54 protein-coding genes, 1 tRNA gene and 1 pseudogene (1 of these 56 cut by a window edge) are annotated in these 56,127 nt (G+C 60.7%); 33 read left to right on the top strand and 23 right to left on the bottom strand.

Annotated elements, in window-relative coordinates:
- Positions 1-225: the final stretch of a phosphonate metabolism protein/1,5-bisphosphokinase (PRPP-forming) PhnN gene (gene phnN / locus ACTJK9_RS11675; protein WP_085610728.1), read on the top strand. Its footprint begins 345 nt before the window's first position; the window shows 225 of its 570 coding nt (coding positions 346-570); its start codon lies off the left edge, out of view; it ends in the stop codon at positions 223-225.
- Here the strand turns inward: phnN and ACTJK9_RS11670 are convergent.
- Both ACTJK9_RS11670 and ACTJK9_RS11665 read right to left on the bottom strand, forming a co-directional pair.
- On the bottom strand, positions 200-379 hold the full coding sequence (locus ACTJK9_RS11670) for a PA3371 family protein (protein WP_007960291.1): 180 nt from the start codon (positions 377-379) through the stop codon (positions 200-202). The genes phnN and ACTJK9_RS11670 overlap by 26 nt on opposite strands.
- Before the next feature lie 20 nt (positions 380-399).
- Entirely contained in the window at positions 400-627 is a 228-nt protein-coding gene (locus ACTJK9_RS11665) for a hypothetical protein (protein WP_085610726.1), read from the bottom strand.
- A 284-nt stretch (positions 628-911) separates the two neighbouring features.
- Between ACTJK9_RS11665 and ACTJK9_RS11660 the strand changes: the two genes are divergently transcribed.
- Positions 912-988: transfer RNA gene (locus ACTJK9_RS11660), tRNA-Arg, on the top strand.
- A 57-nt stretch (positions 989-1,045) separates the two neighbouring features.
- Here ACTJK9_RS11660 and ACTJK9_RS11655 read toward each other — a convergent pair.
- Positions 1,046-1,909, bottom strand: coding sequence for a methyl-accepting chemotaxis protein (locus ACTJK9_RS11655; RefSeq protein WP_404943279.1), 864 nt, complete (start codon positions 1,907-1,909; stop codon positions 1,046-1,048).
- Positions 1,904-2,686 (bottom strand): annotated as a pseudogene (locus ACTJK9_RS11650) (MCP four helix bundle domain-containing protein); the annotation flags it as partial. The gene ACTJK9_RS11655 and the pseudogene ACTJK9_RS11650, both read right to left, overlap by 6 nt.
- Before the next feature lie 365 nt (positions 2,687-3,051).
- On the opposite strand from ACTJK9_RS11650, the gene ACTJK9_RS11645 reads away from it, so the two are divergent.
- The 7 genes from ACTJK9_RS11645 to ACTJK9_RS11615 all read left to right on the top strand — a co-directional run bounded on the left by ACTJK9_RS11645 (position 3,052) and on the right by ACTJK9_RS11615 (position 12,174).
- Entirely contained in the window at positions 3,052-4,452 is a 1,401-nt protein-coding gene (locus tag ACTJK9_RS11645; RefSeq protein ID WP_440813927.1) for a c-type cytochrome, read from the top strand.
- A 3-nt stretch (positions 4,453-4,455) separates the two neighbouring features.
- The gene (locus ACTJK9_RS11640; RefSeq protein ID WP_085610723.1) at positions 4,456-5,010 is read left to right on the top strand and encodes a sugar dehydrogenase complex small subunit; all 555 of its coding nucleotides are present in this window, start codon (positions 4,456-4,458) and stop codon (positions 5,008-5,010) included.
- A complete protein-coding gene (locus tag ACTJK9_RS11635; protein ID WP_064383602.1) occupies positions 5,007-6,641 on the top strand; it encodes a GMC family oxidoreductase in 1,635 nt (544 codons plus the stop codon). Before ACTJK9_RS11640 ends, ACTJK9_RS11635 begins: the two co-directional genes overlap by 4 nt.
- A gap of 345 nt (positions 6,642-6,986) precedes the next feature.
- Positions 6,987-8,591, top strand: a complete 1,605-nt coding sequence (locus tag ACTJK9_RS11630) for a tetratricopeptide repeat-containing response regulator (protein WP_085647368.1) — start codon at positions 6,987-6,989, stop codon at positions 8,589-8,591.
- Entirely contained in the window at positions 8,588-9,280 is a 693-nt protein-coding gene (locus ACTJK9_RS11625; protein ID WP_064598685.1) for a sensor histidine kinase, read from the top strand. Before ACTJK9_RS11630 ends, ACTJK9_RS11625 begins: the two co-directional genes overlap by 4 nt.
- Positions 9,281-9,499: 219 nt before the next feature.
- Positions 9,500-10,741 (top strand): glutamine synthetase family protein, encoded by a 1,242-nt coding sequence (locus tag ACTJK9_RS11620; RefSeq protein ID WP_178076447.1) that lies wholly within the window; start codon positions 9,500-9,502, stop codon positions 10,739-10,741.
- A 68-nt stretch (positions 10,742-10,809) separates the two neighbouring features.
- Positions 10,810-12,174 carry an MFS transporter gene (locus ACTJK9_RS11615; protein WP_085610720.1) on the top strand — a complete coding sequence of 455 codons (1,365 nt, stop codon included), beginning with the start codon at positions 10,810-10,812 and terminating at the stop codon, positions 12,172-12,174.
- Between the two features lie 60 nt (positions 12,175-12,234).
- Here ACTJK9_RS11615 and ACTJK9_RS11610 read toward each other — a convergent pair whose 3' ends face one another.
- From ACTJK9_RS11610 to flgA, 4 genes are all read right to left on the bottom strand, one after another.
- Positions 12,235-12,981 (bottom strand): flagellar brake protein, encoded by a 747-nt coding sequence (locus ACTJK9_RS11610; protein WP_039772106.1) that lies wholly within the window; start codon positions 12,979-12,981, stop codon positions 12,235-12,237.
- A gap of 95 nt (positions 12,982-13,076) precedes the next feature.
- Complete coding sequence (locus tag ACTJK9_RS11605) at positions 13,077-13,544, bottom strand: flagella synthesis protein FlgN (RefSeq protein ID WP_039772108.1); 468 nt, start codon at positions 13,542-13,544, stop codon at positions 13,077-13,079.
- Positions 13,545-13,592: 48 nt separating this feature from the next.
- Positions 13,593-13,919: a flagellar biosynthesis anti-sigma factor FlgM gene (gene flgM / locus ACTJK9_RS11600; RefSeq protein ID WP_007960324.1), complete on the bottom strand. Its 327-nt coding sequence runs from the start codon at positions 13,917-13,919 to the stop codon at positions 13,593-13,595.
- A 205-nt stretch (positions 13,920-14,124) separates the two neighbouring features.
- Positions 14,125-14,886 carry a flagellar basal body P-ring formation chaperone FlgA gene (gene flgA, locus ACTJK9_RS11595; protein ID WP_064598681.1) on the bottom strand — a complete coding sequence of 254 codons (762 nt, stop codon included), beginning with the start codon at positions 14,884-14,886 and terminating at the stop codon, positions 14,125-14,127.
- Between the two features lie 82 nt (positions 14,887-14,968).
- Between flgA and ACTJK9_RS11590 the strand changes: the two genes are divergently transcribed.
- The 6 genes from ACTJK9_RS11590 (at position 14,969) to flgE (ending at position 19,956) form a co-directional block, all read left to right on the top strand.
- Complete coding sequence (locus ACTJK9_RS11590; protein ID WP_011335509.1) at positions 14,969-15,901, top strand: chemotaxis protein CheV; 933 nt, start codon at positions 14,969-14,971, stop codon at positions 15,899-15,901.
- Between the two features lie 47 nt (positions 15,902-15,948).
- Positions 15,949-16,776, top strand: a complete 828-nt coding sequence (cheR, locus tag ACTJK9_RS11585; protein WP_085610719.1) for a protein-glutamate O-methyltransferase CheR — start codon at positions 15,949-15,951, stop codon at positions 16,774-16,776.
- 237 nt (positions 16,777-17,013) lie between these two features.
- Entirely contained in the window at positions 17,014-17,421 is a 408-nt protein-coding gene (gene flgB, locus ACTJK9_RS11580) for a flagellar basal body rod protein FlgB (RefSeq protein ID WP_007960328.1), read from the top strand.
- Between the two features lie 3 nt (positions 17,422-17,424).
- A complete protein-coding gene (gene flgC, locus ACTJK9_RS11575; protein WP_007960329.1) occupies positions 17,425-17,868 on the top strand; it encodes a flagellar basal body rod protein FlgC in 444 nt (147 codons plus the stop codon).
- A gap of 15 nt (positions 17,869-17,883) precedes the next feature.
- A complete protein-coding gene (gene flgD, locus ACTJK9_RS11570) occupies positions 17,884-18,612 on the top strand; it encodes a flagellar hook assembly protein FlgD (RefSeq protein WP_085610718.1) in 729 nt (242 codons plus the stop codon).
- A 30-nt stretch (positions 18,613-18,642) separates the two neighbouring features.
- Positions 18,643-19,956 (top strand): flagellar hook protein FlgE, encoded by a 1,314-nt coding sequence (gene flgE, locus ACTJK9_RS11565; protein ID WP_064383586.1) that lies wholly within the window; start codon positions 18,643-18,645, stop codon positions 19,954-19,956.
- 714 nt (positions 19,957-20,670) lie between these two features.
- On the opposite strand, the gene ACTJK9_RS11560 is transcribed toward flgE, so the two are convergent.
- On the bottom strand, positions 20,671-23,565 hold the full coding sequence (locus ACTJK9_RS11560) for a ribonucleoside-diphosphate reductase subunit alpha (protein WP_011335505.1): 2,895 nt from the start codon (positions 23,563-23,565) through the stop codon (positions 20,671-20,673).
- Between the two features lie 736 nt (positions 23,566-24,301).
- On the opposite strand from ACTJK9_RS11560, the gene ACTJK9_RS11555 reads away from it, so the two are divergent.
- Both ACTJK9_RS11555 and ACTJK9_RS11550 read left to right on the top strand, forming a co-directional pair.
- Positions 24,302-25,024, top strand: a complete 723-nt coding sequence (locus ACTJK9_RS11555) for a response regulator (protein ID WP_064598677.1) — start codon at positions 24,302-24,304, stop codon at positions 25,022-25,024.
- Complete coding sequence (locus ACTJK9_RS11550; RefSeq protein ID WP_007957745.1) at positions 25,021-26,631, top strand: ATP-binding protein; 1,611 nt, start codon at positions 25,021-25,023, stop codon at positions 26,629-26,631. The genes ACTJK9_RS11555 and ACTJK9_RS11550 overlap by 4 nt, the downstream gene beginning before the upstream one ends.
- A 6-nt stretch (positions 26,632-26,637) precedes the next feature.
- Here ACTJK9_RS11550 and ACTJK9_RS11545 read toward each other — a convergent pair whose 3' ends face one another.
- A complete protein-coding gene (locus tag ACTJK9_RS11545; protein ID WP_440813918.1) occupies positions 26,638-27,363 on the bottom strand; it encodes a 4'-phosphopantetheinyl transferase family protein in 726 nt (241 codons plus the stop codon).
- Positions 27,364-27,515: 152 nt separating this feature from the next.
- Complete coding sequence (locus tag ACTJK9_RS11540) at positions 27,516-28,307, bottom strand: dienelactone hydrolase family protein (RefSeq protein WP_440813916.1); 792 nt, start codon at positions 28,305-28,307, stop codon at positions 27,516-27,518.
- A 142-nt stretch (positions 28,308-28,449) separates the two neighbouring features.
- On the opposite strand from ACTJK9_RS11540, the gene ACTJK9_RS11535 reads away from it, so the two are divergent.
- The 3 genes from ACTJK9_RS11535 (at position 28,450) to ACTJK9_RS11525 (ending at position 31,227) form a co-directional block, all read left to right on the top strand.
- Positions 28,450-29,055, top strand: a complete 606-nt coding sequence (locus ACTJK9_RS11535; RefSeq protein ID WP_064598671.1) for a hypothetical protein — start codon at positions 28,450-28,452, stop codon at positions 29,053-29,055.
- 151 nt (positions 29,056-29,206) lie between these two features.
- Complete coding sequence (locus tag ACTJK9_RS11530; protein WP_039772894.1) at positions 29,207-29,884, top strand: response regulator transcription factor; 678 nt, start codon at positions 29,207-29,209, stop codon at positions 29,882-29,884.
- Positions 29,881-31,227 (top strand): ATP-binding protein, encoded by a 1,347-nt coding sequence (locus ACTJK9_RS11525; protein ID WP_085610714.1) that lies wholly within the window; start codon positions 29,881-29,883, stop codon positions 31,225-31,227. The genes ACTJK9_RS11530 and ACTJK9_RS11525 overlap by 4 nt, the downstream gene beginning before the upstream one ends.
- A gap of 105 nt (positions 31,228-31,332) precedes the next feature.
- On the opposite strand, the gene ACTJK9_RS11520 is transcribed toward ACTJK9_RS11525, so the two are convergent.
- Together ACTJK9_RS11520 and ACTJK9_RS11515 are read right to left on the bottom strand one after the other, a co-directional pair.
- The gene (locus ACTJK9_RS11520) at positions 31,333-32,394 is read right to left on the bottom strand and encodes a S8 family peptidase (protein ID WP_085610713.1); all 1,062 of its coding nucleotides are present in this window, start codon (positions 32,392-32,394) and stop codon (positions 31,333-31,335) included.
- Positions 32,395-32,553: 159 nt separating this feature from the next.
- The gene (locus tag ACTJK9_RS11515; protein ID WP_085610712.1) at positions 32,554-33,552 is read right to left on the bottom strand and encodes an AraC family transcriptional regulator; all 999 of its coding nucleotides are present in this window, start codon (positions 33,550-33,552) and stop codon (positions 32,554-32,556) included.
- A 353-nt stretch (positions 33,553-33,905) separates the two neighbouring features.
- Here ACTJK9_RS11515 and ACTJK9_RS11510 point away from each other — a divergent pair, with 353 nt between their 5' ends.
- Together ACTJK9_RS11510 and ACTJK9_RS11505 are read left to right on the top strand one after the other, a co-directional pair.
- A complete protein-coding gene (locus tag ACTJK9_RS11510; protein ID WP_074688172.1) occupies positions 33,906-35,240 on the top strand; it encodes a dicarboxylate/amino acid:cation symporter in 1,335 nt (444 codons plus the stop codon).
- A 145-nt stretch (positions 35,241-35,385) separates the two neighbouring features.
- Positions 35,386-36,567: a CaiB/BaiF CoA transferase family protein gene (locus ACTJK9_RS11505; protein ID WP_440813911.1), complete on the top strand. Its 1,182-nt coding sequence runs from the start codon at positions 35,386-35,388 to the stop codon at positions 36,565-36,567.
- Between the two features lie 36 nt (positions 36,568-36,603).
- Here the strand turns inward: ACTJK9_RS11505 and ACTJK9_RS11500 are convergent, their stop codons facing one another.
- On the bottom strand, positions 36,604-37,098 hold the full coding sequence (locus tag ACTJK9_RS11500; RefSeq protein ID WP_007957760.1) for a SprT family zinc-dependent metalloprotease: 495 nt from the start codon (positions 37,096-37,098) through the stop codon (positions 36,604-36,606).
- A gap of 160 nt (positions 37,099-37,258) precedes the next feature.
- The gene (locus tag ACTJK9_RS11495) at positions 37,259-37,861 is read right to left on the bottom strand and encodes a Yip1 family protein (RefSeq protein ID WP_007957761.1); all 603 of its coding nucleotides are present in this window, start codon (positions 37,859-37,861) and stop codon (positions 37,259-37,261) included.
- 289 nt (positions 37,862-38,150) lie between these two features.
- On the opposite strand from ACTJK9_RS11495, the gene ttcA reads away from it, so the two are divergent.
- Positions 38,151-38,975, top strand: coding sequence for a tRNA 2-thiocytidine(32) synthetase TtcA (gene ttcA / locus ACTJK9_RS11490; RefSeq protein ID WP_064598661.1), 825 nt, complete (start codon positions 38,151-38,153; stop codon positions 38,973-38,975).
- Positions 38,976-39,043: 68 nt separating this feature from the next.
- Positions 39,044-39,718 carry a DNA-3-methyladenine glycosylase I gene (locus ACTJK9_RS11485; protein WP_039772888.1) on the top strand — a complete coding sequence of 225 codons (675 nt, stop codon included), beginning with the start codon at positions 39,044-39,046 and terminating at the stop codon, positions 39,716-39,718.
- Positions 39,719-39,799: 81 nt separating this feature from the next.
- On the opposite strand, the gene ACTJK9_RS11480 is transcribed toward ACTJK9_RS11485, so the two are convergent.
- The 3 genes from ACTJK9_RS11480 to arsC are packed head-to-tail and all read right to left on the bottom strand — an operon-like array spanning position 39,800 to position 41,173.
- Positions 39,800-40,225: a DUF2069 domain-containing protein gene (locus ACTJK9_RS11480; protein ID WP_440813906.1), complete on the bottom strand. Its 426-nt coding sequence runs from the start codon at positions 40,223-40,225 to the stop codon at positions 39,800-39,802.
- A gap of 1 nt (position 40,226) precedes the next feature.
- On the bottom strand, positions 40,227-40,823 hold the full coding sequence (gene wrbA / locus ACTJK9_RS11475) for an NAD(P)H:quinone oxidoreductase (protein ID WP_007957765.1): 597 nt from the start codon (positions 40,821-40,823) through the stop codon (positions 40,227-40,229).
- Positions 40,820-41,173: an arsenate reductase (glutaredoxin) gene (gene arsC / locus ACTJK9_RS11470; protein ID WP_085610708.1), complete on the bottom strand. Its 354-nt coding sequence runs from the start codon at positions 41,171-41,173 to the stop codon at positions 40,820-40,822. Before arsC ends, wrbA begins: the two co-directional genes overlap by 4 nt.
- Before the next feature lie 114 nt (positions 41,174-41,287).
- Between arsC and ACTJK9_RS11465 the strand changes: the two genes are divergently transcribed.
- Entirely contained in the window at positions 41,288-41,755 is a 468-nt protein-coding gene (locus tag ACTJK9_RS11465) for a TlpA disulfide reductase family protein (RefSeq protein ID WP_085610707.1), read from the top strand.
- A gap of 60 nt (positions 41,756-41,815) precedes the next feature.
- Here ACTJK9_RS11465 and ACTJK9_RS11460 read toward each other — a convergent pair whose 3' ends face one another.
- Together ACTJK9_RS11460 and ACTJK9_RS11455 are read right to left on the bottom strand one after the other, a co-directional pair.
- The gene (locus ACTJK9_RS11460; RefSeq protein ID WP_039772881.1) at positions 41,816-42,220 is read right to left on the bottom strand and encodes an META domain-containing protein; all 405 of its coding nucleotides are present in this window, start codon (positions 42,218-42,220) and stop codon (positions 41,816-41,818) included.
- Positions 42,220-42,654: a hypothetical protein gene (locus ACTJK9_RS11455; RefSeq protein ID WP_085610706.1), complete on the bottom strand. Its 435-nt coding sequence runs from the start codon at positions 42,652-42,654 to the stop codon at positions 42,220-42,222. Before ACTJK9_RS11455 ends, ACTJK9_RS11460 begins: the two co-directional genes overlap by 1 nt.
- A gap of 133 nt (positions 42,655-42,787) precedes the next feature.
- Between ACTJK9_RS11455 and ACTJK9_RS11450 the strand changes: the two genes are divergently transcribed.
- The gene (locus ACTJK9_RS11450) at positions 42,788-43,228 is read left to right on the top strand and encodes a hypothetical protein (RefSeq protein ID WP_440813902.1); all 441 of its coding nucleotides are present in this window, start codon (positions 42,788-42,790) and stop codon (positions 43,226-43,228) included.
- Between the two features lie 10 nt (positions 43,229-43,238).
- Here the strand turns inward: ACTJK9_RS11450 and ACTJK9_RS11445 are convergent, their stop codons facing one another.
- Both ACTJK9_RS11445 and ACTJK9_RS11440 read right to left on the bottom strand, forming a co-directional pair.
- Positions 43,239-44,228: a 2-hydroxyacid dehydrogenase gene (locus ACTJK9_RS11445; RefSeq protein WP_221397929.1), complete on the bottom strand. Its 990-nt coding sequence runs from the start codon at positions 44,226-44,228 to the stop codon at positions 43,239-43,241.
- 83 nt (positions 44,229-44,311) lie between these two features.
- On the bottom strand, positions 44,312-47,065 hold the full coding sequence (locus ACTJK9_RS11440; RefSeq protein ID WP_085610972.1) for a response regulator: 2,754 nt from the start codon (positions 47,063-47,065) through the stop codon (positions 44,312-44,314).
- A gap of 216 nt (positions 47,066-47,281) precedes the next feature.
- Here ACTJK9_RS11440 and ACTJK9_RS11435 point away from each other — a divergent pair, with 216 nt between their 5' ends.
- The 7 genes from ACTJK9_RS11435 to ACTJK9_RS11405 all read left to right on the top strand — a co-directional run bounded on the left by ACTJK9_RS11435 (position 47,282) and on the right by ACTJK9_RS11405 (position 55,612).
- On the top strand, positions 47,282-48,004 hold the full coding sequence (locus ACTJK9_RS11435) for a response regulator transcription factor (protein ID WP_440813899.1): 723 nt from the start codon (positions 47,282-47,284) through the stop codon (positions 48,002-48,004).
- A complete protein-coding gene (locus ACTJK9_RS11430) occupies positions 47,991-49,415 on the top strand; it encodes a sensor histidine kinase (protein WP_221397927.1) in 1,425 nt (474 codons plus the stop codon). Before ACTJK9_RS11435 ends, ACTJK9_RS11430 begins: the two co-directional genes overlap by 14 nt.
- Positions 49,416-49,584: 169 nt before the next feature.
- Positions 49,585-50,487 carry a cysteine synthase CysM gene (gene cysM / locus ACTJK9_RS11425; RefSeq protein ID WP_221397926.1) on the top strand — a complete coding sequence of 301 codons (903 nt, stop codon included), beginning with the start codon at positions 49,585-49,587 and terminating at the stop codon, positions 50,485-50,487.
- Positions 50,487-51,872 carry a 23S rRNA (uracil(1939)-C(5))-methyltransferase RlmD gene (gene rlmD, locus ACTJK9_RS11420; protein ID WP_085610701.1) on the top strand — a complete coding sequence of 462 codons (1,386 nt, stop codon included), beginning with the start codon at positions 50,487-50,489 and terminating at the stop codon, positions 51,870-51,872. Before cysM ends, rlmD begins: the two co-directional genes overlap by 1 nt.
- Before the next feature lie 88 nt (positions 51,873-51,960).
- Positions 51,961-54,204, top strand: a complete 2,244-nt coding sequence (gene relA, locus ACTJK9_RS11415) for a GTP diphosphokinase (protein WP_007957789.1) — start codon at positions 51,961-51,963, stop codon at positions 54,202-54,204.
- Complete coding sequence (gene mazG, locus ACTJK9_RS11410) at positions 54,201-55,043, top strand: nucleoside triphosphate pyrophosphohydrolase (RefSeq protein WP_085610700.1); 843 nt, start codon at positions 54,201-54,203, stop codon at positions 55,041-55,043. The genes relA and mazG overlap by 4 nt, the downstream gene beginning before the upstream one ends.
- Before the next feature lie 26 nt (positions 55,044-55,069).
- Positions 55,070-55,612, top strand: coding sequence for a DUF2058 domain-containing protein (locus ACTJK9_RS11405; protein WP_011335479.1), 543 nt, complete (start codon positions 55,070-55,072; stop codon positions 55,610-55,612).
- 96 nt (positions 55,613-55,708) lie between these two features.
- On the opposite strand, the gene ACTJK9_RS11400 is transcribed toward ACTJK9_RS11405, so the two are convergent.
- Positions 55,709-55,897, bottom strand: a complete 189-nt coding sequence (locus ACTJK9_RS11400; protein ID WP_039772867.1) for a hypothetical protein — start codon at positions 55,895-55,897, stop codon at positions 55,709-55,711.
- Positions 55,898-56,127: the final 230 nt, after the last annotated feature.

Raw genomic sequence — 56,127 nt, 5'->3', positions numbered from 1 at the left:
GTGTTGCTGACGGTTCGGGAGGATGTCCTGCGTGAGCGACTGCTCCGGCGTGGCCGGGAGACGCTTGAGCAGATCGATGCGAGGCTGGCGCGCAATACGCTGTTCAAGGACAGGCGTTCAACTGATAGTCCTGTGCACCTGATCGACAACTCGGGCGCTCTGGCCGATGCAGTCAATCATCTGCTGGAGCTGGTCAGGTTCAGCGCAATACCGGATCAAACTTGATCTTGCGCCCGGCCACCAGTGCCAATACGAACAGCGCCGAAAAGACGCCGCAACCGATCAGGGGCAGGGATATTTCGGTTTCCTCGAACAGCGAAAAATGCCCGAGGCCACTCAATAAGGCGAGGATCAGAAATCCTGCAGCTGACTTGGACATGCTGTACTCCTGAAGATATTTCAAAAAACCAGACGTTCAGTCGAATGCGTCGGCAACGCCTGTTCAGACTCGCTGACTGCTTGCGGAGCGAAGCTTTGATCGCTCAAGACCGCCCATTGTGGCGCCTTCTGCACTTGCAGGTAGTGCGGCATGCGCCCGGCCACTTTCTCGTTGTCCTCGGGGGCGAAGTGAAAGCCCACCAGGACAGTCAGTGCGATTGCGTTTGCGAACACGAGGGCGCTGTTCATGAGACGAGTCTCCGGTTGTTCTTGTATAAGAACCTGTAAAGCAGCCGTCGTGCCAACAGTCTAACCGCTGTTAAGTCCTTTAAAAACAAGCATTTAGAAGGGTTTTTCGAGCCTCGTACATTGCATTTTGCAATGATGGCTTTTGCGGATGATGCAAATTGCACGGTAAAACGTCCGGCACCCTTGCAAGGCGCCTGCCTACACTTAAAAAGCCCTGCGGACGACATGACAAAACAGGGCCCGGCCGTTAACATGCACGCCGTCTGTCGCACCGACAGATTTGTGTCCCAGTAGCTCAATTGGATAGAGCATCCCCCTCCTAAGGGGAAGGTTGGCAGTTCGAACCTGCCCTGGGACACCATCTATGGAAAAAGCCCCGCGCAGAGTGATCTGGCGGGGCTTTTTTGTTGTCGCGAGTTTACAAGCGGAAGCGACTGACCAGGGTGTTGAACGACGCCGCCAGGTTGGACAGTTCCTGGGTCGAGGCGCTGGTCTGATGCGCGCCTGCCGCCGTCTGGGTGGAGAGATCCTGGATGTTGACCAGATTTCGGTCCACTTCGCGAGCTACGTGTGCCTGTTCTTCCGAGGCTGTCGCGATGACGAGGTTGCGATCATTGATCTGCGAGATGCCGTCGGCAATCAGCTCCAATGCCTGGCCGGTCGCTTGCGCCAGTGACTGGGTTTCGCTGACCAGCGCCTGGCTTTTCCCCATGGCGCCGACGGCTTCGTCTGCACTGTTGCGAACGTCGTTGATCATGCCTTCGATTTCCCCCGTCGAAGCCTGGGTTCTTGCCGCCAGGGCTCGTACCTCGTCGGCGACCACGGCAAAACCTCGACCTTGCTCACCCGCGCGTGCAGCCTCGATGGCGGCGTTAAGCGCCAGCAGATTGGTTTGCTCGGCAATCCCCCGGATCACATCCAGAACCTTGCCGATGTCTCGAACTTTCTCCGCCAGATCCTTGACCATGGTGGTGGAGGTGGCGATTTCCGTGGTTGCATGGTTGATCGCGGCAACGGCGTTTCGCGCTTGATCGCGGCCGTTGCTGGCTTCCCGGCTGGTGGTCTGGGAGGCCTCGGAGGTGGATACCGCATTGCGCGCAACTTCCTCCACGGCGGAGGTCATTTCCGTGACAGCCGTCGCTGCCTGCTGGATCTCGTCGTTCTGACGAATCAGTCCGCGGCTTCCATTGTCTGTGACGGCGGTGAGTTCTTCGGCAGCGGACGCCAGTTGATCTGCCGCGCTGGCGATCTGCTGAATAGTGCTTTTCAGACTGCCCTGCATCTCGGCCAGGGCCGTGAGCAGCTGGCCGGCCTCGTCGCGGCCGGTGCTGACGATGTTTTGAGTCAAGTCGCCGCCAGCGATGCTTCGGGCGCTTTCAACGGCTTTGGAGATGGGGCGGCTGATCAGTCGGCTGATGAACAGGCCGAGCAAAATCGCCGCGACAAAGGCCAGCACGATGCCGATGTACAGCGAGGTCTTGGCAGAGGACTCCGTCAGAACCGATCGCTTTGCGGCTTCGCTGACCTGCATGTCGTTGGAGTTGGTCATGATGGTCAATTCGTCCATGACGACGCGGTAGTTTTTCTGCAGGTCGCCGAGCAGCAGTTCGCGGCCATTTTCCAGGTCGCCGGCCTTCATCAGGCCCAGATACCTTTGCACGATCGCCTGGTAAACGGGCCAGGCCTTCTCCATCCGGTCACCGGCTGCACGTTCGTCGTCGGCAAGCTCGGTTTTCCGGTATTCGGCAAAGGCTTTTTCACTCGCCAACTGGTTGGCGCTCATCGAGGCGAGAAATTCGTCTTTGGTGCTCTGGGGCAGGTTGGCGGCAGTGGCGACGTAAAGCCGATACATGTCACGGGTCTGTCCGACAGCCTTGATTTTGGTCTGCGCGATGTTGGCGACGGCGACGAGGTTGTTGCCGAACACCGATCTGAGGCTTGTCGAGAGTTCGGTCACTCCCCGGCTTCCCAGCAGGCCCACCCCTAGGGTGATGAAGGCGCACGCCGCGAAGGCCGTGATCAATTTCGTGGAAAGTCTTGCGTCATTCAACCAACTCATAAGGGGCATCCTGCTGACATGTGGGGGCGGAGCAATATCGAGCGCAGCTCGTACGAAATGGCTTGTCGTCGTACATCTTTCGGCTGCGGAGTCCACAACTGTAGGGTTACCAGTTGTTTCTTATCTAAATATATTCCGCATTAAACCCCCTTGTAACCAGCGTTTTAGAGCATTCAGCACATACATACAAAAGATGGCACTTGGCCTTTTCTATTTGTTGCCAAGTGTTACATTGTGTGGAATATTCCAATAAATACGTACGACATCGTACCTCTTCGTCCTTGTCGCTCAAGATGACGAGGACGCTGTGTTCGTGATTTCCAGAACCGTGAAAAAAAAGAACGAAGCAGCCTAGGGTAGGACTCATGTCGCGTCGCATTGATAAAGGGAAACGCAGGGGGTACGCCTCTGCCGGATTGGTTACGCTGCTGATCGCCATAGCTGGCACCGCGTACGGCGAGACGCTCGACAGCATGGCCTCGGCGGGCAAGCGTCTGGCGGTAGCGGCTGACTGTGTGGCTTGCCATACGGCGCCAGGCGGCAGGGCTTTTGCGGGCGGCTATCCGCTCGGCTCACCGATGGGCACGATCTACTCGACCAACATCACGCCTTCGAAAACGGCGGGTATCGGCAATTACACGTCTGAGCAATTCGCCCGTGCGGTGCGTGACGGGGTGGCGGCCGATGGCACTCGGCTTTACCCGGCGATGCCCTACACCTCTTATTCGAAGATGACCGACAGCGACATTGCTGCGCTCTACGACTACTTCATGCATGAAGTGGCGCCGGTCGATACGCCGAACCAGAAAACCGTTCTGGATTTCCCGTTCAATATCCGCGCATCGATGATTGGCTGGAACGCGCTGTTCCACAGCACGGCGCGCTTTACGCCGGATCCGGCCAAGTCCGCCGAGGTCAACCGTGGCGACTATCTGGTCAACGGCCTGGCTCACTGCGATACCTGCCACACACCGCGCAATGTCCTGATGGCGGCCGACAGCGCAAAACCGTTGGCCGGCGGATCACTGGGCAGTTGGTATGCCCCCAATATCACTTCCGACAAAGTCAGCGGCATCGGTGCCTGGTCGAGCGACGAGATCGTGGCCTATCTGCGTACCGGTCACGTCGAGGGCAAGGCCCAGGCGGCAGGCCCAATGGCCGAGGCGGTGGAGAACAGTCTGCAGCATCTGAGCGATGCGGATCTCAAAGCCATCGCGGCCTATCTGTTGCAGACGGTGCCGATCAACAACGGGGAAACCAAAGCCCGCCACGATTACGGTCAGGCCTCGGTCGATGAGTTGACGCTGCGCGGAGGCAAACCGGGGGACAATCCGGGATGGCACATATTCAGTGGCACTTGCGCCAACTGCCATCAGCCGAACGGTCAAGGCACGCGGGAATACCCATCGCTGTTTCACAACACCGCCACCAGTCGCAGCGACAACCTGATCGCGGCCATCGTGTACGGCGTGCATCGTGAAGTCGACGGTGTGGCCATCGACATGCCGGGTTTCGGCCCGGACGCGCTGTTCACCGACCGCCTGAACGACCAGCAGATTGCCGACGTCAGCAACTACGTGCTGTCGCGCTACGGCAATGCCGACACGGTTGTCACCGCCGCCGATGTGGCACAGGTACGCAACGGTGGGCCCCAGGCGCCACTGGCAGTGATGGCGAAGTTTACGATCCCGGTCATCATTCTCGTGTGCGTGTTGATCAGCCTGGGCGCATGGGCCTTGATTGCACGTCGGCGCAAGGAGGCCTGAGCAATGGACACTTCAATGACGCACAAACACGAAAAAACTCAAACCGAAAGCTCGACTGGGCTCACTCGCCGCAATCTGTTGCGCGGTTCCGTGACGCTGGGCCTGGCCGCGATGATCGGCAGTGCGCTGCCCTGGCAGTCGGTGCTGGCAGCGCAGGTTTCGAGCGACGATTTCATTGCGCTGTCGCAGTTTCTGGTCAGCCGTGCGGTCAATCCGGTTCTGGCCGGTCGTTACTACGCCGCGCTGGATAAGCGCGCGCCGAATTTCTCGACCAACGTGATTGCCCTGAAACAATTGATCGGCGCACAGGGTTACAAGCATGTCGATGAATACCTGGCGCAACCGAACCCGGATCCGTCGCTGCGGGCTACGGCCACCAGCATCATTTCCGCCTGGTATCTGGGCATCGTCGGTGAGCCGGCGGATGCCGAGTTGATCAGCTATTCCCTCGCCATGATGTATCAGCCCACTCACGGCATTCTCATCATTCCAACCTACGGTGGCGGCCCGGATTCATGGGGTCCCAAGCCAGCAGTCAATCAGGACTCGACAGTATGAGCAGCGATCAATTCGATGCCGATGTGGTGATCATCGGTTCCGGTGTCATGGGCGGTCTGATCGCCACGGGCCTGGCCAAAGCGAACAAGTCGGTGATCGTGCTCGAGGCCGGTCCCCGGGTGAATCGGCGTGATGTGGTGGAAACGTTCCGCAATGCTCCGGTGAAACTCTCGCTGGCCAACGCCAAGTTGCAGGGCGCCGGGTCGCCCTATCCGAGCCTGCCCCACGCGCCCTCTACCTATGGCGACTATCTGCAGCAGGTAGGGCCGGTGAAATACAACACCTCTTATTTGCGTGTGGTGGGTGGCACCACCTGGCACTTCGGTTCCTCGCTGTGGCGCATGCTGCCCAATGATTTTCGTCTCAAGTCGCTGTATGGCCGTGGTCGTGACTGGCCCATCAGTTATGACGAACTGGAACCGTATTACGCTCGAGCTGAAATCGAACTGGGCGTTTCCGGCGTCGACGGCCAGGACGAAAGCGGGCAGGGCGGGGACGCCTATCCGCCGCGCTCGATTCCCTATCCGATGGAGGGCCTGAAGCCGAGCTACATGTTCAAGCGCCTTTCCGAATTGCTCGGCAAGGGCGGGTATAATCCGATCCTCGAGCCGAATGGCCGGGCGACCCGTCCCTATGGCAAACGGCCTCCCTGTGCCGGCAACAACAACTGCAACCCGGTGTGCCCGATTGCCGCCAAGTACGACGGTTCGATGCATATCGATGAGGCCGAGCGCCATGGCGCCAAGGTGCTGGACAACTCCGTCGTCTACAAGATCGAGGCGGGCGACGACGGCAAGATCACCGCGATCTGGTACATGCGCCCCGACAAGTCCAAACACAAACTGACCGCCCGGGCCTTTGTACTGGCGGCATATGGTATCGAGTCGCCGAAGCTGCTGTTGATGTCGACCTCGGAAAAGTACCCGAACGGGATTGCCAACTCCTCGGATCAGGTCGGGCGCAACCTGATGGACCACACCGGCATCAGCATGAACGTCATGACCAAGGAAGACATGTGGCCGGGCGAAGGGCCGACGCAATTGCTGGTCTATCTGAACAGTCGCGATGGCGCGTTTCGCAACGATTACCCGAGCTACAAGATCAAGGTACGCAACACCGTGCCGACGTCGCAAATCACTTCGAACCTGATTGCCAAAGGCGTGCTGGGCTCGAAGCTCGATGAGCAGATCCGCCTGCAATCGGCGCGCTCCCTGAACTGGGCCGTCGACTTCGAAACCTTGCCGCTGCCGGAAAACCGGGTCACCCCGAGCAAGACCAAGTTCGACGCCATCGGTCTGCCGGTTCCCGAGATCTACTACAGCGTTCCCGACTACTGGCACGCCGGTAAAGAGAAGGCGCTGGAAGACTTCAAGCAGTTTGCAAAACTGCTCGACGCCGACATCCTCAGCACGGACACGGGCTTCCAGAACCGTCAGCACATCATGGGCACCACCATCATGGGCGATGACCCGAAAGACTCGGTGGTGGACCGCGATTGCCGCAGTCACGACCATTCGAACCTGTTCATCGCAGGCACGAGCGTCATGCCATCGTCCTCCTGCGTGAACCCGACGCTGACAGGTGCGGCATTGAGTATTCGGATTGCCGATGTGTTGGTGGCGGAGGTCTGAGAAGCGCCCTGAATTGAAAAGCCCCATGCAGAGAAATCTGGTGGGGCTTTTTTGTTTTTGGTGCAGTCCAGTCTGGCGGTTGGAGCGAGCAGGTTAAATGCAAGCTTGCAGGCCGACACGATTCAGCATTCCTTGATGTACCCGCGTTCGAAGTTGAGAACCGCCGCGCAATTAAGTCACTGCGCAACGAATCTTGAACCCCCGCTTCAAGAGAACCACTGATCCGGCCGATAACCCGTTCGGTGACTACAGAGTCGCGCGAAATCGCTTGATAGCATTTGGCCGGCAGCTATCATCTGCGCGCCTGGAAATGGTCCATCTTCTTCAATTGCCTGGAAATCCTCGATGCTGTCGTATCACCAAAAGAGTTTTCTGATCGTCGATGATTTCTCGGATTTCCGCAGTTCCGTGCGTTCGATGTTGCGCGAGTTGGGCGTCAAGGACGTGGACACCGCCGACACCGGTGAGCAGGCGCTGAAAATGTGTGCGCAGAAGTCCTACGATTTCATCCTCCAGGACTTCCACCTCGGTGATGGCAAGAAGAACGGTCAGCAGGTGCTGGAAGACCTGATGATGGAAAAGCTGATCAGCCACGAAGCGGTGTTCGTGATGGTCACGGCCGAGACCAGTCAGGCGATGGTGCTCAGTGCCCTGGAGCACGAACCGGACGCGTACCTGACCAAGCCGTTCAATCGCTCCGGCCTCGCTCAGCGGCTGGAGCGTCTGGAGCAGCGCAAGACCCTGCTCAAGCCGATTCTGCAAGCCCTCGACCGCGGCAAACCGATGGAAGTGCTCAACGCCTGCATCGCCCTGTGCAAACAGGACATCCGTTATTCGCCGCTGTGCCTGCGTTATCGCGCCGATGCGTTGCGCGACATGAACCAGAACGAAGCGCTCGAGCGCCTTTACGACAGCATCATCGCTGACCGGCCGTTGCCGTGGGCGTTTGCCGGGTTAGGCAAGTTGCTGTTCAAGCGTGGCCAAGTCAGTCAGGCCAAGGGCGTTTACGAAAAAGCCCTTAAGGTCTTCCCGATGATGCCGGCGCTGTATGACGGCATGGCTGACGTGCTGGTCGCCGAAGGCGATACCAAAGGCGCGCAGCAGGTGCTGGAGGAGGCGATTCGCCTGTCGCCGCTGGCGGTGCGCCGTCAGGCGTTGTTGGGCAAACTGGCGATGGCCAACGAAGATTTCGACACCGCTTCCCGGGCTTATCGCCAGGCGGTGAATCAGGGCGCGCAATCGCGGTTCAAGGATCCGGAAAGCAATCTCGGCCTGGCCCACGCGCTGATCAGCAAAGGCAGTGAGCGCGGGCTCGACACCCGTACGCGTCTGGAGATCAACACCACCCTCAGCGCCGTGGCCAAGGAAAACCCGACCGATCCGGGCCTGCAGATTCGCGCGCGTCTGATGAAGGCCACGAGCCTGTTGCTCAACGATGCCGAGACCGCCGAGAAGCTCACCGAACAAGCGCTGATGCGCCTGGACGGCATGGAGCAGTTCATGAGCCCCGAGGCCGCGTTGCTGGTGGCCAAGCAATTGCAGATGCTCGGCCAGACCGAGGCGGGCACCTCGATGCTCAAGAGCTGCGCGGAAATCTACGGCGATGACCCGACGGTGATGAAAGACATCGCCAAGCTCACTGACGATCCGACTATTCTCAGCTCCAGCAACGCCGCTGCCGACCTCAACCGGCAGGGCGTGCGCGTGTACAAGACCGGCAACCTGGTGGAGGCCCGCGAGGTGTTCCGCAAGGCGCTGAAGATGCAACCGAAGAACATCAGTATTGCGCTGAACATGGCCCAGTCGCTGCTGCACGGCACCGACACCAATGTGCCGTCGGCGGAGCTGGAAGAATGTCGGGCCTGCCTGAAACTGGTGGGCATGATGCCCGATACCGACGCGCGTTATCCGCGTTATCAGAAGCTGAAAAGCAAGGCGTTTGGCGAATGAACCAAGACGAGCAGGCACTGGATTTTTCCACGGTGATCGCCTCCACCGTGCACGACATGAAAAACTCTCTGGCGATGCTGATGCAGGCCCACAGCCAATGGCTGGCGCGCTTGCCCGAAGCGCAGCGCCAGGGGCCGGAGCAGGGCGTGATCGACTTCGAGTTCGCCCACCTCAACGGCATGCTGGTGCAGTTGCTCGGGCTGTACAAGCTCGGGGTCAATCAGATGCCGTTGCAGCCGGCTTATCACGAGCTGGACGACTTCATCGAGGCGCAACTGGCGGCGCATCAGGAAGTGTTCGCCAGTCGTGGAATCCTCGCCACTTACGAAGTCGATCCGCTCAGTCCTCTGGGCTTCTTCGATCGTGAGCTGATCGCCTCGGTGCTGGGCAACTGCATCAACAATGCGATCCGCTACGCCCGCGAATCGCTGCTGATCACCGTCAGCGATGAGGCGGGGCAACTGGTGCTGAGCATCAACGATGACGGCGACGGTTACCCGGCCGAAATGCTCGAGCGTCAGTCCGATTACGTGCAGGGTATCAACCACAGCAGTGGCAGTACCGGCCTGGGTCTGTACTTCGCCGGACGCATCGCCGCGCTGCATCAGCGCAACGGTGTTGGCGGCCGGACCGAGATCCGCAATGGCGGCCCGTTGGGCGGCGGCGTGTTCAGTATTTACCTGCCCTGAATCACCGATTCATCGACCGGAATTCTTTTTGTTGGCTGCTGCTTGATATTCCGAACAGCCGAAGCCTATTTTGTCCGGGTCGCCGTTCGCGGCTCGCACAATAACAAGGATTGCGTCATGACAACCGATGGCCAGCGTTCACTCGCGCAGCGATTGACGGGCATTGATGAGATTGAATGTGTCACGCCGGATTTGAACGGCGTGCCACGGGGCAAGGTAATGACCGCCGAGGGCTTCCTCGAAGGGCGGCGTCTGCAGTTGGCCCGGGGGGTGCTGCTGCAATGCATCATGGGCGGTTATCCTGCCGCGAAATTCTATGGCAGCGATGACGGCGATCTGGCGCTGGTGGCCGATCCTGCGCAGATCCATCCGTTGCCATGGAGCGAAGAGCCACGGGCCTTGGCAATCTGTGATGCCGACGAACTGACCGGCGAAAGCTCCAACCTGTCGACCCGTGGTCAGCTCAAGAAGGTCATTGCCCGCTACGCAGCCCTCGGTCTGGCGCCAGTGGTGGCGACCGAACTCGAATTTTTTGTGTTCGCTCCGAACACCGACCCGACCCAACCGTTCCAGCCGCCAGTCGGTCTCGACGGCCGTCGCGAGGACGGTCATTCGGCGTTCAGCGTCAGTTCCAACAACGGTCTGCGACCGTTCTTCAGTGAAGTCTATAAATGCATGGCGGCTCTGGGCCTGCCACGCGATACCTTCATGCACGAAATGGGCGTCAGCCAGTTCGAGATCAACCTGCTGCACGGTGATCCGCTGCTGCTGGCCGACCAGACCTTTCTGTTCAAGCATCTGCTCAAGGAAGTCGCGCTCAAGCACGGCCTGACCGTGGTGTGCATGGCCAAGCCGCTGGCGCACACGCCGGGCAGTTCGATGCACATTCACCAGAGCATCGTCGAAATCGGCAGCGGCAAGAACGTGTTCAGTGACGCGGACGGTCAGCCGACTGCAATGTTCCGCCACTTCATCGGCGGGCAGCAGGCGGGCATGGCTGATTTCACCGCGCTGTTTGCGCCGAACGTCAATTCGTATCAACGGCTGTGCCATCCGTTTGCCTCGCCGAACAACGCCTGCTGGTCCCACGACAACCGCGCCGCCGGCCTGCGCATTCCGGCCAGTTCGCCGGTTGCGCGTCGGGTCGAGAACCGTTTGCCGGGGGCCGATGCCAACCCGTACCTGGCGATTGCCGCGAGCCTGGCCGCCGGCTTGTACGGCATCGAGCATGAACTCGAACCAAGCGAAGCGATTCAGGGCGAGTTCGAAGTGCCGGACAATCTTTCGCTGCCGTGTACCTTGCACGCGGCGCTCGAACGTCTGAAACGCAGCCAGCTTGCAAAGGAACTGTTCGGCACGGAGTTCATCGAAGGCTACATCGCTTCGAAGACCATGGAGTTGACCAGTTTCTTTGATGAAATCACTCCCTGGGAACGCCGTGTTCTAGCAGCCCAGGCCTGACGAAATGTCGCCGTCGGGCTATCGTTTGATAGCCCGATACTTACTGCAAGGAGCCGCTCGGAACGCCGATGCGCCAAATCTGGAAATCCTTTCGAGCGCTGTATTTCGCCTCGCTGATGATGTTGATCGGCTCGGGCCTTCTTTCTACTTATCTGGCTTTACGTCTGGCTGCCGACCATGTCGACGGGTTGTGGGTCGGTGCGTTGATGGCGGCCAACTATTTCGGTCTGGTGCTGGGCGGCAAGATCGGTCACCGGCTGATCGCCCGGGTCGGGCATATCCGCGCCTACTCGGCGTGTGCCGGGATCGTCGGTGCGGCGGTGCTCGGTCATGGCCTGGTGGACTGGCTGCCGGCCTGGCTGGTGCTGAGGACCATCGTCGGCCTCGGCATGATGTGCCAGTACATGGTCATCGAGAGCTGGCTGAACGAGCAGGCCGACGCCAATCAGCGGGGACTGGTGTTCAGCGGCTACATGATCGCGTCGTATCTGGGGCTGGTGCTCGGTCAGCTGATTCTGGTCATGCACCCGGGCCTTGGTCTGGAACTGTTGATGCTGGTCGCGCTGTGCTTCGCCCTGTGTCTGGTGCCGGTGGCGCTGACTCGACGGATTCACCCGGCGCCGTTGCACCCGGCGCCGATGGAGCCGCGCTTCTTTATCAAGCGCGTGCCGCAGTCGCTGAGCACGGTGCTCGGGGCCGGGCTGATCATCGGTTCGTTCTACGGTCTGGCGCCGCTGTATGCCTCGCAGCAGGGGCTGTCCACCGAACAGGTCGGTCTGTTCATGGGTAGCTGCATTTTTGCCGGGCTGGTGGTGCAGTGGCCGCTGGGCTGGTTGTCCGACCGCTATGACCGGGCGCTGTTGATCCGCTGTTTCGCGCTGTTCCTCGCGGTTGCTTCGTTGCCACTGGCGATCCTGCCGCAGGTGCCGCTGGAGGTGCTGTTCGTGGTCGGCTTCCTCTGTTCGCTGGTGCAGTTCTGCCTGTACCCGTTGGCGGTGGCGTTCTCCAACGACCACGTCGAAGGCGAGCGTCGGGTGTCGCTGACGGCGATGCTGCTGGTGACCTACGGCGTGGGCGCCAGTATCGGGCCGCTGGCGGCCGGGGTGCTGATGAAGCTGTTCGGGCCGCAGAGCCTGTACGCGTTCTTCACCTTTTTCGCGTTGGTGCTGGTGTGGCGGATCCGGCCAAAAGCCGTGACCAATCTGCACCAGGTTGATGATGCGCCGCTGCATCACGTGGCGATGCCTGACAGCATGTCCAGTTCGCCGTTGGTGGCAGCGCTGGACCCGCGGGTTGACGAGCAGGTGGTGCAGGAGCAGATGCAGAATACGGTCGCTCCGGAGCCTGAACCTGAACCCGAGCCAGAACCTGTCGCGCCAACCGATTCGACAATCGAAGGTGAGGGGCCGGACATCAGCCCCGCCAGGCCGTGATTCAGGCATAAAAAAACGGGCAGTCACCGCAGTGATTGCCCGTTTTTTCATGCCTGTCGATCAGAGGTCGTCTTTATCGAACCGACGCGCTTCGCGTTGCAGTTGATAAACGAAGCGCTCGACGTTGCGCGCCGCCGGGCCGCTGATGTTGTGAAAGCGCAGGCCGGCGAAGGTGATGTTGAGTTTTTCTTCGAAGTGCAGGTAACGCAGCTCGACCGAGGTGGGCTGGTTGCCGAACAGCGGCGCGGCGATCAGGCGATCATAAACCTGGCCCAGTTGCAGGCGGTCGGTGATGTCGCCTTCGAAACGCAGTTTGCAGCCGGTGGCGGAGATATCCAGCAGTTTGCCGCCGATAGGCGACTTGAGCTTTTCGCCGCCCAGTTCGACGCTGACCAGGTCGGTCAGCTTCAAAGCGGCGCGGAAAGCATTGCGGCGCTGGTGATAAACCACTTCGGTGGGCAGGTCGCCAGTGTAGAAACGATCGCCACTGGATTCTTCGATGTTCAGCGTGCCGTTGCATTCCCAGGCAATGCGCACGCCGTCATGAAAACCTTCGACCTTGAACGGCTCGCCAGCCAGCAGGAAGCGTTCGCCATCGCGCGGGATCATTTCGTCCAGGGCAATCGTGGCGGTTTCCCGGTCAACCTTGATCAGGTAGCTCTGGAAGCGCTGGCTGCGCTCGTGGAAGGTGATGATCAGAGGATCATGGCTTTCTTGCAGCTGGCGCAGGTTGCTGGAGATTTCCAGAGGTGTAGTGAGCACCTTTGGGGGCTGCGGAGCATCATCCGCGCTGAGGACGTTGGACACGTTGAATCAATCTCCAGACAAAATTTGACTATGGCTGGCCAGTATTTTGCCAGCATGTTTCGCACGTTGATAGGGCGCAAGCATAGAAGAAAGCATCACGCCTGGCTGAGCGCGCGCGGTTTCTGCAGTTTGGAGAAGGTGCCACTGGCATCGTAGAGCGCGGGTGGCTCGCCGCCGGTGAGGATTTTCAGCTGATTGGCCGTGGCGGCCTGTTGCATGATGATCGACTGGCCATTCCTGGCATTGGCTGCCTGGCACTGAGCGATCAGATCGGTCAGGACATCGCTCTGGCTGAGCAACTGGTCGCCGATGCTCGACTGGCTGGCCAGTTGTTCCAGGCCGGCGCGGTCGAGCGACAGATTGAGACTGGCGAGGATTTCGCTGCGCTTGCGGCCATGCTGTTCGAGCAGAATGATCAATGCCTGCTTGTTCGCCAGAATTTCTTCCAGCAGAGGCATGTCGCGACCGTGCAAGGCGAGGGACTCGGTTTGCAGTAACTCCAGCAATTGTTGAGCTGGAGCAAAGTCGTCGATGATCAGTTGCAATAAATTAGTGTCGTGCATGGCTGGCCTTGGGTTTTAAGCGTCCAAAAGCCTGGCGCTGACCGAGGCCTAGCGCTGGGCTTCGAAATTGAGCAGTTTGCTGGCTACACGGTTGCTGTCGACCTTGTAGCTGCCATCGGCAATCGCTGCTTTCAACTCGGCCACGCGGGCCTTGTCGACGGCAGGCTGATCACGCAGCTTGTCAGTGACCTTCTGCAACTGTTGAGCCTCATTGCTGAGGTGTACCGATTCCCCGCTTTTTGCGGTACTGGCCTGTTCGGCCGGGGTATTCAGCGGCGCGGAGGTGCCGGTTTCGGCGGTTTCCTTGGCGTTGCTGGTACGTGTACTGCCCGTAAGTGACGAGGAGCTGTTCAAACGGCTGAAATCGATGACCATGTTAAAAACCTCTGGGAATTTGGACGCTTGCCATGTTCTCGGCCATCCCCTGGAAAACTTTAGGCCCATTTAGCAATGAGCTTGCATGCGCCGTTGCAGGTCCTGCTGAGGCACAGTTTAGGGAACAGCTCTGGTCAGCGCCAGTTTTCTGCCAAACGCTCAGGGGCTTTTCAAATATCCGTTCATCCTGCCGCTCACTCGCCGCTTACATCGCTACTTCCACCTGGCCGGGCGCCACAACCTGCGCCTTGATGACCCGCTGGGAGTTGAGGTTCTTCACTCGAATCTGTTCTTTCAGGCCGCCGTTGGCCAGCGCTTCGCCCGGCATCCGTACGGCGAGGGTGCCGCTGCGGGCAGTGATCACCACTTGATCGCCCTTGCGAACGACTTCCGCCTGTTCCAGATGCACCAGGGTAATGACTTGATCGGCTACCGTTGGTCGGGTCAATTTCTGGCCGATGGCTTCATCCACCGACGTCAGGAAACCCTGATTGATCGTGCTGACGTCGCGCTCGCGCAAGGTCACGTCCTGCGGCTCGATGATGCCGGCGCGCTTGAGTGGCCGGGTGGTGGTGACAATCTCGCGAAACAGGCGGACTTGAGCGGGCACGAACACCGTCCAGGGGGAGGCGCCTTCGCAGCGGACCTTGACCGTGACACGGCCCAGTGGACGTGCCGGACTCTCCAGTGTCGCTGTCAATTCCTTGTCGCACATAGGCATGCGCATGCGTGGATCGAGCTGGTTGACCTCGATTTCATAACGGCCTTCCGTTTGACTGGTGGCCAGATAGTCTTCTACGGTGAATTCAAGAAAGCCCTGAGTGACGCCGATAAGCATGTCAGGCATGGTAACCGCATCAGCAACGGCAGGGCTGCCAGCGAAAGACAGGCAAACGGCGGACATCGCGCAAAGCCCTCTGCGGAGGGGAGATGTCAGGCGTCGGAAAAATGTCGTTTGAGCGTTCATACGAGTTAAAAAGCAAGCGCCGTGCCGTTTAGCAATGAATGTGCGTCGCAACAACACTTGGCGTTGGTGTAGGAGTCTGGGCATGGCTGGTGTAATGGATTCGGTGAACCAGCGCACGCAACTGGTGGGGCAGAATCGCCTGGAGCTGTTGTTGTTCCGTCTCGACGGTCAGCAGCTCTACGGGATCAACGTGTTCAAGGTTCGGGAAGTGCTGCAGTGCCCGCAACTGACGCTGATGCCCAAGTCCAGTCCTGTCGTGTGCGGGGTGGCGAATATCCGGGGGGCGACCATTCCGATTCTTGATCTGGCGATGGCGACCGGCTCCGGTGCTTTGAAAGACAAGAACAGTCCGTTTGTGATCATCACGGAATACAACACCAAGACCCAGGGTTTCCTGGTGCGCTCGGTGGAACGTATCGTGAACATGAACTGGGAAGAGATTCATCCGCCGCCCAAGGGCACCGGACGCGATCACTACCTGACCGCTGTGACTCGGGTCGACAATCAGTTAGTCGAAATCATCGACGTCGAGAAGGTGCTGGCGGAAGTTGCGCCGACCCCGGAAGCGATTTCGGTCGGCGTGGTGGATGTCGAGACCCAGAGCAAGGCGTTGTCGCTGCGGGTGCTGACGGTCGATGACTCGTCGGTGGCGCGCAAGCAGGTGACGCGTTGCCTGCAGACGGTCGGTGTCGAAGTGGTGGCATTGAACGATGGCAGGCAGGCGCTGGATTACCTGCGCAAGCTGGTCGACGAGGGCAAGAAGCCGGAAGAAGAGTTCCTGATGATGATCTCCGACATCGAAATGCCGGAGATGGACGGGTACACCCTGACGGCCGAGATTCGCAGCGACCCTCGCATGCAAAAGCTTCATATCATCCTGCATACTTCGTTGTCGGGTGTGTTCAATCAGGCGATGGTCAAGAAAGTCGGTGCCGATGACTTCCTGGCCAAATTCCGTCCTGATGACCTGGCATCCCGGGTAGTCGACCGGATCAAAGCAGCAGACATCAGCTAAGGGCCTTCTGCCCTCGGCGTTCAACACGATTTAAGAGGCGGCATCATTTGTCTACGGGTAATTTGGATTTCGAACAGTTCCGGGTCTTCCTGGAAAAAGCCTGTGGCATTTTGCTCGGTGAAAACAAGCAGTATCTGGTCTCGAGCCGTCTCAACAAACTGATGGAGCAGCAAGGCATCAAGTCCCTGGGTGAGCTGGTTCAGCGCATCCAGACCCAGCCGCGCAGCGGTTTGCGCGAGCAAGTGGTCGATGCCATGACGACCAACGAAACCCTGTGGTTTCGCGACACCTATCCGTTTGAAGTCTTGAAGAACAAGGTGCTGCCCGAAGCGATCAAGGCCGCTCCCAACCAGCGTCTGCGGATCTGGTCGGCGGCCTGCTCGTCGGGTCAGGAACCCTACTCGCTGTCGATGTCGATCGACGAGTTCGAGCGGACGAACATCGGTCAGTTGAAGATGGGCGTGCAGATCGTTGCCACGGATCTGTCCGGCAGCATGCTGACCAACTGCAAGACCGGCGAGTACGACAGCCTGGCGATTGGCCGCGGCTTGTCCGCCGATCGTCTGCAGCGCTACTTCGACCCGAAAGGGCCGGGGCGCTGGGCGATCAAGGCGCCGATCAAGAACCGGGTGGAATTCCGCTCGTTCAACCTGCTCGACAGCTACGCAAGCCTTGGCAAGTTCGACATCGTGTTCTGCCGCAACGTGCTGATCTACTTCTCCGCCGAGGTGAAGAAGGACATCCTGTTGCGCATCCACAGCACGCTGAAGCCGGGCGGTTATCTGTTCCTTGGCGCTTCCGAAGCGCTGAACGGTCTGCCGGATCATTACCAGATGGTTCAGTGCAGCCCGGGGATCATCTACCAGGCGAAGTGAAACACTGGCGACACAAAAAACGGGAGTCCTCAGGGGCTCCCGTTTTTTTATGCCTGAAGGTTTTTGCCGGTGGCAGGCGGCAGAAAAGCGGCATCCGGCGGAAACCGGTTGCCGCTTTTCTGGCATTGCCGTGTTGCCGATTGCATGCACAGCCCCGTAATCCGGGGCTTTCTCAAACTGGCACGCCGCTTGCTATAACCCAGTTACGAAAAATCCGGTCACCTGAAGGTTCCCGACATGAGCATCAGCTTCGATAAAGCGCTCGGCATTCACGAAAAGGCTCTGGGCTTCCGCGCCCAGCGTGCCGAAGTGCTGGCCAACAACATCGCCAACGCCGACACCCCGAATTACAAGGCGCGGGATCTGGAGTTCTCCAAAGTGCTCGAAGCACAGAGCCAGAAGAACGCCAACGGCACCATCGCCCTGAACATGACCAACAGCCGTCACATCGAAGCTGAAGGTCTGGGCAATGGCGACGAGTCGCTGATGTATCGCACGCCGATGCAGCCGTCGATCGACCAGAACACCGTGGACGCCCAACTGGAACAGTCGAACTACGCGGAAAACGCCGTCGGCTTCCAGGCCAGCTTCACCCTGCTCAACAGCAAATTCAAAGGGCTTGTGTCAGCCCTGCGCGGAGAGTAATCCATGTCCCTGTCCAGCGTTTTCAACATTGCCGGCAGCGGCATGAGCGCCCAGACCACCCGTCTCAACACCGTGGCCTCGAACATCGCCAACGCCGAGACCGTCTCGTCGAGCATCGACCAGACTTATCGCGCCCGTCACCCGGTGTTCGCCACCATGTTCCAGGGCGGCCAGAGCGGCGGCAGCAATTCGCTGTTCCAGAACCAGGACGCGGCCGGTCAGGGCGTGCAGGTGATGGGCGTGGTCGAAGACCAGAGCAACCTCGAAGCGCGCTACGAGCCGAACCATCCGGCGGCCGACGCCAAGGGCTACGTCTACTACCCGAACGTCAACGTGGTGGAAGAAATGGCTGACATGATTTCCGCGAGCCGGTCGTTCCAGACCAACGCCGAAATGATGAACACCGCCAAAACCATGATGCAGAAGGTACTGACCCTCGGTCAGTGATAAGGGGCGACTGCCATGAGTGTTACTGATACCACCAGCAGCCTGACGATGAACGACATACTGGCCAACTCTTCGAAGAAGACCAGTAGCACCACCGCCGGCGGCATCGCTTCGGCCACCAACAGCTCGACTGGCGGCCAGGCCCTGGGCAAGGACGCGTTCCTGCAACTGCTGGTGACTCAGCTGAAGAACCAGAACCCGCTCGACCCGCAGGACAACAGCGCATTCGTTGCCCAGCTGGCGCAGTTCAGCAGCCTCGAGGGGATCACCACCCTCAACAGCACCGTCAGCTCGCTGGCCGGCAACTACAACTCGTCGCAAGCCCTGCAGGCTTCGTCGCTGGTGGGCCGCAATGTGATTGTGCAGACCAACACGGTTCAGCTGGACGATCCGAGCAAAGGCATGACCGGTTCGGTCACCGTTCCGTCGTCGATTGCCGGCGGTACCGTCACCATCACCGACAGCAGCGGCGCCACCGTTCGCACCATTGATCTGGGCAGTCGCGCCGCAGGCGATGCAAGCTTCACCTGGGACGGCAAGGACAAGGACGGCAACCTGGTGAAAACCGGTACCTACACCGTCAAGGCCAACGCCTCGATCAACGGCACCGCGACCGACCTGGCGACCTACCTGCCAGCCACGGTCACCAGCGTGACGATCAGCCAGACCGGCGGCGAGCTGATGCTCAACCTGTCCGGCAAGGGCACCGTCGCCCTGTCCAAAGTACAAACCATTGGTATATAGAGCCGACTAACCGGCACAAAGGAGTGGAATATGTCTTTCAATATCGGCCTTAGCGGTCTCTATGCAGCCAACAAGCAACTGGACGTGACCGGCAACAACATCGCCAACGTCGCGACCGCCGGTTTCAAATCCTCCCGTGCAGAATTCGAAGACGTCTACTCGGCGACTCGCCTGGGCAGCGGCAGCAAGGTCATCGGCAACGGCGTGCGCCTGGCCAACGTTTCCCAGCAGTTCACCCAAGGCGACATCAACAACACCGGCAACGTGCTGGATATGGGGATCAATGGTTCGGGCTTCTTCACCCTGAGCAACAACGGTTCGATCTCCTACACCCGTGCCGGTACGTTCAAGGTCGACAAGGACGGCTTCATCACCAACACCGACTACACCTCTCGTCTGCAAGGCTACGGTGTGGATTCCAACGGCAAGATCATCAACGGCGTGTTGACCGATCTGAAGATCGACACCTCGAACCTGGCGCCGAAGTCCACCTCGCTGGTGACCTCGACCATCAACCTGAACTCGACGGCTCCGGTGATCGACGACACAGCAGTGGCCGGCAAGTTCGACCCGACCAACCTCGCGACCTACACCAAGTCGTTCAGCACTCCGATCTATGACAGCCAGGGCAACTCCCATGTCATGGATCAGTACATGGTGAAGACCGGCGCCAACACCTGGAAGGTCTACACCCTGGTGGACGGTCGCAACCCGGATGCTACCGGCAGCGATCCGAAAGTCACTGCGCCTGTCGCATCGACCATGACCTTTGACTCCACTGGCAAGCTGACTCAGGTCAGTACTCCGCCTGCCGTGATCAGCAGCGACCTGAAACTCACTGGCTGGGTACCGGGCACTGTCACCAACGGCGTGTGGACGGCCAACGGTGCTTCGGCTAACCCGGCCGGCATTACCATTTCGATGGCCAAGACCACTCAATACAACGCTGACACCGCGCGTTCGATTCCGACTCAGGATGGTTATGCCACTGGCCAGATCACCAACCTGACCATCGACGGTACCGGTACGCTGTTCGCCAACTTCAGCAACAACCAGAGCAAGGCCATCGGCCAGGTCGCGCTGGCGAGCTTCACCAACGAGCAGGGCCTGCAGCCAATCGGTGGTACCAGCTGGAAAGAAACCTTCGCTTCGGGTATCCCGGGCTACGATGCACCGGAAACCGGTACGCTGGGTTCGGTTGTTTCGAACTCGCTGGAAGAGTCCAACGTTAACCTGACCAATGAGCTGGTTGATCTGATCAAGGGTCAGAGTAACTATCAGGCGAATGCCAAGACCATTTCGACTCAGAGCACTATCATGCAGACCATTATTCAGATGACCTGATTTCTGGGTTTGGTTTTGTACGGGAGCCCCTCTTTTTGAGGGGCTTTTTTTTGGCTGGGGGTTGGGGTGTTTATCCGTTGCTTCGGGTGCTGCCGCTGGCGGTTTCGCCCTTACGGCGAGTCACTTTTGCAGACGCCCAAAAGTAACCAAAACGCTGGGCCCCGGCGTTCGGCACCTCGCTTTGGCTCGGTGTTCCTTCGTTACGGGATTCATCCGGGGGCATCGCCTACGGTTTGCTTCGCTGCACCTCCTCTCGATGCATGCGGCTGCGCCGCACGGTCGCTGCGCTCCCACCCCCGGATNNNTCCCTCCACTCAGCCTTCCGATGGGGCCGGCACGTCAAAAGCGGTACTCGAGCTAACGCTCATCGTGTTGAGTGGTGGAGAGCGGAAGCAGAAGCAGCAGCGGAAGTGGAAGCAGGAGCAGGAGCAGGAGCAGGAGCAGGAGCAGAGAAAGCAGGAACAGAGAAAGCAGGAACAGAGAAAGCAGGGGTTGAGTTGTATGCGTTTCAAAATCCAAGTTCACCTCGGTATTTCACGTCGGCGTATCTCTATAAAACACCTCGGTCAGTCCCCTCTCCCTCCGGGAGAGGGTTAGGGTGAGGGCGGCTTTTGCTTTTGCTTTTTGCGCGGGCAAAAGAAAACCCCCGACAAACCAGAAGTCTGTCGGGGGTTTCTCGGATCAGGCGTTTCGCAACGCCCGATTCAGCTCAGCTTATTGGCAAGCTTCGCAATCCGGCTCGTCGATGGCGCAAGCCTTCGGTACTGGAGCCGGGCCGGCAGGGGCTGCCAGGACCGAGTCGTCGCCGTGGTTGCCGCCGCTGGAAACAGCGTTCAGCTTGCCGGTGTTGATGGTCGACTTCTCGGTGCTGGTCGCGGCCAGGGCACGGAGGTAGTAGGTGGTTTTCAGACCACGGTACCAGGCCATGCGGTAGGTCACGTCCAGCTTCTTGCCCGAAGCGCCGGCGATGTACAGGTTCAGCGACTGAGCCTGGTCGATCCACTTCTGACGACGGCTGGCGGCGTCAACGATCCACTTGGTGTCCACTTCGAACGCGGTCGCGTAGAGCTCTTTGAGTTCTTGCGGGATGCGCTCGATCTGCTGAACCGAACCGTCGTAGTACTTCAGGTCGTTGATCATGACCGAGTCCCACAGGCCGCGAGCCTTCAGGTCGCGAACCAGGTACGGGTTGATCACGGTGAATTCGCCCGAGAGGTTCGATTTCACATACAGGTTCTGGTAGGTCGGTTCGATCGACTGCGAGACGCCGGTGATGTTGGCGATGGTTGCGGTCGGTGCGATGGCCATGATGTTCGAGTTACGGATGCCTTTCTGTACACGGGCGCGAACCGGTGCCCAGTCCAGGGACTCGGTCAGGTCGACGTCGATGTACTTCTGGCCACGTGCTTCGATCAGGATCTGTTGCGAATCCAGCGGCAGTACGCCTTTGGACCACAGCGAACCCTGGAACGTCTCGTACGAGCCGCGCTCGTCGGCCAGGTCGCAGGAAGCCTGGATCGCGTAGTAGCTGACCGCTTCCATCGACTTGTCGGCGAACTCGACGGCAGCGTCGGAACCGTAAGGGATGTGCTGCAGGTACAGCGCGTCCTGGAAGCCCATGATGCCCAGGCCGACCGGACGGTGACGGAAGTTGGAGTTCTTCGCCTGCGGTACCGAGTAGTAGTTGATGTCGATCACGTTGTCGAGCATGCGCACGGCGACGTCGATGGTGCGCTTGAGCTTGGCGGTGTCCAGCTTGCCGTCGACGATGTGGTTCGGCAGGTTGATCGAGCCCAGGTTGCAGACCGCGATCTCGTCCTTGTTGGTGTTCAGGGTGATCTCGGTGCACAGGTTCGAGCTGTGAACCACGCCGACGTGCTGCTGCGGGCTGCGCAGGTTGCACGGATCCTTGAAAGTCAGCCATGGGTGGCCGGTTTCGAACAGCATCGACAGCATCTTGCGCCACAGGTCTTTGGCCTGGATGGTCTTGAACAGCTTGATCTTGCCCGGGTATTCGGTCAGGGCTTCGTAGTACTCGTAGCGCTCTTCGAAGGCCTTGCCGGTCAGGTCGTGCAGGTCCGGTACTTCGGACGGCGAGAACAGGGTCCACTTGCCGTCATCGAAGACGCGCTTCATGAACAGGTCAGGGATCCAGTTGGCGGTGTTCATGTCGTGGGTACGACGACGGTCATCACCGGTGTTCTTGCGCAGCTCGATGAACTCTTCGATGTCCATGTGCCAGGTTTCCAGGTAGGCACAGACAGCGCCTTTGCGCTTGCCACCCTGGTTAACGGCGACGGCGGTGTCGTTCACCACTTTCAGGAACGGAACCACGCCCTGCGACTTGCCGTTGGTGCCCTTGATGTACGAGCCCAGCGCACGAACCGGGGTCCAGTCGTTGCCCAGGCCGCCGGCGAATTTCGACAGCATGGCGTTGTCGTGGATCGCGTGGTAGATGCCCGACAGGTCATCCGGCACGGTGGTCAGGTAGCAGCTCGACAGCTGTGGACGCAGGGTACCGGCGTTGAACAGGGTCGGGGTCGAAGCCATGTAGTCGAACGAGGACAGCAGGTTGTAGAACTCGATCGCACGGTCTTCTTTCTGCTTCTCTTCGATCGCCAGGCCCATGGCCACGCGCATGAAGAAGATCTGCGGCAGTTCGAAACGCACGCCATCCTTGTGGATGAAGTAACGGTCGTACAGGGTCTGCAGGCCCAGGTAGGTGAATTGCTGGTCACGCTCGTGGTTGATCGCCTTGCCCAGTTTTTCCAGGTCGAAGGAGGCCAGCACAGGGTTCAGCAGTTCGAACTCGATACCTTTGGCAACGTAGGCCGGCAGTGCCTTGGCGTACAGGTCGGCCATTTCGTGGTGAGTGGCGCTCTCGGCCACGCCCAGGAAGCCCAGGCCCTCGGCGCGCAGGGTGTCCATCAGCAGGCGGGCGGTCACGAACGAGTAGTTCGGCTCGCGCTCGACCAGGGTACGGGCGGTCATCACCAGCGCGGTGTTGACGTCGTTCAGGGCCACGCCGTCGTACAGGTTCTTCAGGGTTTCGCGCTGGATCAGGTCGCCGTCGACTTCGGCCAGACCTTCGCAGGCTTCGGTGACGATGGTGTTCAGGCGGCCCATGTCCAGCGGCGCGAGGCTGCCGTCGGCGCGGGTGATGCGGATCGACGGGTGCGCCTGTACCGGTGCTTCGGCGGTGGTGCGGGTGGCGCGTTCCTTGGAACGGGCGTCACGGTAGATCACGTAGTCGCGAGCCACTTTCTGCTCGCCGGCACGCATCAGGGCCAGTTCGACCTGGTCCTGGATTTCTTCGATGTGGATGGTGCCGCCCGACGGCATGCGACGCTTGAAGGTCGCGGTGACCTGTTCGGTCAGGCGGGCAACGGTGTCGTGGATTCGCGACGAAGCGGCAGCGGTGCCGCCCTCAACTGCGAGGAACGCTTTGGTGATAGCGACGGTGATCTTGTCATCGGTGTAAGGAACGACAGTGCCATTACGCTTGATCACACGCAGTTGGCCAGGCGCGGTGGCAGCCAGATCCGAATTCGAATCGGCGGCCTGCGGCAAGGTGCCCTGCGGGTTCTCGCGAGTTGTGTCGGTTTGCATGGGGGGTGATCTCCACATTCTCTATGTTTGTTTGGGCACCATCATGGTGCTCACCGTTCTGGTCCGAAGCACTACAACCGACGGGCGTCGGGCATAACAACTTCGGACCAGTAGGAAAAAGGCTAATGACGCCGCATCCTTGCCGAAGTTTTCGGCCACGAGCCAAGGCTCGAGCCGGATTACTTCCAGGGTGACAGTAATGACTGCAACACCCGTACCGTTCCGGTCGTTGCCAACCTGAAAAACGGTGCCATCCGCAAGTGCGGTTTGGGCTTTGAAAAACTTGCTTGGTTCAACCGGAAACTGGCAATAAAGCACTTGAGTTTCAGGTCCGAAATGTGGTTGGGCTCTGGAATGGAAAACCCTATATGTAGGGTCTGTCCTCGCGCCGTGCTACAAGATAATGCGTTTCGAGGGGGCTTGCAACGTACGAGCTGTGGATAAACCTGTGCGTAAATTGTGTAAGAAACCAGGAATTCCCGTGTAGGCCGCGAACCTGCTGAGCTAGACCGTCTGTCACTGTTTTTCACCGCAAAAAAATGCCGCGGCGGAATTTTGAGGGCGCGAACCCTATCACAAAAATCCGCCTTGTCCGAACGCATTTACCGACTTGTGTTCTGGTTGTTCGCCGTTTATACAATCGGCCCATGCGCACGCATTCTTATCCTCCTTAAAGATGACAAAAAGACGGGAGGATCCTTCCTTTATAAGCAGCATCGGCAAGCAGAGGTCACTCGTGGAGCAAGAAGCCTGGCAGGTATTGATCGTCGAGGATGATCAGCGTCTGGCCGAACTGACCCGGGAATACCTGCAAGCCAACGGATTGCGCGTGGAGATCGAAGGCAACGGTGCACTGGCGGCGGCGCGGATCATCAAGGAACAGCCGGACCTGGTGATCCTCGACCTGATGCTCCCCGGCGAAGACGGCCTGAGCATTTGCCGCAAGGTTCGCGACCGCTACGACGGGCCGATCCTGATGCTCACCGCGCGCACTGACGACGCCGACCAGATCCTCGGTCTCGACCTCGGTGCCGACGATTACGTGTGCAAACCGGTGCGCCCACGGCTGCTGCTGGCGCGCATCCAGGCGTTGCTGCGACGCAGTGACACACCGGAGCCATCGGCAGGCAATCCCCGTCGGTTGCAATTCGGCCCGCTGGTGGTGGACAACGCGTTGCGCGAAGCCTGGCTCAGCGACAGTGGCATCGAGCTGACCAGTGCCGAATTCGATCTGCTCTGGCTGCTGGTGTCCAACGCCGGACGGATCCTGTCCCGGGAAGAAATCTTCACCGCGTTGCGCGGCATCGGCTACGACGGCCAGGACCGTTCGATCGATGTGCGCATTTCGCGCATCCGCCCGAAGATCGGCGACGACCCCGACCATCCGCGCCTGATCAAGACCATTCGCAGCAAAGGCTACCTGTTCGTGCCGGAAGCCTGCGCAGACCTGCCGCTGTGAATTCGATCTTCCTGCGCATCTATGGCGGCATGTGCGCGGCGCTGATTCTGGTGGCGGTGCTCGGCGTGCTGGCGCTGCACCTGCTCAATCAGGTGCGCAGCGAGCAGTATCGCGAGCGTCTGGCCCACGGCACGTTTTCGCTGATGGCCGACAACCTGCAACCGATGAACGAGACCGAGCGCCATCGCGCCTTGCTGGTGTGGGAGCGACTGCTCGGGATTCCGCTGGCGCTGAAAACCTTTGCCCAGACCGACCTCGACCTGACTCAGCGCACCCGGGTGCAGCGCGGCCAGGCGCTGGTCGAACAGACCGGCCCGCACGCGGCCAAGGTCTATCGGCTGGTCAGCGACAAGGATCAACTGGTGCTGGTGGGCGAGGTGCAGCAGATCAGCGAGCAACTGGCCCGGGCGACCATTTATCTATTGGCCGATGAACTGGTGCGGGTGCCGGTGGGCGAGCAGCCCAAACGGCTGGCGCAATTGAAGGAAGACAAAGGCTTCGGCTTTGATTTGCGGCTGGTCACGGTCAGCGATGCCGACATGGATGAAGACCAGAGCCGTCGGGTGTCCGAGGGCGATACGGTGATGGCGCTGGGCAAGGGTGGCGATTCGATCCGGGTGTTCGCCGGTATGGTCGGCACGCCGTGGGTGCTGGAAATCGGGCCGTTGTATCAGATGAACCCGTACCCGCCGGAATGGCTGGTTTTGATCGCGGCCCTCGGGCTGACCCTGATCGGCCTGATCGTCTATTTATTGGTGCGGCAGCTCGAACGGCGTTTGCGCGGGCTCGAGGCTGCCGCCACGCGCATCGCCAAGGGCAGTCTGGAAACCCGGGTGCCGGCCCGGGGTGCCGACTCGGTGGGCAAACTGGCGGCGGCGTTCAACGGCATGGCCGAGCACTTGCAGCAGTTGCTCGCCATTCAGCGTGAACTGGTGCGCGCGGTGTCTCACGAATTGCGCACGCCGGTGGCGCGCCTGCGTTTCGGTCTGGAGATGATCGGCTCGGCCACCACCCCGCAGGCGCTGGAAAAATACCGCGAGGGCATGGACCACGACATCGAGGACCTCGACAAACTGGTCGACGAAATGCTCACGTACGCCCGGCTGGAGCAGGGCTCGCCGGCGTTGACCTTCCAGCGCATTGACCTGGATGCGCTGGTCAATCAGGTGATCGAAGAGCTGGCGCCTCTGCGTGCAGAAGTCACGGTGCAACGCGGTCTGTGCCTGTCAGCAGCGGATTGCGATGACGCCTGGGTCGAGGCCGAGCCGCGTTACCTGCACCGCGCCTTGCAGAATCTGGTGAGCAACGCCATGCGCCATGCGCGTTCGAAGGTCACGGTCAGTTATCAGGTCGGGCAAATGCGCTGCCGGGTGGATGTCGAGGACGACGGCCCCGGTGTGCCGGAAACCGCCTGGGAGAAAATCTTCACGCCGTTCCTGCGCCTGGACGACAGTCGCACCCGGGCGTCCGGTGGGCACGGGCTGGGCCTGTCGATCGTGCGGCGGATCATCCACTGGCACGATGGCCGGGCGTTGATTGGCAAGAGCAAGAGCCTGGGCGGGGCTTGTTTCAGTCTGAGCTGGCCGAGGAATCAGGAGCGGCGCTAAAAAACTTCAGGCAGGAATGCTGACCAGACTCAGCAACTGCCCGTCCTGCACGCCAAATTGCGCATCGAGTTCAGTGCCGTTGCGCCATTCACTGGACAGATCCGTCAGCAACCGCAACCGCACCTGACCCTGTTCATTCCACTCCAGCACTTCGGCGTGTTCGAAGTAGAAGCGCTGCTGCACGATCGGGTACAGCGCCTTGAACAGGCTTTCTTTCACCGAGAAGGTCAGGGTCACCCACAACGCAATCTGATCTCGGGAGCCGGCGGCCATGCGCTGCATTTCCGGCGGGGTCAGGATCTCTCCGGCCAGTCGTTCGGCGCGTTCGGCGTTGAGCAGGTTTTCCAGGTCCATGCCCAGTCCGCGCCAGTGCTGCTTGTTGGCGACAATCGCCGCCGCACGGCCGGTGCTGTGGGTGATCGAGCCGCAGATGTGCGCCGGCCACACCGGTGCACGGTCCTCGCCGATCGCCGGAACAGTGCTTGAGCCTTCCAATTGCTGCAACGCGGCCCGGGCGCAAATCCGCCCGGCGAGGAATTCCGCCTGCCGCTTGGCCACTGAACGCTGAATGCTCGGCGGCGGCTCGATGGCGCTACGACGAAAGTCATCGCCGAGTAGTCGCGACGGGTCGAAATGGGTGCTCAGAAATACGGTTTCGGGCAACACCGTCGGCAGTGGCCAATGGGCATCGAGCGGCGTGCAGCAGGCGGGGAGGAAAGGGCTGGCATTCATGGCGGGCATTTTGCCGGTAAGCGTCAGGGCTGGGTAGTGGCAAGGTTTAAATCGGCGGCGCGATCATCGCCAGCAGGCTGGCTCCCACAAACGCTCGCCATGCATATGTGGGAGCCAGCCTGCTGGCGATGGCCGCGCCGCGATGTCTCTGCCTAACCAAATATTTTCTTGAAAAACGCCTGCATGTCCGCCCAGGATTTTTCATCTGCAGCCTTGTTGTAGCCGATATCCGGGCCACCGTGATCGCCGTGGCTCAGGCGATCCGCGTCGGGATTGCTGAAACCGTGCTTGGCGCCGTTGAGGCTGACGAATTGATAGTCGGCGCCGGCCTTGTCCATTTCCGACTTGAACGCCGTGACGTTGTCCGGGGTGACCATACTGTCCAGCGCGCCATGTTCGACGAGGATTTTCGCCTTCACAGTGCCAGGCGCAGCCGGGGTCTTGGTGGCCAGCGCGCCGTGGAAACTCACCACGCCGGCCAGCGGCACACCCTGACGCGCCGCATTCAGCACCACGCCACCGCCGAAGCAGTAACCGATGGCGGCGATTTTATCCTTGTCGGTCTGCGGCTGTTTCTTCAACAGATCCAGCCCGGCCTGAAAGCGCTTGCTGGCGGCATCGGCGTTTTGCGTGGCCGCTTGCATGAACGCCATCGCGTCTTTCGGGTGCTCGGTGTTCTTGCCTTCACCGTACATGTCGATGGCCAGCGCGCTGTAGCCAAGCCCGGCGAGGTCCCGGGCGCGGCGCTTGGCGTAGTCGTTCAGGCCCCACCATTCATGCACCACCACCACGCCGGGGCGCGGGCCCTTGATCGCGTCGTCGTAGGCGTAGTAACCGATCAGCTTCGTGCCGTCGGCGCTCTGATAGGGGATTTCCTCGGTCTTGATCGCAGCCTGGCTGAGGCTGCTTAAGGCGAGAAGGGCGAGGGTCAATAGCAGGCGCATGATCGGGTCTCCGGACAATAAGGGGTCAAAACAGCCTAGTTCATTTCATTCAGGCGAGGTTCAGAGAGCGTTCAGGGGCGGTACAGGGGAGGCTCAGTAACCTTGCGCCATACCCAAACAGCACTGTGAAAGAGGAAACTCCATGACTCGTTTAAATAAACTGCTGCTGGCTTTTACCGTAATGAGCGCCAGTATCGCGGCCCACGCCGACACCACCAGCAACTTCGCCGGCCTGACCTTTGGCCAGACCAGCGACAAGATCAAGAAATCCAACGCCCTGAACGACAACCTCGGCCACCCGGACGCCACCGCGGCCATCGACGGCAACAACACCTACGGCCTGCGTCTGGGTCAGCAAAACAGCCAGGGTCGCTACTACGCCACCTACGACAACGTGTCGGGCTCGCACAATGGCATTAAACTGCGCCAGGAAAACCTGCTGGGCAGCTACGATCTGTTCTACCCGGTGGGCGGCAGCACCAAGCTGTTCGGCGGTGCCACGGCGGGTCTGACCAAGCTGACCCAGGATTCGCCAGGCTACAGCCGTGACAGCGACATCGGTTACGCCGTCGGCGGTCAGTTCGGTGTGCTGCAGCAAGTCTCGCAGAACACCTCGGTCGAACTCGGTTACCGTTACCTGCGCAGCAACGCCAGCACCGAGATGAAAGAGAGCGGCGGCAGCAAGCAAGGCTCGCTGGACTTGACCAGCAGCGCCCAGACTTACCTGTCGGCCAACTACGCTTTCTAAAGCGCGGCTTGCCCTGGCCCCTGTGGGAGCTAGCCTGCTAGCGATAGCGTCCTGACAGTCGACATCATGGTCGGCTGTCAAATCGCAATCGCTAGCAGGCTAGCTCCCACAATTGGTTGTCTGGAGATTTCGTTTTACCCGGGAGAAGGTTATGAAACTGTTGGTCGTCGAAGATGAAGCGCTGTTGCGCCATCACCTGCAAACCCGCCTGACGGAGAGCGGTCACGTGGTCGAGTCCGTGGCCAACGCCGAAGAGGCGTTGTACCAGACCGGGCAATTCAACTTTGACCTGGCAGTGATCGACCTCGGCCTGCCGGGCATGGGTGGGCTCGACCTGATCCGCCAGTTGCGCTCGGGCGGCAAGACCTTTCCGATCCTGATCCTCACCGCGCGCGGCAACTGGCAGGACAAGGTCGAAGGCCTGGCCGCCGGCGCCGACGATTACGTGGTCAAGCCGTTCCAGTTCGAAGAGCTCGAAGCGCGGCTCAATGCGTTGCTGCGCCGCTCCAGCGGTTTCACCCAGTCGACCATCGTTGCCGGCCCGTTGCTGCTGGACCTGAATCGCAAGCAGGCGAGCCTCGATGAGCAACCGCTGGCGCTGACCGCCTACGAATACCGGATCCTCGAATACCTCATGCGCCATCACCAGCAAGTGGTGCCCAAGGATCGGCTGATGGAGCAGTTGTACCCGGATGACGACGAGCGCGATCCGAACGTGATCGAAGTGCTGGTCGGCCGTCTGCGCCGCAAGCTGGAAGGCCCGGCCGGGTTCAAGCCGATCGACACCGTGCGCGGCCTCGGTTACCTGTTCAATGAGCGCTGCACTTGATCCGTTCCCTTCGCGTCCGGCTGATGCTCGCCGCCACCACCCTGGCGGTGTTGTTCATGCTCGCGTTGCTCCCGGCGATGCAGGGCGCGTTCAGCCTGGCGCTGCAGGACTCGATCGAGCAGCGGCTGGCGTCCGACGTCACCACGCTGATCTCTGCCGCGCGGGTTGAAAACAACCGCTTGATGATGCCGGCGCAGTTGCCCGACGAGCGCTTCAACCTCACGGACAACCGCCTGCTCGGCTACATCTATGACCGCGAAGGGCATCTGGTCTGGCGTTCGAAGGGCACCCAGGAAGAAAAGATCAACTACACGCCGCGCTACGACGGCCTCGGCAACGAGTTCGCGCGGATCCGCGAAGCCAACGGGCAGGAATTCTTCGTCTATGACGTCGAAGTCAAACTGCTCGGCGGCAAGAGCGCGGCCTTCAGTATCGTGGCCCTGCAACCGGTGCGCGAATACGAAACCACCCTCGAAGGCCTGCGGGAAAATCTCTACCTCGGTTTTGGCGCGGCATTGCTGGTACTGCTGGCGCTGCTGTGGATCGGCCTGACCTGGGGTCTGAAAGCCTTGCGCCGGCTTAGTCAGGAACTTGACGAAATCGAAGGCGGAACCCTCGAAAGCCTCAGTGAACAACACCCGCGCGAACTGCTGCGACTGACCGGTTCCCTCAACCGCCTGCTGCACAGCGAACGCCAGCAGCGCAGCCGTTACCGCGACTCCCTCGACGATCTGGCCCACAGTCTGAAAACCCCGCTGGCGGTATTGCAGGGCGTCAGCGAAGACATGGCCCAGCGTCCCGAAGACCGAGATCAGGCCTGGGTGCTGCAAACCCAGATCGAACGCATGAGCCAGCAGATCGGCTACCAGTTGCAACGCGCCAGCCTGCGCAAAAGCGGTCTGGTACGCCATCAGGTGCGCCTGCGCCCGGTGCTGCAAAGCCTGTGCGACACGCTGGATAAGGTCTACCGCGACAAACACGTGCGCGTCGCCTTCGATCTGCCGGAGCACTGTTACGTGCCGATCGAGCAGGGCGCCTTGCTGGAGATGATGGGCAACCTGCTGGAAAACGCCTACCGTCTGTGCCTGGGCGAGGTGCGCATCAGCGTGCGCGAAAGCCATTCCGGAATGGAGCTGTGCATCGAAGACGACGGCCCCGGCGTACCACCTGATCAGCGCGCACGGATTCTCGAGCGTGGCGAACGCCTGGATCGCCAGCATCCGGGGCAGGGGATCGGGCTGGCAGTGGTCAAGGACATCATCGAGAGCTACAGCGCGAAACTGACCCTGGGTGATTCGCCGATGGGCGGGGCGGCGTTCAGGATTCACTTTCCGACAATTTAAACGTTGACTTTTTGGCCTCTGTCGGCAGCAAATCGGCGATGACATCAGTCGCATTGCTTTCACTGCTATCGTGTCAGCCCTTCATGTTCGCCGGCCTCGGCCCCGTCAATCAACCATGGACTGCGGGGCCGGACGAGAAGCTGCTTCAAGATCCAGCAGGCCCCGACCGTATGCTTCACTGTTTGCATAGATGCCTGTCCGGTTCGCGGTGCTCAGCAGGCGTTCGCGGACTTGTTGTGGCGTGAGTTCCGGATAGCGGCTTTGCAGAGCTGCGAGCGCTCCGCTAACCAGCGCGGCAGCGGGCGACGTGCCAGCGGTCTCGGTGTATTGACCATTCTTGTTGGTGGTCAACAGGCCTTGGTCGGAACCTGAGTCACCGCCCGGTACAGCGATGCACCAGGCTGCCGCCACGCCGCAGTAGTTGGATTTCGCATTGATGGTGCTGCCATCGCTCTTCAGGGCAACCACCGCGATCCAGCCTTTTTCAAGTTCAGGCAGGGCGAGCGGCAAACCAGGTTCGGCCAAGGGTTCCCGTTTCAACTCGTTTCCGGTCGGGAACACGAAGACCGCCCCTTCCTGAACCATATTCCGCGCTGTGGCCAATGATTCCGGCATGACCTGGTTGTAGCGCGCCTCATTGATCTCGGTCGCCGGGATGGCGTTGGCCCAGGAGTTGTTGAAGATCCGCGCGCCCTTGTCGAAACCTGCTTGCCAGGATTGTGCTATCTCGCTATCAAAGAAAAATGGTTCGTTGTCGTCACCGAAGCGATAAGGGATCAACTGAGCGCCGAAGGCAATACCGTGCATGCCTTTGTCGTCCTTGTTGGCCGCCAGAATGCCGGCCATTTGGGTGCCGTGACCAATTCGGTCGAAGGTGCCGACCCGGTTTTCGACATAATCGAATCCCGGATCCCTCAGCCTGCCCTGAAACTCCGGCAGATTGTCGTTCAAACCCGAGTCGACAACGGCTACAGCCACGTCCTGACCGGTGCCGCCACGAGCATAGAGAGCCGACGCATTAACGATTGCGAGAGCTTTCTGAGCCCGATATTCCGGCGTCTCGTACGGCGTTGGATCAATGGAAGGCTGTACTGGATTTACCAGGCACCCCGTCAACAGGAATGGCAAAGCAAGTGTGGTGAGGGTTGCAATGGGTGATTGAAGCATGGTCGTTCCTTCATGAAGCTCCGTGCGCATCAGGCTTCCTGCCAGATGCAAAGGTTGCGGAGGGTGATTGTCTTGAAGGGGAACCCTATCAGCAGAAAGGAAGGTTCAGCAGGGAGGCAAAGTGCCCAGTTTGTTTCCTTCTATGGCGAATGACCTTTTTCAGTGTTCTTGCGCTCGATACGCCCCCGGCGTCAGTCCCGTCCATTTCTTGAACGCCCGATGAAACGCCGACGGCTCGGAAAACCCGAGCTGTTCGGCGATCTGTTGCAACGACAGATCGGCCCGCCCCAGGTGATAAATCGCGATGTCCCGCCGCAACTGATCCTTCAATTCCTGAAAACTGGTGCCTTCCTCGCGCAGATGCCGGCGCAGGGTTTGCGGGCTGATGTGCAGGTGCGCGGCCACGGCTTCCAGATCCGGCCAGCGTGCGCTGTCGTGGCTGAGCAAGCGACGCAGTCGGCTGCTCAGGCTGTTGCCGTCGTCCGGGCGGGACAGCAGGTCGGCGGGGGAGCGTTCGAGGAAATGCTTGAGGGTGCGTTCGTCCTGCAACAGCGGCATGTGCAGATAGCGGCTGTGAAATACCAGGCTGCTTTGCGTTGCCGAAAATTCCAGCGGGCAGGAAAACAGCAAATCGTATTCCGCCCCGTGCGCCGGTTTCGGGTAGCTGAAGCTCGCCTGTTCAAGACGAATCCGCTGGCCGATCAGCCAGCTGCCGAGGCGATGCCAGATCACCAGCAGGCTCTCGCTGAGAAAGTGATCCGGGTCCCACAATTGCGCATCGTCGAGGCTCAGGCGCACCCATTCGTCTTCATGGGTCAGGGTCAGGCGCGGGGCTTCGGGGAATAGGCTATAAAACAATAAGCCGCGTTGCAGAGCCTTTTCCAGGCTGCGGCAATGAATGATCGCGTGGCACATCATGGCGAAGCTGCCGGGTTTGCTCGGCGCGTTGCCGAAACCCAGGTATTCGTCGTCCAGGGCCAGCCACAGGTTCTGGATCAACTGGGTGAATTGTTCCGGGGCGATCCGCGCGCGCGGCTCGTCGAGCAGTTCGGGGCTGATGCCCAGTTGCTGCAGCAGGTCCGAATAGTCGTAACCCGAGCGCCGCGCGCCACCGAGGGCGGCGCGGGCAAAGTGACTGGCGATGGTGCGTTCGCGCATGAGCGGCAGATCCTTCCTCTGGCGACCGATGGTAGCGGCTGCCTTTGATCGGTAACAAGGCGGATTTCCGCCAAATTGTAGGACGAGGTCGGGCGAGTTGGCGGAAATCCGCCACACTTGAGTCACCGAATGGTGACACAGAAAAACTCGAATCCCCTGATATCAAAAGGCTTGCAGCGATTTGCACCAAAGTGGCACGACGTTTGCGATAAGAGCCACAGAAGCGTGCGCCGAGCCGGTCCGGAAAAGCGCCGTTCGACACAACAAATCCCTCCAGTGCAGGAGGGTTCGCAATTCAGGTGTCGCGTTCAACAGATGGATGTTGCCACGCGGGACTCTTGAGGAACTTTGCAATGACGACTCGTCAGCCACTGTACAAATCCCTGTATTTCCAGGTGATCGTTGCCATCGCCATCGGCATCCTGCTCGGTCACTTCTACCCACAGACCGGTGTGGCGCTCAAGCCACTGGGTGACGGGTTCATCAAACTGATCAAAATGGTCATTGCGCCGATCATCTTCTGTACCGTTGTCAGCGGCATCGCCGGCATGCAGAACATGAAATCCGTGGGCAAGACCGGCGGCTACGCGCTGCTGTACTTCGAAATCGTTTCCACCATTGCCCTGCTGATCGGTCTGGTCGTGGTCAACGTTGTGCAGCCGGGCGCCGGCATGCACATCGACGTCACCACCCTGGACGCCTCGAAAATCGCCACTTATGTGACGGCCAGTAAAGACCAGAGCATCGTTGGCTTCCTCCTCAACGTGATCCCGAACACCATCGTCGGCGCATTCGCCACCGGTGACATCCTGCAAGTGTTGATGTTCTCGGTGATCTTTGGCTATGCGCTGCATCGCCTGGGTTCGTACGGTCGTCCGCTGCTGGACCTGATCGATCGTTTCGCCCACGTCATGTTCAACATCATCAACATGATCATGAAACTGGCGCCGCTGGGTGCGCTGGGTGCCATGGCCTTCACCATCGGTGCCTACGGTGTCGGCTCGCTGGTGCAGTTGGGTCAGTTGATGATCTGCTTCTACATCACCTGCATCCTGTTCGTGCTGGTGGTTCTGGGCGCGATCTGCCGGGCCCATGGTTTCAGCGTACTGAAGCTGGTGCGCTACATCCGTGAAGAACTGTTGATCGTACTGGGTACGTCCTCCTCCGAATCGGCGCTGCCACGCATGCTGATCAAGATGGAACGTCTGGGCGCGAAGAAATCGGTGGTAGGTCTGGTCATCCCGACCGGCTACTCGTTCAACCTCGACGGTACCTCGATCTACCTGACCATGGCGGCCGTGTTCATCGCTCAGGCGACCGACACCCACATGGACATCACCCATCAGATCACCCTGCTGCTGGTGCTGCTGCTGTCCTCCAAAGGCGCAGCCGGTGTGACCGGTTCGGGCTTCATCGTACTGGCGGCCACCCTGTCGGCCGTAGGTCACCTGCCGGTGGCCGGTCTGGCGCTGATCCTGGGTATCGACCGCTTCATGTCCGAAGCCCGCGCCCTGACCAACCTGGTCGGCAACGCCGTAGCGACCATCGTCGTGGCCAAGTGGGTCAAGGAGCTGGACACCGACGTGCTGCAATCCGAGCTGGCCTCGGGCGGTCGCGGTATCTCTGACGAGCGTCAAGAAGACGACCTGGGCGTGGCCGAAGGCCCGACCCCGAGCAATGTGAAGTAAGCATCGCTCGAATGGAAAAACCCGCTTCGGCGGGTTTTTTCTTGTCTGCTGTTTGAGCGCAACGGTCAGCGCAACTGATGGATCCGGTAATTGCCCCATCGCCGAGGGCTGCCTAGGCTGCATGCATCGTTGATGGAGAATGCCCATGTCTGCACCGCTGGCCTCACTGAAGATTCTGGATTTCTCGACCCTGCTGCCGGGGCCGTTCGCCTCGCTGCTGCTGGCGGACATGGGCGCCGAGGTACTGCGCATCGAATCGCCGACCCGCCTCGACCTGGTGCGGGTGTTGCCGCCTCACGATCACGGCGTCTCGGCCAGTCACGCTTATCTCAACCGCAACAAGCGCAGCCTGGCACTGGACCTCAAGCAGCCCGAAGCGCTGGAGCTGGTGAAGCAGTTGCTGACGGATTACGACATCGTGCTGGAGCAATTTCGCCCCGGTGTGATGGAGCGGCTGGGGCTGGGTTACGAGGCGCTGAAGGCGATCAATCCGAAGCTGATTTATGTGTCGATCACCGGTTACGGCCAGACCGGGCCGTACAAGGATCGCGCCGGCCACGACATCAACTATCTGGCACTGGCCGGGCTCTCCAGTTACACCGGGCGCGCCGACAGCGGGCCGTTGCCGCTGGGCATGCAGGTGGCGGATGTCGCGGGCGGCTCGCTGCACGGGGTGATCGGCCTGTTGGCGGCGGTGATTTCTCGCCAGCAGACGGGGCAGGGCACCCATCTGGACGTGAGCATGACCGACTGTGCATTCAGCCTGAACGCCATGGCCGGAGCCGGGTATCTGGCCTGCGGCGAAGAGCCGGGCTGGGAAGAGCAGATGCTCAATGGCGGCAGTTTCTACGATTACTACCGCTCTCGAGACGGGCGCTGGATGTCGGTGGGCAGTCTGGAACCGGCCTTCATGCAGCAACTGTGTGCGGCGCTGGGGCGGCCGGAACTGGCGGCGCAGGGCTTGTCACCCAAACCCGAACAGCAGCGGGCGCTCAAGGACGCCTTGAAGGTCGAGTTCGAGAAGCATGACTTTGCCGAACTGTGTGAGCTGTTCGCCGGAATCGATGCCTGTGTCGAACCGGTGCTGAACCTGGGCGAGGCGGTGCGGCATCCGCAATTGCAGGCGCGGGAACTGGTGACGCAGGTGCCCCGTGGCGATGGCTCGGCGCAGGCGCAGATCGCTTGCCCGCTGAAGTTTTCCGAGGCATTGCCGGCGCCGCGACATGTCGGGGCGGCGCTGGGGCAGCATACGGATCAGGTGTTGGCGGAGTTGGGGTTGAGCCCGGAGCGGATTGCCGAACTACGTGCCGCGAAAGTGGTTTTGTAGCTCGTTCCCACGCAGAGCGTGGAACGAGGTGGGGACTTACTCGACCCGCATCTCGCCACTGAACACCAGCGTATTGCGACAGCGCCGGCACAGATACCGCCGCCCCTGCCGGACCAGGCTATGGCGCTGCGCCGAAAACGGAAAATCGCTATCCGCACACGGACATTTGTAGATGTAGCGGGTCACGCTGCGGCGTTTGACTTCATAGGTGTGACAGCGATCCGGTGGCAATTCGTAAACGCCGCGCATGATCAGTTGCCACTCCTCGCCGTGGGGCTGGATGCGGTCGCCGAACAGCTGGTGGGCGATCAGGTGTGCGACTTCGTGGGCCACGGTCTGCTTGAGGAAGTGCTCGGTGTTTTCCCGGTACAGCTGCGGATTGAAGCGCAGCAGGTTCTCGTGCAGATGCGCGACCCCGGCTTTTTGCCCGCGCAGCTTGAGGCTCACCACGGGGCGTTTGAAAGGACGTTTGAAAAAGGATTCAGCGAGTTGGAAACAGTCTTCGACGCGGGTATTGAGTTGCTCGGGCATGCTTGATGGATCTCCAGAGGCGTCGAGTATGCCGCAACCCCGGGGCGTTGCGAATCGTCGAACTGCCGAATGGTCGTCGCTCTTTTTCAACCGGCACGAGAAGGCCGCCTTGCGGCGGCCTGTGTTGGCGGATCTTGTTTTTCTCGGGATCAACCGATTGCTAATTGGTGTAGACGGGCCCTACGCCCAGTCCCCAGACAATCACGGTGAACGCCATGATGGCCACCAGCACCACCAGACCCACCGCCAGTACCGAGCTGGAAAACAGGAAACCCTCGTCGGACGGAATATTCATGAAGGTCGGCAGCCCCACATACAACAGGTACACCGTGTAGCAGATGGCCGCCGTGCCGACGATCATCCCCAGCCACATGTGCGGGTAGAGCGCCGCCAGTCCGCCGACGAACAGCGGTGTCGCGGTGTAGGTGGCAAATGCCACGCAACGGGCCAGGCTCGGGTTGGCGTCATAGGTGCGGGCCATCCAGTGCACGAAGGCACCCATGACCGCGACCCCGCCGAGCATTGCCAGATAAGACATGATCGTCATCCACAACGCGCTTTCGACGGTGAGCATCACCGGTGCGCGGTTGCCGATCACCCAGCCGACCTGGGTGGTGCCGATAAATGCCGAAACTGCGGGGATCGCCGCCAGAATCAGCGTGTGCGTCAGGTACATGTGGCTGATGCTTTCTTCCTGGTCGCCACGGATTTCCTTCCATTCCTGATCGGGGTGGGTAAAAAGTCCCACTACGTGATGGATCATGCCAGTCACTCCTCTCGTTATTGCCATCGCCCCCCAGCGGAGCGCCTACGGGCCAATGCGGCCGAGCAAATACAGGTCTTCAGATTGTGTGCGACCTTATGTCGCAGTATAGAAAGGTCTTAACCGCACAGGTGATAGGGGCTTAGAGCAAATCGCGCTGTAAAACCTCGGGGTAATCGCGTCGGGGTCTGTGTAAACAGGCATTTGAGGGGGCGACAACCTGTGGCCACAAGCCCAGTGTTTTTGCGTAAAATGCCCGCCTTTCGTCACACCTCACGGATTTCGCGTCATGGGCACTCTTACGGTCAACCAGAACAAACTGCAAAAGCGCCTGCGCCGCCTGGCGGGCGAAGCCGTCACCGACTTCAACATGATCGAAGACGGCGACAAGGTCATGGTCTGCCTGTCCGGGGGCAAGGACAGCTACACCATGCTCGACGTGCTGATGCACCTGCAGAAGGTTGCACCGATCAAGTTCGAGATTGTCGCCGTGAACATGGACCAGAAGCAGCCGGGTTTCCCCGAGCACGTGCTGCCGGCCTACCTGAAAGAGCTGGGCATCGAGTACCACATCGTCGAGAAGGACACCTACTCGGTAGTCAAGGAGCTGATCCCGGAAGGCAAGACCACTTGCTCGCTGTGCTCGCGCCTGCGTCGCGGCACGCTGTATACCTTCGCCGACGAAATCGGCGCGACCAAAATGGCCCTCGGTCATCATCGCGACGATATCGTCGAGACGTTCTTCCTCAACATGTTCTTCAACGGCAGCCTCAAGGCCATGCCGCCGAAGCTGCGCGCCGACGATGGTCGCAATGTGGTGATCCGTCCGCTGGCCTACTGCAACGAGAAAGACATCCAGGCCTACTCGGACTTCAAGCAATTCCCGATCATCCCGTGCAACCTTTGCGGTTCCCAGGAAAACCTGCAGCGGCAGGTGGTCAAGGAAATGCTGGTGGACTGGGAACGCAAGACCCCGGGCCGCACCGAAAGCATTTTCCGCAGCCTGCAGAACGTGATCCCGTCGCAACTGGCCGACCGTAACCTGTTTGACTTCACCAGCCTGAAGATCGACGAGACGGCGGCTTCGCGTTTCGTCAATGTGGTGAACCTGTAAGTGATCTGATCGCTCGAAAGAAACGGCGCTCGCGGGCGCCGTTTTCAATTCATTTTTTAGGAGAGGGCATGCGCGACTACAAGTGGCTGCACGAATACTGTCTGAACCGCTTCGGTTCGGCGGCTGAACTGGAAGCCCATCTGCCCGTTCCCAAGACCCCGGCGCAACTGCGCAAGATCAGCGACGACCGTTATCTCTCGACCATGGCCCTGCGGGTATTTCGCGCCGGGCTCAAGCACAGTCTGGTGGACGCCAAGTGGCCGGCCTTCGAAGAAGTGTTCTTCAAGTTCGACCCGGAAAAGGTCGTGCTGATGAGTGCCGAACACCTTGAGCGGCTGATGCAGGATGCGCGGATCATCCGTCATCTGGGCAAGCTGAAAAGCGTGCCGCGCAATGCACAATTCATTCTGGACGTCGAGAAAGAGAAGGGCAGTTTCGGCGCGTTGCTGGCCGACTGGCCGGTGACCGACATCGTCGGTTTGTGGACCTACCTGAAAAAGCACGGCCATCAATTGGGCGGGCTGTCGGCGCCACGGTTTTTGCGGATGGTCGGCAAGGATACGTTTGTGCCGAGCTACGACGTGGTCGCGGCGTTGAATGCACAGAAGATCGTCGACAAGGCACCCACCAGCCTGCGGGATCTGGCGACGGTGCAGAACGCGTTCAACCAGTGGCATGAAGAGAGTGGCGGACGGCCGATGAGCCAGATCTCGATGATGCTGGCGTACACCGTCAATCATTGAGCTCAGAGTGATCGTTCCCACGCGGAGCGTGGGAACGATCCAGAAACCTGTGGGAGCTGGCTTGCCAGCGATAGCGGTCTGTCAGGCGACGGAGATTTCGCCTTCGCCCGCCAGTTTGCGATTCAGCTGATACCGCCAGCGCACATACAGCAACGCCGAGCAGAACACCGCCAGACTGGCGATCATCTCCAGCACGCCAAACAGCTGCCGGCTCGGGTCGTATGCGGCCAGCGCGCCCTTGATGAAATACAGGTTCACCACAAAGCACATCCACGAATGCCCGCGTGCGCTGCCCGTGATCATGCCCGGTGCGAGCACGATCCACGGGATCAGCTCGATCAGCAGAATCACCCACGGCCGCGCGCCGTGCAGGTCGGCGAACACCAGGTAATAAGCGGCAAGCAGTCCGGCCAGGCCGAAAAAGCACAGCAGACTGATCACCCGCATGGCCCGCACCCGTGGCTCCAGCCATGCGACGGCGGGCAGGACTTTCGGCTTTCTGGCCATCTCAGTTCCCCAGCTTCTGGGCGGTCTTGGCCAGACGTGCACCGAGGGCGCGGCACAGCGCCACTTCGTGCTGATCGAGACCACTTTTACCGTCGGCCCCAGCGTGATGGCTGGCGCCGTAAGGCGTGCCGCCGCCCTGGGTTTCCAGCAGCGCCGATTCGCTGTAAGGCAGGCCGGTGATCAGCATGCCGTGGTGCAGCAGCGGCAGCATCATCGACAGCAGGGTGGTTTCCTGACCACCGTGCAGGCTGGCGGTGGAGGTGAACACTCCGGCCGGCTTGCCGACCAGCGCGCCGGTCAGCCACAGGTTGCTGGTGCCATCGAGGAAGTACTTGAGCGGCGCGGCCATGTTGCCGAAACGGGTCGGGCTGCCGAGGGCAAGACCGGCGCAGTTCTTCAGGTCATCCAGCGTGGCGTACAGCGCGCCTTCATCCGGAATGTCCGGTGCCACGGCTTCACACTCGGTGGAGATCGCCGGCACGGTGCGCAGGCGTGCTTCGAGACCGGCCTGCTCGACGCCACGGGCGATCTGCCGGGCCATCTCGTTGGTCGAGCCGCTGCGGCTGTAATACAGAACCAGAATGTACGGCGCACTCACGGCAGCAGCTCCAGGATCTGCTCCGGTGGACGGCCGATAATGGCTTTGTCGCCGGCTTCGAGAATCGGTCGCTCCATCAACTTCGGATGCGCCGCGATGGCTTCGATCAATTGCTGCTCGGTGAGACTGGCGTCGGCCAGGTTCAGGGTCTTGTACTCGTCTTCGCCGGTGCGCAACAGTTGCCGTGCGCTGATTCCCAGCTTGCCGAGCAGCGCCTTGATCTGCGCGGCGTCCAGCGGGGTTTCGAGGTAGCGCACCACGTTCGGCGTCAGGCCACGGGCTTCGAGCAGTTCGAGCGCACCGCGGGATTTCGAGCAGCGCGGGTTGTGATAAAGCGTCAGATCGGTCATGGGCGGGTCGCTTCTTGCGTAGAGTGGCGGCTATTCTAACTGTGCAGCGCGCAATCCAGAACCTTGGGAGGCGATGGGTCGCAGGCGCATTCAATTTTTCACAAGGAACACGACATGACACGGGCACTGGCAGCGGCATTGACGATCATCGGGGCGTTGATGCTGGGGGGCTGCGGTAACGACTACGGCATCGACCAGAACGGGCAGAAAGTGGCGTCCGAGCGCCTCGACAAACAATGGGTCGTGCTCAACTACTGGGCCGAATGGTGCGGCCCGTGCCGCACGGAAATCCCGGAACTCAATCATTTGGCCGAAGAGCTCAAGGGCAAGAAAATCGGCGTGTTCGGGGTCAACTTCGACAACGTGCAGGGTGAAGAGCTGAAGAGCGCCAGCGAAAAACTGGGCATCAAATTCACGGTGCTGGCGCAGGATCCGTCGGAACTGTTCGAACTGCCGCGCAGTGAGGCCTTGCCGGTGACCTACATCATCGACAACAAGGGCAAGGTGCGGGAGCAGCTGATGGGTGAGCAGACGGCGGCGGGGGTGATGGCGAAGCTTGAGGCGTTGCAGGCGACCAACTGATTCGCCTTGGCTGATCGTCGCTGATCGTTCCCACGCAGAGCGTGGGAACGATTCGAAGGATCAGCCTTCTTCCAGCCACCAGCGCAACGGCTTGCCTTCAGCCGGCCAGAAACGCATCTGCTCGATCGGCGAGATATCCCAGCGTTCCACGTGTTCCAGGGCCTGGAGGAAGCGTTGCTCCTGCTCCATCAGCGCCGGGGCACAGAGTTTGCGGGTCTTGCCGATCTTGCCGAAGCTCAGCTTGTCGCCTTCCAGAGTGTACGGCGCGAACCAGTGGTTGCAGCCGCCATTGCCATACGCCCGGCCATCATCGCCAAGGGTCACGGTCAGGTGGCTGTAGTCCATCAGCGGACGCTCGCCGATCCATTCCAGAATGTAGCTGCGGTTCTGTTGCAGTTGCACAGGCTCCGCGGCGCAACCCATCAGGCCGGCGCCGACAACAGCGGTCAGGGCCAGGTGTTTCATCACGCCGGCTCCTGGCATTTCGGGCACAGGTGCTTGTCGCCAACGGTTTTCCAGCCGAGCTCGGCGATGCGTGCGGTGGCGGCCGGTTTTTCCGCAGGCTTGCCCAACTTGGCGTCCACGGCGAATTCGAAGCTCAGCTCCCTGGCGCAGCTGTCGCAGTTGACCTGCCAGGTGTGGATCGCCAGCTCACCAAACACCGGGCCGGTGGTCATGGCAGTCCATTGGCCCGGCGGGTTGATCAGGTGGCGGACGGTGTCGACGGTCAGACGCATGGACAAGTCCTTGCTGCCTTTGAGGGTTACGACCAGCACGTCGCCGATGCGGATCGAGCCACCGTTGCCGGTGACCTGATAACGGCCCGGAACCAGGGCGCGGCATTCGGTGAGGGTGTGTTGCGGGTTCATCAGGGTGTAGCGGAAATCGTGTTCGACCATGGGTCCTCCAAATATGCGCGACATGCTAGCACGGGCTTGATTGCAGAATGATGCGCGCGTGCGACCTTCGATCCGGTTCAAATCGACACCGCAGTCGTGGCAAACTGCCGCCTTCATTTTCAAGGAACGGAACATGGCGCTGATCGAATGTTATGAATGCAAGCGGAGCATCAGCTCCGAAGCCACGGCATGCATTCATTGCGGGGCCCCGCTGGCAGAGGCGCCTGCTTCGCACGCCCGGACGGGCACGTCGACAATTTCCTTTGGCAGCCTGCCGCGCAACAAGGCCGTGCCCGAGGCTTATGTTCCGCCGCCGGCACCCGAGCGGCCGAAGATCATGCCGGCCGCTGCGGGGCGACGCCGTCGTTCGCAGCCGGTCGAGCCGGTGTTGAACCCGGATGGCTCGCGCCCGGTGGAAGGCTGGCTGAAGATCATGGCGTTTCTGATGCCGGTGGTGTTTGTCTGGTTCCTGCTGCGCAACGGGCACTCCCTCAAGCAGCGTTTACTGGGGTTCGGCTGGCTGGCGCTGTTGATCCTGTGCGTGGCGATTACCCCGACGCCGCCTCCGGTCTGAGTCCGATCGTTCAGCCTTCGACCTGGTTCTGCGGCGCACCCGCCGCCCAGGTCGCGATGTTGTGCAGGGTGGTCGCGGCAATCGCGCCCAGCGCCTCATGGGTCAGAAACGCCTGATGCGCGGTGACGATCACATTGGGGAACGTCAGCAGCCGCGCCAGCACGTCGTCCTGTAGCGGCAGGTCGGAACGGTCCTCGAAAAACAGCTGCGCTTCCTCTTCATACACATCCAGTCCCAGATAACCGAGCTGGCCGTCCTTCAAGGCGTCGATCAGCGCTGGCGTGTCCACCAGACCGCCGCGCCCGGTGTTGATCAGCATCGCCCCCGGTTGCATGTGTGCCAGCGAATTGCGGTTGATCAGGTGTTTGCTCTGTTCGTTGAGCGGGCAGTGCAGGCTGATGATCCGCGACTGTGCCAGCAGATCCGGCAGGCTCAGGTAGCGCGCGCCTAACGCTTCGACGGCGGGATTCGGATAAGGGTCGTAGGCCAGCAGTTCGCAGCCAAAGCCGTGCATGATTTTCGCGAAGGTCGCGCCGATCTGCCCGGTGCCGACGATGCCGACGGTTTTGCCCACCAGATCGAAACCGGTAAGACCGTGCAGGCTGAAATCGCCTTCGCGGGTGCGGTTGTAGGCGCGATGCAGGCGCCGGTTGAGGGCGAGGATCAACGCCACCGCATGCTCGGCCACCGCGTGGGGCGAGTAGGCTGGTACACGCACGACGGCCAGCCCCAGACGTTTGGCGACGGTCAGATCCACGTGGTTGTAGCCGGCCGAACGCAAGGCGATAAGGCGAGTGCCGCCGGCCGCCAGACGTTCCAGCACCGGCGCGCTCAGGTCATCGTTGATGAAGGCGCAGACCACCTCGTGATGTTCGGCCAGCGCTGCGGTATCGAGGCTGAGCCGGGCCGGCTGGAAGTGCAGTTCGATCCCGGCCGGGCAGTCGGCGGCGAGGAAACTGTCGCGGTCGTAGGTCTGGCTGCTGAAAACGATCGTGCGCATGAAATCCTCCTGGAGCATCGACGCGGGCGCAATTCACCCGCGACAACTGTAGCCGCGTCGGCGTTGACCGGCATTGCCGTGGATCAGGCGCTGATCTTCGCCTGGGCTGCCAGACGATTGATCGCCCGTTCCAGCTCGTCCAGCGCGGTCGAGGCCTTGGGGTCCTGCTGCTTGAGCAGGGTTTCGCTGCGCTGGCAGGCGGCGCGCAATTGCGGCACACCGCAGTAGCGAGTGGCGCCATGCAGGCGGTGCACCCGTTCGAGCAGACCGTTTTGATCCTGATGGTCGCGGGCGGTGCGGATGGCTTCGCGGTCGGCTTCAAGCGAAGCCAGCAGCATCGCCAGCATGTCCGCCGCCAGATCCGCCTTGCCGGCAGCCAGGCGCAAACCTTCCTCGTGATCGAGAATCGGCAGTTCCTGATTGCCCAGCAGGCTTTCACCGCCCCGGTCCGGCGCCTGATTGCGCAGCGCCAGGCCGGTCCACTTCAGCACCACCTGCGCCAGTTGCCGCTCGCTGATCGGCTTGGTCAGGTAGTCGTCCATGCCGCTTTGCAGCAGCGCGCGTTTTTCATTGGCCATGGCGTGGGCGGTGAGGGCGACGATCGGCAGCGGCGTGCAGTGCCGCTCGCTTTCCCACTGGCGAATCGTTTCGGTGCTCTGGCGTCCGTCCATGCCGGGCATCTGCACGTCCATCAGCACCAGATCGAAGGTTTCGTTCTGCACCGCCTTGACTGCGGCATAACCGCTTTCCACGGCCAGCACCTTGGCGCCCATGTCTTCGAGCAGCGTCTGCACCAGCAACAGGTTGGCCGGGTTGTCGTCGACGCACAGCACTTTCGGCGCGCGGCTCGACAACGGTTCGCCCGGTTCGCTGCGCTGCTGGCGCGGGTTGACCATGTCCGACAAGGCCCGGCGCAGTTTGCGGGTGCAGGCCGGTTTCGATTGCAACTGACTGTGAGGGTTGGGCACCGAAAGGTGATAGAGCGTCAGCTCGGTGGTCGGGCATAACACCAGCACCCGGCAACCGAGGTGCTCAAGGTCCCAGATGTGCTGGTTGAGGCGCTCCGGCGGCATGTCGTTGCTGGTGATGCCGAGCACCGCCAGATCGATGGCCTGATCGGTCTGATGGGCGCCGGTAACGCCATTGGTCAGGCTTTCCAACGTGTTGAACGGCGTGACATCGAGGCCGCAGTCTTCCAGTTGATGCTGCAGGGCCTGACGCGCCAGTTCGTGATTTTCCAGCACCGCCACCCGGCGCCCGAGCAACGGCGCGGCGGGCAGGTCTTCAGCATCGTCGCGGGTCTTGGGCAGGTTCAGGCTGATCCAGAATTCCGAACCTTCACCCGGCGTGCTGTCGACGCCGATTTCGCCGCCCATCTGTTCGATCAGGCGCTTGGAAATCACCAGCCCCAGACCCGTGCCGCCGGGTTGGCGCGACAGTGAGTTGTCAGCTTGGCTGAAGGCCTGGAACAACGCGCGCACATCCTGGTTCGACAGGCCGATGCCGGTGTCCTGAATGCTGATGCGCAACTGCACGCTGTCGTCGTTTTCTTCTTCGAGCATGGCGCGGGCGACGATGGTGCCTTCGCGGGTGAACTTGATCGCGTTACTCACAAGGTTGGTCAGGATCTGCTTGAGCCGCAACGGATCACCGACCAGCGACAGCGGCGTATCGCGGTAAACCAGACTCACCAGTTCCAGCTGCTTGGCGTGCGCGGCGGGGGCGAGGATGGTCAGGGTGTCCTGCAACAGGTCGCGCAGGTTGAACGGAATATGGTCGAGCACCAGTTTGCCGGCCTCGATCTTCGAGAAATCGAGGATCTCGTTGATGATCCCCAGCAGGCTGTCGGCGGATTTTTCGATGGTGCCCAGGTAGTCGAGCTGGCGCGGGGTCAGTTCGCTTTTCTGCAACAGGTGGGTGAAACCCAGAATGCCGTTGAGCGGCGTGCGGATCTCGTGGCTCATGTTGGCGAGGAATTCGGATTTGATCCGGCTCGCTTCCAGCGCTTCTTTACGGGCCAGGTCCAGCTCGATGTTCTGGATCTCGATGGTTTCCAGGTTCTGGCGCACGTCTTCGGTGGCCTGATCGACGCTGTGCTGCAATTCTTCCCGGGCGTTCTGCAGGGTGCCGGCCATGCGGTTGATGCCGGACGCCAGTTCATCCAGTTCCTGACTGCCCAGCGGTGGCAGGCGGGTTTCCAGATGACCGTCCTTGAGCTGGGCGACGGCCTGTTTGATCTGGCTCAGCGGTCGGTTGATCGTGCGGCCCATGCGCAAGGCCAGCAGCGCGGCGCCGGCCAGCCCCGCACCAATCAGCAACAGACTGGCGAACAGGCTTCGGTAGCCGCGCAACAACATGCCGTTGTGCGACAGCTCCAGTTCAACCCAGCCGAGCAGGCGGTCGGATTCTTGCGGGATCAACTCGCCGGCGAGGTTGCGGTGTTTGCCGAAGACCGGCAGCAGATAGCGGGTGGCATCGTTGCCGCTGCGTCGCAGCAGGTGCGCGCTGTCACCGCTCGGCGCCTGATTGAGCATGGTCGGGCCGGCGTGGGCGAGAGGAGAGCGGTCGGGCGCGAGGAAGGTCACGGCGCGCACGTCCGGTTGTTCGAGGGACTGGGTGGCGATGCGCTCGAGCAGTTCGGCATCGCCGTGGCCCATGGCCGGTGCCACCAGCGGAGCCAGTTGCTCGGCGATCATTTCGCCGCGCTGCATCAGTTGAGCTTGCAGGTCGGATTGCTGCGTCCAGGTGAAGTACCCGCCCAGCACCAGTGCCATCAGGCTGGTCGGCAACAGGGTCAGCAACAATACGCGACCTTTGATTCCCAGTTTCTTGAGCACGCCTTTCTCCTGCATCCCGCTGATCGTTGACTCACACGTGCGTCCGGCACGCGGTATCGGCGCAGTGTAGCGATTTGCTTGCGGGCAATCTTGGGAAAAATGATGTCGTCATTGTTCACTCTCAGGCCGGTCATCTGTCCGACAGGTCAAGCTTGGGTTGCCGGGCGCCGGGCAATCTTGAATAATCGCCCAACTGAGAATTATTTGCAGATAGTCATGACTCCTGTCTCTATTGCCCAACCCCGCATTCTTTCCATCGAAGACGATCCCGTCCTCGGTGCCTATGTCCATGAACAACTGGGCCGCAGCGGCTTCCAGGTGACCTGGTGCCAGAACGGCAGCGAAGGCCTGAGCATTGCCCGGCGCCAGCCGTTCGATGTGGTGTTGATGGACATTCTGTTGCCAGGGCTGGATGGATTGAATGTCCTGACTCAACTGCGTCAGAGCCATTCCACGCCGGTGCTGCTGATGTCGGCGCTGGGTGCCGAGGCCGACCGTATCAGCGGTTTCCGCCTCGGCGCCGACGACTACCTACCCAAACCCTTCAGCATGGCCGAGCTGCATGTGCGGATCGAAGCGATCCTGCGCCGGGTCGCCCTCGACCGTCGTCCGGCGGCCATCGCTCCGGTGGTGCCGGTCGGCGGACTGCGTTTCGACGACGAGCAGTGCGATGTGTTCTACCGTAATCAACCGGCCGGTCTGACCCGCAGCGAATACCGGCTGCTGGAAACCCTCAACCGCAACGACGAGGAAGTGCTGAGCAAGGCCTTCCTTTATCAGCACGTTCTGCAACGCGGCTATGCGGCCCACGACCGCAGCCTCGACATGCACATCAGCCAGATCCGCCGCAAACTCAAGTCGGTCGGCTACACCGAGCGGGAAGTGCGCACGGTGTGGGGCAAGGGTTACGTCCTGAGTGCCATCGATGAAAGTGTCTGACCTGCCGGGCCGGCACTCGCTGTTCTGGAAACTCGCCTGCCTGTTGGTGGCGTTCTGTCTGTTGATGATCTGGCTGAGCTGGTCCTGGGGCCGGTACATGGAGCAGCGCAACCAGTTCCTCTCCGACGACGCCCGTCGCACGTTGAGCCGTTATGCCGCCGAGGCCGAGCGCGCATGGCAGCAGGGCGGGCGCGATGGCATCGATAGCTGGTTACAGAGCATGGAGTTGCGCGAAGCCGGCTGGGTCGGCGTGATCGGCGGCAACCTGCAGTCGCTGGGCAGTCAACCGTTGAACGCTCAAGAGCTTCAACGCCTGACCTTCCTGCGTGGCCTTGACTGGCCGATTCACAAAAAGGGCCGGCCGTGGCTGCGGGTTCCATTTCCCACTGACGCGACCGCCGGCAGTCTGGTGATCGAGTTGCCCGAGCGATTTCTGCCGGGCAAATACCGGGTCTTCTGGCGCGTCATCACCAACGGCGTGATTCCAGGTCTGTTCACCTTGCTGCTGTGCGTCGGCCTGTATCGCCTGCTGGTGGTGCCGCTGAACAATCTGCGCGAGCAGGCCAATGCCTGGCGTGCCGATCAATTGAATGTGCGGTTGTCGAGCGGCATCACCCAGCGCCCCGATGAGCTTGGCGAACTGGCCCGTGCTTTCGACTCGATGTCCGAACGCCTGCAATCCACCGTGGCCCTGCAACAGCAACTGTTGCGCGACCTGTCCCACGAACTGCGCACGCCCCTGAGTCGGTTGCGGGTCGCCAGCGAAAGCGAGCAGCAGCTGCAACCGCTGCGCGAACGTATCGGTCGCGAAGTCGACGTGATGCAGCGATTGGTGGAGGACACCCTGCAACTGGCCTGGCTCGACACCGAACGCGCGCCGTTGCCGGACGAAGCGATCCAGATTCAGGCACTGTGGGAAATGCTCACGGAAAACGCCTGCTACGAAAGCTGCTGTCCGATGGGGCAGTTGCAGTGCGGGGTGGAGGCCTCATGCTGGGTGCGCGGCAATCTCAACACCCTGGCCCAGGCACTGGAAAACATTCTGCGCAATGCGATTCGACATTCGCCACCGGGCGGCATCGTGCGGCTCGACGGTCGACGGGATGGCGATTACTGGCACCTGTGGCTGGAGGACGAGGGCGGCGGCGTGGCCGAAGCGGACCTTGAGCGGATCTTCTCGCCCTTCATCCGACTCGATGGCTCGCGGCCGGGGGACGGTGGTTTTGGGTTGGGGCTGAGCATCGCGAGGAACGCGGTGCAACGCCAGGGCGGAACCCTGTGGGCCGAGAACGGGCCATCGGGATTGCGACTGAATCTGCGGTTGGTGGCGGATGACAGTGCTGTCAGTCCTGACGTTTTCGCTGGCAAGCCAGCTGCCACAGTGGACATGAGCCGCCCGCAGATCGTTTGAGCTGCACAAGAAAGTGTCAGCGCTGCTGACACTATTTAAAAGTCGCACCACTGGCGCGACTTTTATTGCTTATTCCAAGAAACCATAAGCACCACACTTTGCGTGATATGGCCTGCGCAGGTTTGCCGGTATGATAGGCGCCCCCGCTGTCCGGATTGCGAAAAACGCCATGACCTTGCAGTACCCAACCATCGCCGATTGCGTCGGCAACACGCCGCTGGTGCGTTTGCAGCGCCTGCCCGGTGTCACCAGCAACACCCTTTTGCTCAAGCTCGAAGGGAACAACCCGGCGGGTTCGGTCAAGGATCGTCCGGCGCTGTCGATGATCACCCGTGCCGAGTTGCGCGGGCAGATCCACGAAGGCGATACGCTGATCGAAGCGACCTCGGGCAACACCGGGATCGCCCTGGCGATGGCCGCCGCGATCAAGGGTTACAAGATGATCCTGATCATGCCGGACAACTCCAGCGCCGAGCGTAAGGCGGCGATGACCGCTTACGGCGCGCAGCTGATTCTGGTCAGCCAGGAAGAGGGCATGGAAGGCGCTCGCGATCTCGCCCAGCGGATGGAAGCCGAAGGCCGTGGCAAGGTGCTGGATCAGTTCGCCAACGGCGACAATCCTGAAGCGCACTACACCACCACCGGCCCGGAAATCTGGCGTCAGACCCAAGGCTCCATTACTCATTTCGTCAGCTCCATGGGCACCACCGGCACCATCATGGGCGTGTCGCGCTACCTCAAGGAGCAGAACGACAACGTGCAGATCGTCGGCCTGCAACCGATGGAAGGTTCGGCCATTCCCGGCATCCGCCGCTGGCCGCAGGAATACCTGCCGAAGATCTACCAGGCCGACCGCGTTGACCGCATCGTCGACATGGCGCAAAGCGAAGCCGAGGACGTCACCCGGCGTCTGGCCCGCGAAGAAGGCATCTTCTGTGGCGTGTCCTCGGGCGGTGCGGTGGCAGCGATGCTGCGCCTGTCCAAAGAAGTTGAAAACGCGGTGATCGTCGCGATCATCTGCGACCGTGGCGACCGTTACCTGTCGACCGGCATTTTCGACGCGCCCAACTGATGGCCAAGCATGAGAGAGGCCTGCGCTTCCAGCCCACCGGCGGCAGCAAGGCCGCGCCAATCCCGACCGGCAAAAAACAGCGTCTGAGCATCGAGCGCCTGGCCAATGACGGTCGCGGCATCGCGTTTTTTGAAGGCAAGACCTGGTTCGTCCTCGGCGCCCTCGCCGGTGAAGAAGTCGAAGCCCGAGTGCTCGGCGCCCACGGCAAAGTGGTCGAGGCGCGTACCGAGCGCGTGTTCAGCGCCAGTCAATTGCGTCGTCCCGCACCTTGTCAGCATGCCGGACGTTGCGGTGGTTGCAGCGTTCAGCATCTGCCCCACAACGAACAGCTTGCCCTGAAACAGCGCATGCTCGCCGAGCAGTTGTCGCGAGTCGCCGGTGCCGAGCCCGAGGAGTGGGCGGCGCCGTTGACCGGTCCCGAATTCGGCTACCGTCGTCGCGCCCGGATCGCCGTGCGCTGGGACAGCAAGGCCAAACAGCTTGAAGTCGGTTTCCGTGCCGCCGGCAGTCAGGACATCGTCGCGATCAGCGAATGCCCGGTGCTGGTACAGCCCTTGCAGCCGATCATGACCCGCTTGCCGGAGATGCTGCGGCGCTTGAGCAAGCCTCAGGCGCTGGGGCATGTCGAACTGTTCAGCGGCTCGTCACTCGCCGTCCTGCTGCGTCACATGGCGCCGCTGTCCGAGGCCGACCTGACGATCCTCAAGGATTTCTGCGCATTCCATGAAGCGCAGCTCTGGCTGCATGGCGAAGGCGAACCGCAGCCGGTGGATGATGCACAGTCGCTCGGTTACCGCCTGGAACAATGGGACCTGCAACTGGCCTATCGGCCGGGAGATTTCATCCAGGTCAACGCCGGGGTCAACGAGGCCATGGTCGCCCAGGCGCTGGACTGGTTGAAACCGACGAGCGATGAGCGCGTGCTCGACCTGTTCTGCGGTCTGGGCAACTTTGCCCTGCCGCTGGCAAAAGCTGCGCGTGAAGTGGTGGCGGTCGAAGGCGTGCAGACCATGGTCGATCGCGCGGCGGCCAATGCCGCTAGCAACAATTTGCATAACACAAAGTTTTTTCAGGCCGATTTATCCCAGCCTTTGACCGATGCCCAGTGGATCGGAAACGGCTTTTCTGCGGTACTCTTGGACCCACCGCGCGACGGTGCTTTCGAGGTGGTGCGCAAGCTGGCGGCCTTGGGCGCCAAACGGTTGGTGTACGTGTCGTGCAACCCTGCAACTCTGGCGCGCGATACGGTCGAATTGATCAAGCAGGGCTACCGGTTAAAACGTGCCGGGATTCTCGATATGTTTCCTCAGACGGCACATGTCGAGGCCATGGCGTTATTTGAAGCGAGCCAGGATGGCTCGTCTGATCCGACTGGTCGTCCGTAGCGCTCGCCTTGGCCCCGCGAGCGCGAACGGGCATTGACGGTCAGTGATTTGACGCATTGAATCTGCGTCGTAGGGAAGGTAAAGCAAGATGGTACAGGTGAGAGCACACCAGCCGATCAACACTGACGGCAGTATCAATCTCGAGGCTTGGCTCGATCACGCGGTCAGTGTCGATCTGGCACTGGATCGCGAAGCCTTGAAAGAGGCCTGCGAGTACGCTCGCCAGGCCGAGCAGCAATCCAATGCCGCGAAGAATCTCTGGTCCGAAGGCAGCGGCAGTTTCAGCACGGGCCTTGAGATCGCCGAGATCCTCGCCGACCTCAAGCTCGATCAGGATTCGCTGGTTGCCGCGGTTCTGTATCGCGGCGTACGCGAAGGTCAGATTGAACTCGCAGCGGTCAGCCAGCGCTTCGGCCCGGTGGTCGCCAAGCTGATCGACGGCGTGCTGCGCATGGCGGCGATCAGTGCCAGCCTCAGCCCGCGCCAGTCGATGGTGCTTGGCACCCAGGGCCAGGTGGAAAACCTGCGCAAGATGCTGGTGGCGATGGTCGACGACGTGCGTGTCGCGCTGATCAAGCTCGCCGAACGCACCTGTGCGATCCGCGCGGTGAAAACCGCCGACGACGAAAAACGTAACCGGGTCGCTCGGGAAGTGTTCGACATCTATGCGCCGCTCGCGCATCGACTCGGCATCGGTCATATCAAATGGGAACTGGAGGACCTGTCCTTCCGTTACCTGGAGCCCGATCAATACAAACAGATTGCCAAGCTGCTGCATGAGCGGCGGCTCGACCGCGAGCGTTTCATCGCCGACGTGATGACCCAGCTCAAGGACGAACTGCAGGCCACCGGCGTCGAAGCCGACATCAGCGGCCGGGCCAAACACATCTATTCGATCTGGCGCAAAATGCAGCGCAAGGGTCTGGAGTTCAGCCAGATCTACGACGTGCGTGCGGTGCGCGTGCTGGTGCCGGAAATGCGCGACTGCTACACCGCGCTCGGTATCGTCCACACCCTGTGGCGGCACATCCCGAAAGAGTTCGACGACTACATCGCCAACCCGAAAGAGAACGGCTACCGCTCGCTGCACACGGCGGTAATCGGCCCGGAAGGCAAGGTGCTGGAAGTCCAGATACGGACCCATTCGATGCACGAAGAGGCCGAACTCGGTGTCTGCGCGCACTGGCGCTACAAGGGCACCGACGTCAAGTCCGGCTCCAATCACTACGAAGAGAAAATCTCCTGGCTGCGTCAGGTCCTCGAGTGGCACGAGGAGCTGGGCGACATCGGTGGTCTCGCCGAACAGCTGCGGGTCGATATCGAGCCGGACCGGGTCTACATCTTCACCCCGGACGGTCACGCCATCGACTTGCCGAAGGGCGCGACGCCGCTGGACTTCGCCTACCGCGTACACACCGAAATCGGCCACAACTGCCGTGGCGCGAAGATCAACGGGCGCATCGTTCCGCTCAACTACAGCCTGCAGACCGGTGAACAGGTCGAGATCATCACCAGCAAGCACGGCACTCCGAGCCGCGACTGGCTGAACCCGAACCTGGGCTACGTCACCACGTCCCGGGCGCGGGCGAAGATCGTGCACTGGTTCAAGTTGCAGGCGCGCGACCAGAACGTCGCGGCGGGCAAGACCCTGCTCGAGCGCGAGCTCAATCGCCTCGGCCTGCCGGCGGTGGATTTCGACAAGCTGGCCGACAAGGCCAACATGAAAACCGCCGAAGACATGTTCGCCGCCCTCGGCGCCGGCGACCTGCGTCTGGCGCAGCTGGTCAATCTGGCGCAACAACTGGTCGAGCCTGAACGCGGCAACGAACAGTTGGAGCTGATTCCGCGCAAGGCCACCGGCTACAAACCGGGCAAGCGCGGCGACATTCAGATCCAGGGCGTCGGCAACCTGATGACCCAGATGGCCGGCTGCTGCCAGCCGTTGCCGGGCGATGCGATCGTCGGTTACATCACCCAGGGCCGTGGCGTGAGCATTCACCGCCAGGATTGCGCCTCGGTGTTGCAACTGGCCGGGCGCGAGCCGGAGCGGATCATCCAGGTCAGTTGGGGCCCGGTGCCGGTGCTCACCTATCCGGTGGACATCGTCATCCGCGCCTACGATCGTTCCGGTCTGCTGCGTGACGTCTCGCAGGTGCTGCTCAACGAGCGGATCAACGTGCTGGCGGTCAACACCCGCTCGAACAAGGAAGACAACACCGCGCTGATGTCCCTGACCATCGAGATTCCGGGTCTGGACGCGCTGGGGCGATTGCTGGGGCGGATTTCCCAGTTGCCGAACATTATCGAAACGCGGCGTAACCGGACTCCATGAAACCGACCTACAGCCTTGACGACCTGCTGCACCTGATGAACCGTCTGCGTGACCCGCAGTATGGTTGCCCGTGGGATATCAGGCAGACTTACGCGACCATCGTTCCACACACCCTTGAAGAGGCCTACGAAGTCGCCGACGCCATCGAGCGCGGCGACTTCGATCACTTGCAGGGGGAGTTGGGCGATCTGCTGTTTCAGGTGGTGTATTACAGCCAGTTGGCCCGGGAAGAAGGGCGATTCGAATTCGCCGGCGTGGTCGACGGCATCACCCGCAAACTGATCCGTCGTCATCCGCATGTGTTCCCCACTGGCGATCTGTATGCGTCGCTGGACGTGCCGCGTCTGAGTGAAGAGCAGGTCAAGCAGCGCTGGGAGGAAATCAAGGCCGAGGAGCGCGCCGAGAAATCCACCGAGCCGCAACAACTGTCACTGCTCGACGATGTGCCTGCTGCGTTGCCGGCATTATCCCGCTCGGCCAAGTTGCAGAAGCGCGCAGGTCAGGTCGGTTTCGACTGGCCGGATGCCTTGCCGGTGCTGGACAAGGTCCGTGAAGAGCTCGATGAAGTGCTCGAAGCCATGTCCGAAAATGACCCGCAAGCGGTGGCCGACGAGATCGGTGATCTGCTGTTTTCGGTGGTCAATCTGGCCCGGCACCTGAAGGTCGATCCGGAAACCGCATTGCGTGGCGCCAACGCCAAGTTCGAACGACGTTTCCGTTTTATCGAACAGGCATTGCGCGATACCCACCGCCCCATGGAAGATTGCACCCTCGAAGAGTTGGACGCCCTGTGGGGCGAAGCCAAACGTCAGGAAAAGAATTCGCCCAGCTGTGGCTGAGCCGTTGCCCAAGTGAGTAAGCATCAATGAGCCTTTCCCTTCGCGACCAGTTGCTCAAGGCAGGACTGGTCAACCAAAAGCAGGCCAAGCAGGTCAGCAAAGACAAACAGAAACAACAGCGCCTGGCCCACAAAGGTCAGATCGAACTGGACGACTCCCAGCAGCGTGCTGCCCAGGAAGCCATGGCCGAGAAGGTCAAGCGCGACCAGGAGCTGAACCGCCAGCAGCAGGAGAAGGCGGAAGCCAAGGCCCGCGCCGCGCAGGTCAAGCAGTTGATCGAGGTCTCGCGTCTGCCGAAGCTGACGACCGAGGACTACTACAACTTCGTCGACGACAAGAAGGTCAAGCGCATCTCGGTCAACACGCTGATGCGCAACAAGCTCAGCAGCGGCTCGCTGGCGATCGTGCACCACGCTGGCGGTTACGAAGTGATTCCTCGTGAGGCGGCCCTGAAGATTCAGGAGCGCGATCCACAGCGCATCGTCCAGCTCAACGAAAAGGTCGAAGAGGTCAATGCCGAGGACGATCCGTACGCGGCCTACGTGATCCCTGATGATCTGATGTGGTAATCGGGTTCCGCCGGGCTGCGAAGCGGCCCTGAAATCCCCAAAACGACAAACCCCGCTCATGGCGGGGTTTGTCGTTTTCAATGCTGTGGTTTTGTTTCAGGCGGATTTCCGATCCCGCTGCTGTTCCTGCAGTTCCAGTTCGGCCTTGTAGTTGTGGGCGTCGATCTCGTTGTGGAACATGCCGACCAGCAAGTCTTGTTGATGCACATCCCAGATCCGTACGCCGGCGGCTACGCCTTCATGGGACATGTGTGAATCGTCGCGTTCAGTTACTTTTACAGTCATCTGCTAGCTCCAAATCTCAAGTTATCTGCAGCAAGGCGTGTGCAGGACTCTGTTATAGATTTTGTTAGCCTGCTAAGTAAACGCCCGATTCGTGCAATGTATTCTTGCGAAATCTGCAACAGCGCTGGAGCCCGCAGAAACCGCGACATTCAGTCGCAGGGCATTGAGTTCCATGACAAAAGCTTCATGTTCCTGACGGCGATTTTCAAGCAATACACCGACCCTGTGGG

Origin of the sequence: Pseudomonas sp. 22082 (assembly GCF_052046055.1) — a bacterium.
Lineage (GTDB): Bacteria > Pseudomonadota > Gammaproteobacteria > Pseudomonadales > Pseudomonadaceae > Aquipseudomonas > Aquipseudomonas pharyngis.
Note: the sequence above shows the minus strand (reverse complement) of the source record. Positions and strands in the feature narration are given on the sequence as shown.

Coding starts and splice junctions, on each gene's coding strand:
- ACTJK9_RS11670 (WP_007960291.1), bottom strand. CDS start 379: ATGTCCAAGTCAGCTGCAGGATTTCTGATCCTCGCCTTATTGAGTGGC.
- ACTJK9_RS11665 (WP_085610726.1), bottom strand. CDS start 627: ATGAACAGCGCCCTCGTGTTCGCAAACGCAATCGCACTGACTGTCCTG.
- ACTJK9_RS11655 (WP_404943279.1), bottom strand. CDS start 1,909: ATGCAGGGCAGTCTGAAAAGCACTATTCAGCAGATCGCCAGCGCGGCA.
- ACTJK9_RS11645 (WP_440813927.1), top strand. CDS start 3,052: ATGTCGCGTCGCATTGATAAAGGGAAACGCAGGGGGTACGCCTCTGCC.
- ACTJK9_RS11640 (WP_085610723.1), top strand. CDS start 4,456: ATGGACACTTCAATGACGCACAAACACGAAAAAACTCAAACCGAAAGC.
- ACTJK9_RS11635 (WP_064383602.1), top strand. CDS start 5,007: ATGAGCAGCGATCAATTCGATGCCGATGTGGTGATCATCGGTTCCGGT.
- ACTJK9_RS11630 (WP_085647368.1), top strand. CDS start 6,987: ATGCTGTCGTATCACCAAAAGAGTTTTCTGATCGTCGATGATTTCTCG.
- ACTJK9_RS11625 (WP_064598685.1), top strand. CDS start 8,588: ATGAACCAAGACGAGCAGGCACTGGATTTTTCCACGGTGATCGCCTCC.
- ACTJK9_RS11620 (WP_178076447.1), top strand. CDS start 9,500: ATGACCGCCGAGGGCTTCCTCGAAGGGCGGCGTCTGCAGTTGGCCCGG.
- ACTJK9_RS11615 (WP_085610720.1), top strand. CDS start 10,810: ATGCGCCAAATCTGGAAATCCTTTCGAGCGCTGTATTTCGCCTCGCTG.
- ACTJK9_RS11605 (WP_039772108.1), bottom strand. CDS start 13,544: ATGCACGACACTAATTTATTGCAACTGATCATCGACGACTTTGCTCCA.
- flgM (WP_007960324.1), bottom strand. CDS start 13,919: ATGGTCATCGATTTCAGCCGTTTGAACAGCTCCTCGTCACTTACGGGC.
- flgA (WP_064598681.1), bottom strand. CDS start 14,886: ATGAACGCTCAAACGACATTTTTCCGACGCCTGACATCTCCCCTCCGC.
- ACTJK9_RS11590 (WP_011335509.1), top strand. CDS start 14,969: ATGGCTGGTGTAATGGATTCGGTGAACCAGCGCACGCAACTGGTGGGG.
- flgB (WP_007960328.1), top strand. CDS start 17,014: ATGAGCATCAGCTTCGATAAAGCGCTCGGCATTCACGAAAAGGCTCTG.
- flgC (WP_007960329.1), top strand. CDS start 17,425: ATGTCCCTGTCCAGCGTTTTCAACATTGCCGGCAGCGGCATGAGCGCC.
- flgD (WP_085610718.1), top strand. CDS start 17,884: ATGAGTGTTACTGATACCACCAGCAGCCTGACGATGAACGACATACTG.
- flgE (WP_064383586.1), top strand. CDS start 18,643: ATGTCTTTCAATATCGGCCTTAGCGGTCTCTATGCAGCCAACAAGCAA.
- ACTJK9_RS11560 (WP_011335505.1), bottom strand. CDS start 23,565: ATGCAAACCGACACAACTCGCGAGAACCCGCAGGGCACCTTGCCGCAG.
- ACTJK9_RS11545 (WP_440813918.1), bottom strand. CDS start 27,363: ATGAATGCCAGCCCTTTCCTCCCCGCCTGCTGCACGCCGCTCGATGCC.
- ACTJK9_RS11540 (WP_440813916.1), bottom strand. CDS start 28,307: ATGCGCCTGCTATTGACCCTCGCCCTTCTCGCCTTAAGCAGCCTCAGC.
- ACTJK9_RS11535 (WP_064598671.1), top strand. CDS start 28,450: ATGACTCGTTTAAATAAACTGCTGCTGGCTTTTACCGTAATGAGCGCC.
- ACTJK9_RS11530 (WP_039772894.1), top strand. CDS start 29,207: ATGAAACTGTTGGTCGTCGAAGATGAAGCGCTGTTGCGCCATCACCTG.
- ACTJK9_RS11520 (WP_085610713.1), bottom strand. CDS start 32,394: ATGCTTCAATCACCCATTGCAACCCTCACCACACTTGCTTTGCCATTC.
- ACTJK9_RS11515 (WP_085610712.1), bottom strand. CDS start 33,552: ATGCGCGAACGCACCATCGCCAGTCACTTTGCCCGCGCCGCCCTCGGT.
- ACTJK9_RS11510 (WP_074688172.1), top strand. CDS start 33,906: ATGACGACTCGTCAGCCACTGTACAAATCCCTGTATTTCCAGGTGATC.
- ACTJK9_RS11505 (WP_440813911.1), top strand. CDS start 35,386: ATGTCTGCACCGCTGGCCTCACTGAAGATTCTGGATTTCTCGACCCTG.
- ACTJK9_RS11500 (WP_007957760.1), bottom strand. CDS start 37,098: ATGCCCGAGCAACTCAATACCCGCGTCGAAGACTGTTTCCAACTCGCT.
- ACTJK9_RS11495 (WP_007957761.1), bottom strand. CDS start 37,861: ATGATCCATCACGTAGTGGGACTTTTTACCCACCCCGATCAGGAATGG.
- ttcA (WP_064598661.1), top strand. CDS start 38,151: ATGGGCACTCTTACGGTCAACCAGAACAAACTGCAAAAGCGCCTGCGC.
- ACTJK9_RS11485 (WP_039772888.1), top strand. CDS start 39,044: ATGCGCGACTACAAGTGGCTGCACGAATACTGTCTGAACCGCTTCGGT.
- ACTJK9_RS11480 (WP_440813906.1), bottom strand. CDS start 40,225: ATGGCCAGAAAGCCGAAAGTCCTGCCCGCCGTCGCATGGCTGGAGCCA.
- arsC (WP_085610708.1), bottom strand. CDS start 41,173: ATGACCGATCTGACGCTTTATCACAACCCGCGCTGCTCGAAATCCCGC.
- ACTJK9_RS11465 (WP_085610707.1), top strand. CDS start 41,288: ATGACACGGGCACTGGCAGCGGCATTGACGATCATCGGGGCGTTGATG.
- ACTJK9_RS11460 (WP_039772881.1), bottom strand. CDS start 42,220: ATGAAACACCTGGCCCTGACCGCTGTTGTCGGCGCCGGCCTGATGGGT.
- ACTJK9_RS11455 (WP_085610706.1), bottom strand. CDS start 42,654: ATGGTCGAACACGATTTCCGCTACACCCTGATGAACCCGCAACACACC.
- ACTJK9_RS11450 (WP_440813902.1), top strand. CDS start 42,788: ATGGCGCTGATCGAATGTTATGAATGCAAGCGGAGCATCAGCTCCGAA.
- ACTJK9_RS11445 (WP_221397929.1), bottom strand. CDS start 44,228: ATGCGCACGATCGTTTTCAGCAGCCAGACCTACGACCGCGACAGTTTC.
- ACTJK9_RS11435 (WP_440813899.1), top strand. CDS start 47,282: ATGACTCCTGTCTCTATTGCCCAACCCCGCATTCTTTCCATCGAAGAC.
- ACTJK9_RS11430 (WP_221397927.1), top strand. CDS start 47,991: ATGAAAGTGTCTGACCTGCCGGGCCGGCACTCGCTGTTCTGGAAACTC.
- cysM (WP_221397926.1), top strand. CDS start 49,585: ATGACCTTGCAGTACCCAACCATCGCCGATTGCGTCGGCAACACGCCG.
- rlmD (WP_085610701.1), top strand. CDS start 50,487: ATGGCCAAGCATGAGAGAGGCCTGCGCTTCCAGCCCACCGGCGGCAGC.
- relA (WP_007957789.1), top strand. CDS start 51,961: ATGGTACAGGTGAGAGCACACCAGCCGATCAACACTGACGGCAGTATC.
- mazG (WP_085610700.1), top strand. CDS start 54,201: ATGAAACCGACCTACAGCCTTGACGACCTGCTGCACCTGATGAACCGT.
- ACTJK9_RS11405 (WP_011335479.1), top strand. CDS start 55,070: ATGAGCCTTTCCCTTCGCGACCAGTTGCTCAAGGCAGGACTGGTCAAC.
- ACTJK9_RS11400 (WP_039772867.1), bottom strand. CDS start 55,897: ATGACTGTAAAAGTAACTGAACGCGACGATTCACACATGTCCCATGAA.